This window comes from Jannaschia seohaensis (assembly GCF_900116765.1).
GTDB classification, from domain to species: domain Bacteria; phylum Pseudomonadota; class Alphaproteobacteria; order Rhodobacterales; family Rhodobacteraceae; genus Jannaschia; species Jannaschia seohaensis.
Genome location: NZ_UETC01000003.1, coordinates 1 through 56355, shown reverse-complemented (window position 1 = coordinate 56355; position 56355 = coordinate 1). Strand labels below are relative to the sequence as shown.

The 56355-nt window shown below is 64.9% G+C and carries 51 protein-coding genes and 6 pseudogenes (1 of these 57 only partly in view); 23 read left to right on the top strand and 34 right to left on the bottom strand.

The features are described from left to right. The 4 genes from DTQ71_RS23445 to DTQ71_RS08295 all read right to left on the bottom strand — a co-directional run. Positions 1-3354, bottom strand: the 5' portion of a protein-coding gene (locus DTQ71_RS23445) for an LEPR-XLL domain-containing protein (RefSeq protein ID WP_109563840.1). The gene continues 26973 nt to the left of window position 1, outside the view; the window shows 3354 of its 30327 coding nt (coding positions 1-3354); its start codon is at positions 3352-3354; its stop codon lies off the left edge, out of view. A gap of 310 nt (positions 3355-3664) precedes the next feature. After that, on the bottom strand, positions 3665-4606 hold the full coding sequence (locus DTQ71_RS08305) for a hypothetical protein (protein WP_109563839.1): 942 nt from the start codon (positions 4604-4606) through the stop codon (positions 3665-3667). Positions 4607-4675: 69 nt separating this feature from the next. Beyond that, a complete protein-coding gene (locus tag DTQ71_RS08300) occupies positions 4676-5248 on the bottom strand; it encodes a class I SAM-dependent methyltransferase (RefSeq protein WP_211317115.1) in 573 nt (190 codons plus the stop codon). A 183-nt stretch (positions 5249-5431) separates the two neighbouring features. Beyond that, complete coding sequence (locus DTQ71_RS08295; protein ID WP_109563838.1) at positions 5432-6358, bottom strand: LysR family transcriptional regulator; 927 nt, start codon at positions 6356-6358, stop codon at positions 5432-5434. A 109-nt stretch (positions 6359-6467) separates the two neighbouring features. Here DTQ71_RS08295 and DTQ71_RS08290 point away from each other — a divergent pair, with 109 nt between their 5' ends. Together DTQ71_RS08290 and DTQ71_RS08285 are read left to right on the top strand one after the other, a co-directional pair. Further along, entirely contained in the window at positions 6468-6911 is a 444-nt protein-coding gene (locus DTQ71_RS08290; RefSeq protein ID WP_109563837.1) for a cupin domain-containing protein, read from the top strand. Between the two features lie 4 nt (positions 6912-6915). Continuing rightward, the gene (locus tag DTQ71_RS08285) at positions 6916-7716 is read left to right on the top strand and encodes a glutathione S-transferase family protein (RefSeq protein WP_109563836.1); all 801 of its coding nucleotides are present in this window, start codon (positions 6916-6918) and stop codon (positions 7714-7716) included. Positions 7717-7941: 225 nt separating this feature from the next. Here DTQ71_RS08285 and DTQ71_RS08280 read toward each other — a convergent pair whose 3' ends face one another. Then, on the bottom strand, positions 7942-8808 hold the full coding sequence (locus DTQ71_RS08280) for a LysR substrate-binding domain-containing protein (protein WP_170125363.1): 867 nt from the start codon (positions 8806-8808) through the stop codon (positions 7942-7944). A gap of 324 nt (positions 8809-9132) precedes the next feature. On the opposite strand from DTQ71_RS08280, the gene DTQ71_RS08275 reads away from it, so the two are divergent. The 3 genes from DTQ71_RS08275 to DTQ71_RS08265 all read left to right on the top strand — a co-directional run bounded on the left by DTQ71_RS08275 (position 9133) and on the right by DTQ71_RS08265 (position 11471). Further along, positions 9133-9813, top strand: a complete 681-nt coding sequence (locus DTQ71_RS08275; RefSeq protein WP_109563834.1) for an FMN-dependent NADH-azoreductase — start codon at positions 9133-9135, stop codon at positions 9811-9813. Positions 9814-9899: 86 nt separating this feature from the next. Then, positions 9900-10346 carry a nucleoside deaminase gene (locus tag DTQ71_RS08270; protein WP_211317114.1) on the top strand — a complete coding sequence of 149 codons (447 nt, stop codon included), beginning with the start codon at positions 9900-9902 and terminating at the stop codon, positions 10344-10346. 633 nt (positions 10347-10979) lie between these two features. Then, entirely contained in the window at positions 10980-11471 is a 492-nt protein-coding gene (locus DTQ71_RS08265) for a hypothetical protein (protein ID WP_109563832.1), read from the top strand. Between the two features lie 423 nt (positions 11472-11894). Here the strand turns inward: DTQ71_RS08265 and DTQ71_RS08260 are convergent, their stop codons facing one another. The 6 genes and pseudogenes from DTQ71_RS08260 to DTQ71_RS08235 form a co-directional block, all read right to left on the bottom strand. Further along, a complete protein-coding gene (locus tag DTQ71_RS08260) occupies positions 11895-12473 on the bottom strand; it encodes an antibiotic biosynthesis monooxygenase family protein (RefSeq protein ID WP_170125361.1) in 579 nt (192 codons plus the stop codon). Positions 12474-13117: 644 nt separating this feature from the next. Further along, positions 13118-13699 carry a rhodanese-like domain-containing protein gene (locus DTQ71_RS08255; RefSeq protein ID WP_109563830.1) on the bottom strand — a complete coding sequence of 194 codons (582 nt, stop codon included), beginning with the start codon at positions 13697-13699 and terminating at the stop codon, positions 13118-13120. Between the two features lie 255 nt (positions 13700-13954). Further along, positions 13955-15748, bottom strand: a complete 1794-nt coding sequence (locus DTQ71_RS08250; RefSeq protein ID WP_170125360.1) for a bifunctional helix-turn-helix transcriptional regulator/alpha/beta hydrolase — start codon at positions 15746-15748, stop codon at positions 13955-13957. A gap of 433 nt (positions 15749-16181) precedes the next feature. After that, a pseudogene (locus tag DTQ71_RS24175) lies at positions 16182-16310 on the bottom strand (IS3 family transposase); the annotation flags it as partial. A 360-nt stretch (positions 16311-16670) separates the two neighbouring features. After that, positions 16671-17858 (bottom strand): MFS transporter, encoded by a 1188-nt coding sequence (locus tag DTQ71_RS08245; RefSeq protein ID WP_109563828.1) that lies wholly within the window; start codon positions 17856-17858, stop codon positions 16671-16673. Positions 17859-18207: 349 nt separating this feature from the next. After that, a pseudogene (locus DTQ71_RS08235) lies at positions 18208-18673 on the bottom strand (transposase); the annotation flags it as partial. A 377-nt stretch (positions 18674-19050) separates the two neighbouring features. Between DTQ71_RS08235 and DTQ71_RS08230 the strand changes: the two are divergent. The 4 genes from DTQ71_RS08230 (at position 19051) to DTQ71_RS08215 (ending at position 23780) form a co-directional block, all read left to right on the top strand. Next, on the top strand, positions 19051-20814 hold the full coding sequence (locus DTQ71_RS08230; RefSeq protein ID WP_109563826.1) for an Ldh family oxidoreductase: 1764 nt from the start codon (positions 19051-19053) through the stop codon (positions 20812-20814). Between the two features lie 26 nt (positions 20815-20840). Beyond that, positions 20841-21830 carry a sialic acid TRAP transporter substrate-binding protein SiaP gene (locus DTQ71_RS08225; protein WP_109563825.1) on the top strand — a complete coding sequence of 330 codons (990 nt, stop codon included), beginning with the start codon at positions 20841-20843 and terminating at the stop codon, positions 21828-21830. Between the two features lie 80 nt (positions 21831-21910). Next, the gene (locus DTQ71_RS08220) at positions 21911-22489 is read left to right on the top strand and encodes a TRAP transporter small permease (RefSeq protein WP_109563824.1); all 579 of its coding nucleotides are present in this window, start codon (positions 21911-21913) and stop codon (positions 22487-22489) included. A 10-nt stretch (positions 22490-22499) separates the two neighbouring features. Further along, the gene (locus DTQ71_RS08215; RefSeq protein ID WP_109563823.1) at positions 22500-23780 is read left to right on the top strand and encodes a TRAP transporter large permease; all 1281 of its coding nucleotides are present in this window, start codon (positions 22500-22502) and stop codon (positions 23778-23780) included. A 792-nt stretch (positions 23781-24572) separates the two neighbouring features. Here the strand turns inward: DTQ71_RS08215 and DTQ71_RS08210 are convergent. Further along, the gene (locus DTQ71_RS08210; RefSeq protein WP_170125359.1) at positions 24573-25271 is read right to left on the bottom strand and encodes a WbqC family protein; all 699 of its coding nucleotides are present in this window, start codon (positions 25269-25271) and stop codon (positions 24573-24575) included. Positions 25272-25420: 149 nt separating this feature from the next. Here DTQ71_RS08210 and DTQ71_RS08205 point away from each other — a divergent pair, with 149 nt between their 5' ends. Next, positions 25421-26101, top strand: a complete 681-nt coding sequence (locus DTQ71_RS08205; RefSeq protein ID WP_109563821.1) for a methyltransferase domain-containing protein — start codon at positions 25421-25423, stop codon at positions 26099-26101. A 3-nt stretch (positions 26102-26104) separates the two neighbouring features. Beyond that, positions 26105-27475 (top strand): glycosyltransferase family 61 protein, encoded by a 1371-nt coding sequence (locus DTQ71_RS08200; RefSeq protein ID WP_109563820.1) that lies wholly within the window; start codon positions 26105-26107, stop codon positions 27473-27475. Here DTQ71_RS08200 and DTQ71_RS08195 read toward each other — a convergent pair. Next, positions 27394-28362, bottom strand: coding sequence for a glycosyltransferase family 2 protein (locus tag DTQ71_RS08195; protein ID WP_170125358.1), 969 nt, complete (start codon positions 28360-28362; stop codon positions 27394-27396). The genes DTQ71_RS08200 and DTQ71_RS08195 overlap by 82 nt on opposite strands. Further along, positions 28359-29468: a DegT/DnrJ/EryC1/StrS family aminotransferase gene (locus tag DTQ71_RS08190; RefSeq protein WP_146204825.1), complete on the bottom strand. Its 1110-nt coding sequence runs from the start codon at positions 29466-29468 to the stop codon at positions 28359-28361. Before DTQ71_RS08190 ends, DTQ71_RS08195 begins: the two co-directional genes overlap by 4 nt. A 218-nt stretch (positions 29469-29686) precedes the next feature. On the opposite strand from DTQ71_RS08190, the pseudogene DTQ71_RS24170 reads away from it, so the two are divergent. Continuing rightward, positions 29687-29954 (top strand): annotated as a pseudogene (locus DTQ71_RS24170) (IS110 family transposase); the annotation flags it as partial. A 252-nt stretch (positions 29955-30206) separates the two neighbouring features. Next, positions 30207-32102, top strand: a complete 1896-nt coding sequence (locus DTQ71_RS08185) for a calcium-binding protein (RefSeq protein ID WP_109563817.1) — start codon at positions 30207-30209, stop codon at positions 32100-32102. A 325-nt stretch (positions 32103-32427) separates the two neighbouring features. Here the strand turns inward: DTQ71_RS08185 and DTQ71_RS08180 are convergent, their stop codons facing one another. The 11 genes and pseudogenes from DTQ71_RS08180 to DTQ71_RS08130 all read right to left on the bottom strand — a co-directional run bounded on the left by DTQ71_RS08180 (position 32428) and on the right by DTQ71_RS08130 (position 40817). Then, the gene (locus DTQ71_RS08180; RefSeq protein WP_245947347.1) at positions 32428-32712 is read right to left on the bottom strand and encodes a winged helix-turn-helix domain-containing protein; all 285 of its coding nucleotides are present in this window, start codon (positions 32710-32712) and stop codon (positions 32428-32430) included. A 212-nt stretch (positions 32713-32924) separates the two neighbouring features. After that, positions 32925-33164, bottom strand: a pseudogene (locus tag DTQ71_RS24165) (transposase); the annotation flags it as partial. 104 nt (positions 33165-33268) lie between these two features. Continuing rightward, on the bottom strand, positions 33269-34642 hold the full coding sequence (locus DTQ71_RS08170) for an amidohydrolase family protein (protein WP_109563814.1): 1374 nt from the start codon (positions 34640-34642) through the stop codon (positions 33269-33271). 3 nt (positions 34643-34645) lie between these two features. Further along, positions 34646-35926: a TRAP transporter large permease gene (locus DTQ71_RS08165; RefSeq protein ID WP_109563813.1), complete on the bottom strand. Its 1281-nt coding sequence runs from the start codon at positions 35924-35926 to the stop codon at positions 34646-34648. After that, positions 35923-36471: a TRAP transporter small permease gene (locus DTQ71_RS08160; RefSeq protein ID WP_211317113.1), complete on the bottom strand. Its 549-nt coding sequence runs from the start codon at positions 36469-36471 to the stop codon at positions 35923-35925. Before DTQ71_RS08160 ends, DTQ71_RS08165 begins: the two co-directional genes overlap by 4 nt. Continuing rightward, positions 36468-37457: a TRAP transporter substrate-binding protein gene (locus DTQ71_RS08155; protein ID WP_109563812.1), complete on the bottom strand. Its 990-nt coding sequence runs from the start codon at positions 37455-37457 to the stop codon at positions 36468-36470. The genes DTQ71_RS08160 and DTQ71_RS08155 overlap by 4 nt, the downstream gene beginning before the upstream one ends. A 189-nt stretch (positions 37458-37646) precedes the next feature. Beyond that, on the bottom strand, positions 37647-38399 hold the full coding sequence (locus DTQ71_RS08150; RefSeq protein WP_109563811.1) for an aspartate/glutamate racemase family protein: 753 nt from the start codon (positions 38397-38399) through the stop codon (positions 37647-37649). 241 nt (positions 38400-38640) lie between these two features. After that, entirely contained in the window at positions 38641-39306 is a 666-nt protein-coding gene (locus DTQ71_RS08145) for a GntR family transcriptional regulator (protein ID WP_109563810.1), read from the bottom strand. A 116-nt stretch (positions 39307-39422) separates the two neighbouring features. Beyond that, entirely contained in the window at positions 39423-39725 is a 303-nt protein-coding gene (locus tag DTQ71_RS23440; RefSeq protein ID WP_170125356.1) for an FCD domain-containing protein, read from the bottom strand. Continuing rightward, positions 39680-40102: a GntR family transcriptional regulator gene (locus DTQ71_RS08135; protein WP_170125355.1), complete on the bottom strand. Its 423-nt coding sequence runs from the start codon at positions 40100-40102 to the stop codon at positions 39680-39682. The genes DTQ71_RS23440 and DTQ71_RS08135 overlap by 46 nt, the downstream gene beginning before the upstream one ends. Before the next feature lie 4 nt (positions 40103-40106). Next, entirely contained in the window at positions 40107-40817 is a 711-nt protein-coding gene (locus DTQ71_RS08130; RefSeq protein ID WP_109563807.1) for a maleate cis-trans isomerase family protein, read from the bottom strand. Between the two features lie 268 nt (positions 40818-41085). Between DTQ71_RS08130 and DTQ71_RS08125 the strand changes: the two genes are divergently transcribed. The 4 genes from DTQ71_RS08125 to DTQ71_RS08110 all read left to right on the top strand — a co-directional run bounded on the left by DTQ71_RS08125 (position 41086) and on the right by DTQ71_RS08110 (position 42648). Further along, positions 41086-41565, top strand: coding sequence for a tripartite tricarboxylate transporter TctB family protein (locus DTQ71_RS08125; RefSeq protein ID WP_109563806.1), 480 nt, complete (start codon positions 41086-41088; stop codon positions 41563-41565). Continuing rightward, complete coding sequence (locus DTQ71_RS08120) at positions 41566-41904, top strand: tripartite tricarboxylate transporter permease (protein ID WP_109563805.1); 339 nt, start codon at positions 41566-41568, stop codon at positions 41902-41904. A gap of 27 nt (positions 41905-41931) precedes the next feature. Then, positions 41932-42126, top strand: a complete 195-nt coding sequence (locus DTQ71_RS08115; RefSeq protein WP_109563804.1) for a heavy-metal-associated domain-containing protein — start codon at positions 41932-41934, stop codon at positions 42124-42126. 66 nt (positions 42127-42192) lie between these two features. Continuing rightward, positions 42193-42648 (top strand): DUF411 domain-containing protein, encoded by a 456-nt coding sequence (locus DTQ71_RS08110; protein ID WP_109563803.1) that lies wholly within the window; start codon positions 42193-42195, stop codon positions 42646-42648. A 187-nt stretch (positions 42649-42835) separates the two neighbouring features. Here DTQ71_RS08110 and DTQ71_RS08105 read toward each other — a convergent pair. From DTQ71_RS08105 to DTQ71_RS08090, 4 genes and pseudogenes are all read right to left on the bottom strand, one after another. Beyond that, positions 42836-43033: pseudogene (locus DTQ71_RS08105) on the bottom strand (transposase); the annotation flags it as partial. 56 nt (positions 43034-43089) lie between these two features. Next, positions 43090-43614 carry a VPLPA-CTERM sorting domain-containing protein gene (locus DTQ71_RS08100; protein ID WP_245947344.1) on the bottom strand — a complete coding sequence of 175 codons (525 nt, stop codon included), beginning with the start codon at positions 43612-43614 and terminating at the stop codon, positions 43090-43092. A 29-nt stretch (positions 43615-43643) separates the two neighbouring features. Further along, on the bottom strand, positions 43644-46073 hold the full coding sequence (locus DTQ71_RS24585; RefSeq protein WP_109563801.1) for a S8 family serine peptidase: 2430 nt from the start codon (positions 46071-46073) through the stop codon (positions 43644-43646). Positions 46074-46351: 278 nt separating this feature from the next. After that, positions 46352-46543: pseudogene (locus DTQ71_RS08090) on the bottom strand (protein NO VEIN domain-containing protein); the annotation flags it as partial. A gap of 52 nt (positions 46544-46595) precedes the next feature. Between DTQ71_RS08090 and DTQ71_RS24840 the strand changes: the two are divergent. Then, positions 46596-46997, top strand: coding sequence for a transposase (locus DTQ71_RS24840; protein WP_407066398.1), 402 nt, complete (start codon positions 46596-46598; stop codon positions 46995-46997). A gap of 68 nt (positions 46998-47065) precedes the next feature. Here DTQ71_RS24840 and DTQ71_RS24150 read toward each other — a convergent pair whose 3' ends face one another. Both DTQ71_RS24150 and DTQ71_RS24145 read right to left on the bottom strand, forming a co-directional pair. Continuing rightward, positions 47066-47800, bottom strand: coding sequence for a hypothetical protein (locus tag DTQ71_RS24150; protein WP_245947342.1), 735 nt, complete (start codon positions 47798-47800; stop codon positions 47066-47068). A 48-nt stretch (positions 47801-47848) separates the two neighbouring features. Continuing rightward, positions 47849-48322 (bottom strand): Arm DNA-binding domain-containing protein, encoded by a 474-nt coding sequence (locus DTQ71_RS24145; protein WP_245947340.1) that lies wholly within the window; start codon positions 48320-48322, stop codon positions 47849-47851. Between the two features lie 683 nt (positions 48323-49005). On the opposite strand from DTQ71_RS24145, the gene DTQ71_RS08075 reads away from it, so the two are divergent. Together DTQ71_RS08075 and DTQ71_RS08070 are read left to right on the top strand one after the other, a co-directional pair. Next, entirely contained in the window at positions 49006-49575 is a 570-nt protein-coding gene (locus DTQ71_RS08075; RefSeq protein ID WP_109563799.1) for a DUF2087 domain-containing protein, read from the top strand. Then, positions 49568-49948, top strand: a complete 381-nt coding sequence (locus tag DTQ71_RS08070) for a GFA family protein (RefSeq protein WP_109563798.1) — start codon at positions 49568-49570, stop codon at positions 49946-49948. Before DTQ71_RS08075 ends, DTQ71_RS08070 begins: the two co-directional genes overlap by 8 nt. 89 nt (positions 49949-50037) lie before the next feature. Here the strand turns inward: DTQ71_RS08070 and DTQ71_RS08065 are convergent, their stop codons facing one another. Continuing rightward, positions 50038-50958: a LysR family transcriptional regulator gene (locus tag DTQ71_RS08065; RefSeq protein WP_109563797.1), complete on the bottom strand. Its 921-nt coding sequence runs from the start codon at positions 50956-50958 to the stop codon at positions 50038-50040. A gap of 158 nt (positions 50959-51116) precedes the next feature. On the opposite strand from DTQ71_RS08065, the gene DTQ71_RS08060 reads away from it, so the two are divergent. Then, a complete protein-coding gene (locus DTQ71_RS08060; protein ID WP_109563796.1) occupies positions 51117-51749 on the top strand; it encodes a LysE family translocator in 633 nt (210 codons plus the stop codon). 217 nt (positions 51750-51966) lie between these two features. Here DTQ71_RS08060 and DTQ71_RS08055 read toward each other — a convergent pair whose 3' ends face one another. Further along, on the bottom strand, positions 51967-52875 hold the full coding sequence (locus DTQ71_RS08055) for a PhzF family phenazine biosynthesis protein (RefSeq protein WP_245947391.1): 909 nt from the start codon (positions 52873-52875) through the stop codon (positions 51967-51969). Between the two features lie 89 nt (positions 52876-52964). Here DTQ71_RS08055 and DTQ71_RS08050 point away from each other — a divergent pair, with 89 nt between their 5' ends. Further along, entirely contained in the window at positions 52965-53900 is a 936-nt protein-coding gene (locus tag DTQ71_RS08050) for a LysR family transcriptional regulator (protein WP_109563794.1), read from the top strand. Positions 53901-53912: 12 nt separating this feature from the next. On the opposite strand, the gene DTQ71_RS08045 is transcribed toward DTQ71_RS08050, so the two are convergent. Next, positions 53913-54809, bottom strand: coding sequence for a LysR family transcriptional regulator (locus tag DTQ71_RS08045; RefSeq protein WP_109563793.1), 897 nt, complete (start codon positions 54807-54809; stop codon positions 53913-53915). A 108-nt stretch (positions 54810-54917) separates the two neighbouring features. Between DTQ71_RS08045 and DTQ71_RS08040 the strand changes: the two genes are divergently transcribed. Continuing rightward, positions 54918-56111 carry an NADH:flavin oxidoreductase/NADH oxidase family protein gene (locus tag DTQ71_RS08040; protein WP_109563792.1) on the top strand — a complete coding sequence of 398 codons (1194 nt, stop codon included), beginning with the start codon at positions 54918-54920 and terminating at the stop codon, positions 56109-56111. The last annotated feature ends 244 nt before the right edge of the window (positions 56112-56355 follow it).

Below are 56355 nucleotides of genomic sequence, written 5' to 3'. Positions count from 1 at the left end.
GGTCCAGACGATGTCGAAGCGCAGCGTCTGCGTCGCCTCGTCATAGACAGGCACAACCGTGTCGGCGACGCCGGTCAGGGCGCGCAGCAGCCCCCCCAGATCCTGCGCCGAGTCGAAGGCGGGCCCGGACTGATCGCCGGTGCCAGAAAGGCCGCGCAGTACGTCCTGCCGGAAAGCCCCGCCGAAATCGAACAGATCGCCCAGCGTCACCGCGGGCGGCGTCGCCGGAGTGAGCTGATGGGTCGTGCCCGCCCCGGACGTGGCGGCGCCAAGGGCGAGCGTCGTCGTCCCCGACAGCGCGTCGGCAAGGCTGGCGGCCAGCTTCACCCGCCGCTCGTCGACGACGACCACATAATAGAGACCGCCATTTTCCAGCCCGCCGACCAGGTCGCCGGTCGCGAGATAGTTCACCGCCTGGCCGGTCTTGAGCCCATGCAGCCCCAGCGTGATCGCGTCGTTATCGAGCCCATCCGCTTCCACGTCGGCCACCGGATCGAAGCGGGCCTGCTCGGCCTGTCCGGCGAGCGGCAGGTCGATTTCGAAATCCTCGGAGCGCGACAGCTCCGTCAGCACGTCGGCCAGTTCGCCGAGCATGCGCAGCACGTCTCCCGCCAGCACGCCCGTGAAGTCCACGAGCTGCTCCGAGCCGGTGCCGATCTGCGTCGTCCCGCCGAACACCTCGTCGGAGTCGGCGAGCTTGATGCGGAACGTGCTGTCGGACGCGGCGTCGCTCAGCCCGGCAATCCCGTCGTCGAACGTGAGCCGGAACGAGGTGCTGAAATCGTCTTCCGCCGTCACGGTCGGGTCGGCCACGGTATCGCTATCGGTCTCGTCGGGGACGAACACGCTCCCGTCCAGGGTCTCTGAGGCGCCGTCGCCGAAGCTGAGATCGGCCGAGACGTCGAGCAAAAATTGCGCCGGGTCGGTCGCGTCGACGGTCTCGATCTGCGCCCCGAGGAACCCCACGGTCAGGCCCATTCCGATGTCGCGCTCTTCGGCCTCGGCCTCGGCCAGCACGCGATCGAGCACCAGCGAGGCCTTGTTACCGTCGCGGTCGAGCGCGATCGAGAGGTCCACCTCGAGCCGCGAGGCCAGTGTGACGGTGTCGCCCGCCTCCTCCGCGTCGAAGGTCAGGCCGAGCGCCTCGCCCTCAGGGCCGAAATCGAGATCGAACGTGTTCGCGCGCGTGCCCTGGAGCGACAGGCCCAGCGAAAGCTGCGGCTTTCCGCCCGTGCCGTAGCTGCCGCTCTGTTCGAGGCCGATGGACACGGCCTCGAAGACGGCGAGGTTCAGCGCGCCTTCCGCCTGATCGGTGGCCCAGCTGGGCGCGCCCTCGGCGGCCTGCGGGTCGACCCCGCCGGTGAGGCCTTCGAGGATCTCCGACAGGCGCTTGAGGGTGATCTCGCTATCGGTGCCCATACGGTTGAGCACGACGACGCCCAGGTCGCGGAACGCATCGCCTATGCCGACGGCGCGGCCCAGCGTCACTTCGCCGCCGACGGGAATGCCGCTCTCCTGCTCGTCGGCGCTGCGATACTTGTCAGACAGGCCGGGCAGGACTTGGCCGAGTTCCTTGACCGGCTCGATCCGGTGGCCCAGATCCACAAGCGCCCCGAACAGCGCCTTCACCTCGTCGTCGGTCAGCGTGTTGACGATGCCGGCTTCCTGCGCGGTCTGGACGGTCTCGAACCCGCTGCGGGTAAAGGAAACCTCAAGGACGACAGTTCCCGCCGCGTCGTAGAAGGTCACCGTCTCGTCCCCGAGCTCGAGGTCGTAGATTCCTTGGGCATCGATGACGAGCGGGGGCGTACCGGCGCCCGCGGCCAGCGCTACCGCGTCAAGCGCTGCGGCGTCGAACGAGAGAGAGGACGTGCCCTGCACGATGCCGCTCGCGGTGAGCACCATCGGCTCGGCCGAGCCGTCACCGGTGACAGACAGCCCCTGTGTTCCGTCCGACGGCGCCGCGAGCGTGTAGTCCGCATCGCCCAGGGTCACGTCCCACGCGGTTCCGACGGTGCCGTCCGACGCACCCTGCAACGTGACCGTCCCGGTATAGCTGCCGGCGGAGAGATCGACGGAGATCGACTCGCCCGCGACGCCGGAGACCAAGGAAAGGTTGCCGCTCGGATCAGCCAGGGAGAGATCGGCAATGGCCGCACCAACAAGGTCGATCGTCCCGTCGTTCTGACCCGTCAGCGTCGCGCCGCCGTTGACCGGATCGGCCACCGGAGGAAGCGTCAGCGTCACGTCGCCCGTGGGGCCGGTCGTGACCGCGACGCTGTCGACACCGCTCTGAAGGACCACGAGGGACTCGGCCCCCGCGCCGAGTTCGAGCGTCGCCTCGGCCGCGGCGCCCGCCAGCCCCGCGAAGTCGAGCGCGTCCGTCGCCCCCTCAACCGTCAGCGAGTCCGTCCCGGCCCCGCCGAGTTGGATCAGCCCTCCGGTCAGGGAGAATGCGGTCGCGTAATCGAGCGTCAGCGCCGAGCCGGACGCGCCGGCGGAGACGACGAGCTGAGAGACGGTCGCCGCGTCCGCCGCGCCGAGCGTCAGCGCGCCGGCGGTGAAGGCCTCGAAGCCCGGATGCTTCTCAAGATTGGTGGTGGTCAGCGTGGCCGAGGGCGTGCCGTAGGTCAGGTCGTCGCCCGAGAGCGCGGCGCCGCCGGCCACGTCCATCCCCACCAGCAGCGCGTCCCCGGTATCGCCGGCATCCTCGCCGCCGCTGACCCCGCCGGTGAACTCGGCCGCCTCGGACTGCACCAGGAAGACATCGTCCCCGGCCCCGCCCTCGAGCGCCTCCACCCCCGAAAAGCTAATGCCGGGCCCGTCCGGCGTGCCCCCCTCGGCGATGACGTCGAGCGCGGAGGCACCGTTGACGGCCTTGCCCTCCCCCACGCCCGTCAGCACCCAGAGCATGTCCACATCCGGGCCGGCCAGCATGTCGGAGCCAACGCCGCCGTCGAAGGTCAATTCGAAATCGCCGGGAAGCGTGCCATCGATGATCAGCGTCTCGTCGCCGTCCGAGCCGTTCAGGGTGAGACTGCCGTCATTCGCCCAGGTCTCCACCGAGACCTCCCCGCCGACCGCCGTGGAGGTGAGGGTCAGGACTTCCGCCGGGTTGGAAGCGGTAGGATCGTAGGTCAGCACATGGGTGCCCGCGGCCAGCGTGAACGGATCCGCGGCCAGCAGGATTCGTGGCTCCATCATCTCGAGCGCATGGCGTGTCTTGGCGGGCGCCCGCGCCGGAGGGGCGGGCCGTGCGGACCAGGGATCGGCAAGCGCGAAAAGCGGGCCCTGCCCTGCCTGAGAGGTCTCGGCCGAACGAAGCGCAGGCTTGTTCTTGAAAAATGACTGCATTTTCTCTCCCCCGCGCCGCTTGGACACGCGCCGAAAGCGCACGCACCCCCCATCACCGCCGCAATGTGAGACGCTATCCGGGCGCTCGAAATCTGATCCCGGTAGCCGTCTTAAAAGGTGCCGCGATGGCCGACGAAATATTCCGTTATACCGCGAAGCGTCTCACAAACCCTGACGCAGCGGAACCCTGAAAATTTTCAATTTTGGGGACATTTCATTAACTTAGTCGTCGCGCCGCCGCCCACCATTGCGAATCTGTCCGCTATCGGCCCGCAGCGCGCGAGTCGTTTCCCTTTCGGAAACAACCGACTCAACCGGCGCGCGCGGCCCGCTCCGTCGCCACCGCCCCGGCACTCGTCCAGCTCGGTGGCGCCGTCTCGATCCGCTCCAGAACCATGTCCGAAAGTGAGGCGAGCAATACGTCATGCCACCGCGCGACGCCGGCCTCGCCCTCGTCCCGCAGCCTCTGCGCGCGGCCGGTATCGGGCAGGATGTCGGCATCGGCCTCCATCTCGGCGCGCAGGACCTCGGCGGCGCCGGGCGTGGCGAGATGGGCGAGCGCGGCACGGGCCGGCCCGCCATAGCCCAGCACAGTCATGGTGGCGACGGCCAACCCGTCCCGCTCCTCGCTCGACAGGCGGCGGCCGAGACGCGCGGCCATGCCCTCGGCCAGCCGGCAGAAGATCGTCAGCATGATGATCCCCGACGCCGCCTCGCGCGGGGTGACGCGGGCCATCACCGTCAGCGGAAACTCGATGCAGACCAGCCCGCCCTCGCCGAAGGGCGCGACCCGCCCGCAGCGCCCGGCGCTAAACCCCGGATCGAAGCGCAGCATCTGCGCCATCCCCTCGGAGACGGCGCGCAGCATCGCGTCGGCCGCGGCCTCGTAAGCCTCAGGCTCGACGCCGCCGGGGGCGGTGGCGGTAATCTCGACCTCGGCGCGCCGCCGTTCCGCCCCGCCGCGATTGTCGAGCACGAGCGCATGATCCCCCGGCACCGCCGCCGCGACCTCGAAGCGCACCGGGCCGGTCACCCGCGCGCTGTATAGCGCGGCGCCTGTCTCGGGCAGGGCCTGGAAGGCATCGGCATGCACGAGATGGATCGAGACGGGGCCGTCCGGGCGCACGGCCACGGAGAGCCCGGCCCCCTCGGGAACGGCCGACAGGATCGTGGCGGTCCACTCCCCTGCCCCAGCCTCGATGCGAAATCCTGCTGCGGGGTCCGCGTTCTGCGATGGGTCGGTATCGGTCATGGCCCGACCCTAGGGGCTTGGCGGGCCATTCGGCAACCGGCTTCAGACGCGGGCGGCGGCGCGCTGGTCTCAGCGATCCGCCTTGCGGAACACGCTATACTGAAAGCTCTGGCGATTGCCCTTCGGCGTGATGTGCATGTGGCGTTGCGCGTCCAGCGCCTCAAACCGGCCCGGCAGCAGCCTGTCGAGTTCCTCTGCCAGAGCCTCGGGCGCGTAGCGCATCACGGGCAGGCCCGAGCACGTCTCCGGCCCGTCATCCGCAAAGGTGGCGATGATCGCGATCCCGCCCGGTTTGAGCGCAGCAGACAGCGCGCGGGCGTAGCCGGCACGCTCCTCGGCCCCGGTCAGGAAGTGAAACACGGCACGGTCGTGCCAGACTGCATAGACCCGCTCGGGCTGCCATGTCGTGATGTTCGCCTCGATCCAGGCGATGGCGTCGCCCCGCGCGCCGAGGCGCCGCCTGCTGACCGCCAATGCGGCGCCCGACAGGTCCAGCACGGTCAGCGGGCCGAACCCCTCATCCAGCAACGCATCCACCAGGCGCGATGCGCCGGCGCCGATATCGATGAACGGCTCGCCCGGGTGCAGATGCGCATGAACGAGTTCGAGCGACAGCGCGGGCGTGGCCTCGAACCAGGTCAACGCCTCCTCTGACCGTGCGCCATAGACCTCGTCCCAGTGCTTCTGCCCGCCCGCTATTCGTCCGCCTCCTCCGACTCGGAGCGAGCCTAATTCATCGGATCGCCGGGCAACACCATCATCGCGGCACAAATCCACCGCCGCCGTATCAGCGACGGCGAGTCTCACGCTGCCTCGACTGCCCTGTCAAAGGTCCAATCGGCGCAAGAGGCCGAAAACCTGGTCCCGCATCCAGCGTGCAAGCGGCGCTTTGTCCGACCGCCTGTGCCAGGTGCCGATGATGAGCGGCGGGTCTATCGGCATGGGCGGCTCAAACACCTGGAGGCCGAAGGCGTCGGAGACGTCGGCTGCCAATTGCGCCGGCACGAGCGCGATGAGATCGCTTTCCCGCACCACACGGCACACGCCCGAGAACACAGGCACCGTCATCGCGACGCGCCGCTGCCGCCCCAACTCCGCCAGGGCGGCATCGCCCATTGCCGCGATGTTGCCCTCCGGTGAAAACAGGACGTGGTGCAGAGTGCAGAACACGTCGATGGGCATGACCTGGCCTGACTCGAGCCCCTCGACGCCCGGATTCCCACGGCGCGCGATGACATGAAAAGGCGAGCGGAAGAGCTCTTCTCGCCTGACCCAATCCGGTAGCGTGGTATCGGGGATCAGCGCGAGATCCGCATTGCGGCGTTCGAGGCTGGCCACATAGTCCTGAGGGACGAGATCGATGAGTTGCGCCCGAATACCTGGGGCCTTCTGGAGCAGCAGCTCCCCGAGGCGCGGCATCAGCATCTCGGCGAAGAAATCGCTGGCCGCGATGCGGAACGTGCCCTCGGCGGTTTTCGGGTCGAACCGCGCCACCGGTGAGAGCATCGCTTCGATCCGTTCGAGCTCCTGCCTGACGGGATCGCGCAGCCCGGCGGCGTAATCGGTCGCGACCAGCCTGTTGCCCTGCCGCACGAAGAGCGGGTCGCCCAGGGCATGGCGCAGGCGCGACAGACTGCCGGATACGGCGGATTGCGACAGGCCCAGTCGCGCGGCGGCCTTCACGGTCGAGCCCTCGCGAAAGATCGCGTCCAGCACACGCAGCAAGTTCAGGTCGAAGGTCGCGAAATTCACCAGGGCGATAGCCTGTATCGGGGAATGCGGTTTGTTCGATACCGTGGCCCCGACCTATGCTCCCGTCAACGAACGCGCGTTCGTTCGTGTCCCCGAACGGAGTGGAAAGATGAAGGACCTGACCGCCGATCCCGACGCCATCGAGTGGCTCGGCGTCCGCTACAAGACCATCCTGTCGCCGGAACAGACTGGCGGCGCCATGTCCATCGTGGACAGCCTCTCGCCCGTGGGCAGCGGCCCGCCGCGGCACGTCCACGAGGCCGAGGACGAGACCTTCGTGATGATCACCGGCAGCTGCAAGGTCTGGATCGAGGGCGACGCGCGTCTCGTCGGCCCGGGCGAGAGCGTGTTCATCCCGCGCGGCAAGAGCCACACCTTCAAGGTGGTCGGTGACGCGCCGTCCCGGCATCTCGTGATCCTGACGCCGGGCGGCTTCGAGGGGTTCTTCGCCGATATGGCCTCGGGCCAGTTCAGTATTCCGGAGGACATGCCCGCGATCGAGGAGTCCGCCCGGCGCCACAACCTCCGCTTTACCGGTCCGCCCCTGGAGTGAGCCAATGACAGCGCGCCATATCGTCTATCACATCCCGGTCTGCCCGTTTTCCCAGCGGCTGGAAATCCTGCTGGAGCAGCGCGGCCGGCGCGACGCGGTCGAGTTCCGGGTGGTCGATATCACGAAGCCCCGCGACCCGGAGCTTCTGGCCAAGACGCGAGGGACCACCGCGCTCCCGGTTCTCGAATTGCCGGACGGCAGGATCCTCAAGGAAAGCCTCGTCATCCTGCGCTATCTCGACGAGGCGATCGACGGCCCGCCCCTGCGCAGGAGCGACCCGGCAGAACACGCGATCGAGTCGATGCTCGTCGCGCGAGAGGGGCCATTCACGATGGCGGGGTATCTCTTCGTCATGAACCAGGAGCGGGACCGCCGCGACGCCCATGCCGACAAGCTGCTGTCCCTCTATCGTGACATCGACGCCTTCCTGCTCGAACACGCGCCGGAGGGGCCCTTTCTCTTCGACCGGTTCGGACTGGCCGAGGCGGTCTTCACGCCGATGTTCAAGCGCTTCTGGTTTCTCGACTACTACGAGGATTTCCAGCTGCCGGACACGTCCGAGTATCGCCGCGTGCGCGCCTGGCGGGAGGCGTGCATGTCCCACCCGGCGACTGAGCAAGTAAGCCGGGAAGAGATCGTCAAGCTCTACTACGACTATGCTCTCGGCGCCGGGAACGGGGCGCTGGTCGACGGCCGTTCCGTTTCGAGCTTCGCGTTCACACCGCGCTGGCAAGACCGCCCATGGCCACCGCGCAACAAGTATGACGGGACGGCCACCGACAAGGCGCTCGGCCTCGTGGCCTGACAGTGCGGGCAGGTGCGGCGCGTCGATGGCCGAGACGCGGCCGGTTCGGGCAACAGGACGCGGCATGGCTGGGAGCCGGCTGGCGCTCCTCGCTGCGGAACATCTCATCGGCAGGGTTTCAAATTGGGCGCCCCGCCTGCGGACGCCGGAGTAGGTCGCACCTCAACCGCAGCTGGCGGCGCCGCTGGTGCGGCATGAAACTCCGCTGGAGCGCCCCGGCGCGGATCAAGCCCGATCGAACGCCGCCTCGAGCCAGCGAATGAACCGCGCGATCTTTCGCACCCGAACCCGCTCCGGCAGACACAGCACGCTGTAGGAGAGCCCCGGCACCTGAATATCCGGCCGGAAGGGTATCAGCAGCCCGCGCGCCGCCAGATCCCCCGCAAGGACGTTGCTGATAAGCGCCAGCCCCTGCCCCGCGATCGCGCATTGGGCGACGTGATGCTCCTGCTCGAAATGCCGCAGCTTAGGCCTGCCCTCGGAGGAAGCGGCCGCAACCCAGGCTTCGGGGGTCATCGACGGCAGGCCCGGCTGTTCCCACTCGGTGCTCAGGATCGTCGCGCCATCGAGACGCCCGCCAAGCGCGGCCACGACATGCGGCGCACCATAGAGGCCGATCCGCTCCTGCGGGAGCGCGCGCGCCAGCAACGGCCCCTCCTCAACTCCGTAGCGGATCGCCAGATCGACCCGCCGGTCCCGAGCAAGATCGACGGGCACCGTCCCGGTTTCGAGCCTGAGGCGGATCTCGGGATGCGCCGCCTGGAACGCCTCCAATCGCGGCACCAGCCAGAGGGCCGCGAAGGCCGGGGTGGTCGTCACCGTCAGGTCATGCTCGGTGGCATGAACTTCGCTCAGCGCGTCGGTGATTTCGGTGAAGGCGGAGGCCAGCCGCTCGGACAGCCGCCGCCCCGTCTCGGTCAGATGCACCGCGCGGGTCTCGCGTACGAAGAGCTGTGTGTCGAGCGTCTGTTCGAGCCCGCGGATGTGGTGCGACACGGCGGTCGGCGACACCGAAAGCTCTTCTGCGGCGTCCTTGAAGCTCCCGAGGCGGGCGGCGGCTTCGAAGGCGCGAAGCGAAATGAGGGAGGGCATGGCGCGGAGCATGCCCTCTTATACATGAGTCTGGCTTCATCATCAAAGATACCATCGAGCGGGCGTCATTCAAATTCTCGCGCCTGGACCTCAGGGGGAGTTCGCGCGAACGAGAGGCATAAATCGCCTGCTTCGGGTCGTCAGCCGCGATGGGATCCTTGCCAGGAAGAAACTCCGAGGGCAGCCATCCGCTCGGAAATAGACCAGTTGAATGAGCGGATCTCATCCACCGGCAGAAATGCTGTCTTTGTCGGCGAAGGCCGATGCATGGGAAAAATGGCCCATGAGACCCGGTGACACCCCCTCAGGACCAGGAGACTTCCCATGCCCACTATTCTGCATATCGATGCGAGCGCTCGCCCCGGCCGCTCCGACGAAACCCGCTTCGGCTCCCACAGCAGGCGTCTGAGCGCGAAGTTCGTCGAAGCGTGGCGCGCCCGCCGCCCGCACGACACGATCCTCTACCGCGACGTCGGACAAACCCCTCCGGCCCCGGTGACCGGGCAGTGGATTCACGCCGCCTTCACCCCGGCCGATCAGCGCGAGCCCTGGATGCGCGAGGCGCTGGCGGAAAGCGATACGCTCGTCGATGAATTGCTGGCGGCCGACGTGATCGTGGTGGGGGTGCCGATGTACAATTTCGGCGTGCCCGCCCAGTTCAAGGCCTATATCGACAACATCGTCCGCGTGGGCAGAACCTTCGGCTTCGACCGCAACCGCGATGGCGAGCCCTATTGGCCGATGGTGCCCGCAGGCAAGCAACTGGTCGTTCTCTCCTCGCGTGGCGATTTCGGCTACGACCCCGGTGAACGGCTCGAAAAGAGCAACCATGTCGAGCCCGGTGTGCGGACGCCTTTCGCCTATATCGGCATCACCCAGACGCATTCGCTCGCCGTGGAGTATGACGAGTTCGCCGACGAACGCCTGCAGGCCTCGCTCGCCCAGGCGGAACAGTCGATCGACGCGCTGGTCGCGCGTCTCACGGCCAAACGGCTGGCCGCCTGAAACATGGGCCGGCGCAAGCCGGCCCCACTCAGTTGGGAAAGAACATGATGCCCCCCTCCCAAGCTTTGCCCGGCCTGGACGCCCTGTTGGAGCGTGCGCTCGAAATGGCGACCGAACGCGCAATCGCGGGCGCCGCGCCCTTCGCCGCGCTCGTCGTCGATGCGGACGGATCCGTTATCGGAGAAGGCGTGAACCGCGTCGTCGCTCGGAGCGATCCAACGGCCCATGCGGAGATCGAAGCGCTTCGCGACGCGGCAGCCAAACTCGGACGGACCAGCCTTCATGGCCATGCCGTGATCGCATCAGGCGAGCCGTGCGCCATGTGCGCCATGGCGCTTCGCACGGCAGGCGTGAATGCCGTCTATTTCGCGATGAGCCGGGATCAAGCGGCCACGGCCGGATACGACTATCGATCCAGCTACGAGGTTCTCGACGAAGCCGCACTGGGGCGAGATATGCCATCTCACCATCGTCCGGCACCTGGAACCGAGGCCAAGCTGGCGCGATGGTCGGAGACGCCCGCGACGTTCTAGAGCCGTGGGACGGGATTGCCCGGCGTCGAAAGGCGCAATGGCGATGTGGGTCGATCAGAAAGCAAGCGTTCTGAATCGGCCCCGCCCCGCGTCGATTATCGAAGTCGGTCAGCTGGCTCATATCTCGTGAAAGGGCGTCAGTTTGGCCGTTTGCCCTGCCAGGATCTGGTCGCGCAAAGTGTTCAGTTGGGGCCGGTCTCAGACAGTCGCGATCTTGTCCCAAACCGCGCGAAAGAAGAGCGCGCAGGTCAGTTTTGTGAAATCATGCGCCCGCTCCGAGGGGGCCTGCGCCCTGCGCCACCGATCTCGCAGCGCCATGACTGCCTCGTCGTTCGACAGGCGGCCGACTGTCCTTCGGCATCCTCAACCGTTTCACCGCCCTCGGCATCCAAATCACGCAGCCCGTCGACCAATATCAAACGGGGAAAGCCCCCGGCCTTGAGGCGCTTCGTGCAACAGCGCCGAAGGGAGGAACCAGTAGAGACAGTTCATTCCGGCGCGGCGTCGATCTGATGCTGCGGACGCTGCCTGTCATGCTGTTTCGCATGTCGATCTACTTCGGCGCGGCACTCGCCCATAGCGTCGTCAGCGGTAGGGGCGCAGGGATTGGCTGGGGGATCTGCGTGCTGGGGAATGAAGGTTTCCGCGCCTCGACCGCCGTCTTCGGCGGCCGCCCTCACGGGCATCGGCGTGGTCGCGCTCGTGATGTACTGGCTCAGAGAGTACATCCTCCACATCGTCCAGGCCGGCCAAATCGCGATCATGGTGGATCTGATCGACACTCGTCCGCTCCCCAAAGGCAGAAGCCAGCCTAGCAACGCCCGGGCGATGGTGCGCGCCCGCTTGGTCGAGACCGGCGCGCAGTTCGCGGCCGATCAGATCGTGAAAGGCGTGTTGCGCGCGATAACCGGACTGATCCTGGCTGTGTTCACGCTGCTGCCGTTCCGCGGGATGCGGCAGTTGCTGACGATCCTGCGCGCATTCCTGAACCTCGCCGTGGGCGTCATCGGCGAGGTGATGCTTGCGCATGCCATGCGAACTCGCGCCGCCGACACAAGGAGTTCGGCCCGCGACGCTGCCCCGCGCTCCCGCCTCGGTGTTCCTGCCGCATGCGCCGACTTGTGAGCCCCCACGCAAGCACGCGGTCACGCTGGTCGACCTAGAGGAACCGTCGCTGCGCCATTACCGCAGTGGGGTCACCGTAGAGACGCGCGAGATCCAGCCCCAGGCGGCCGACGGGCCAGTGCCCTTGTCGCTCGTTTCGGTCGAACGGGACAATCTGGACCCCGCGCTTCGGGCGCCACTGGCCAAGAGCTTGGGGCCCGATCGCGTCGCGCCGCCCGATGCCTTCGGCACAGGGCCGGACGTCGGGTGGCGCAGCGTGATGTGACCCGTTCAGGGGGATGGTCTCCGCCCTCGTTGCGATGCGCCGGCGCGTGCTTGCCCCGTCTGGGACGGCCCGGTGCGCCCCGGTCCCGAGCGCAGCGGCCGATCAGCGGCTCCGGGTGGGGAGTGGCCGCCGAGCGCAAGTGCGCAATTCGGGGCGCGTCATGGAGCCCTTGGCTGAGGCGCATCCGCTCGATCGAACTGGCCATAGTCGCGACGAATGGCGTAGGCCGCGATCTCGTCGATGCCGTCTGGGCATGGCCCCGCGTCGCATGCGCGCTGGAGATCCTCGACAGCCCCGAAGGTCGCCAGCGAGACGTACTGCCCTTCGCGGTTGAAGCTCGCGAATGCTGAGAACCCCGCTGTCTGGACCGGCCGTGACCCATGGAGCGCCAGCACGAAGGACGTGGCGGATGTTGCCGGAACCGGGCGGGCGTCCATCTGTGCCCCTCCGTGCAAGACCCGTTCTCCGACACGGATGCGATAGTCCCTGAAATGCACCTTGTTGCCAGCCTCCTGGGACCTGCGGTGCTCGGTGTTCTCGCGCCACGCGACGATTGCCTCCTCGCTTTCCCACAGCTGATGCGACAGGATCGTATCGGGGTCGTCGAGCGCCTTATAGCGGTCGAGGAACACGAGCCCCTCGTGCCGGGCGAGCACCGGTCGCAGGCGCGCCACGTGCTCGAAGTAATGGTCGAGATGCCCGGGTTTCGGCTGCATCTCGAAGAAGAGCGCGTGCATGATCGTCCCCCCCCCCTTGGCCGCGGCGCCGCATGTCGGTGCAGGCGCCGCCGGCACATCTCCGCGTGGCGTGTCTGTCATGACCACGGCCCGTTGGGCAATCCGGCTCCGGGCTCGGCTTCTTCGGCAGCTGCCGAGGTTCGGTCGGCGACGGATCGGCGCAAGGGAACGTAGCTGGGCGGCGTGCCCTTGCCCTGCGGCTACCGCGTCGAGATGAAGCGCCGGACGCCCCGACATTCGACGCATACTCAACGCCGGCCCGAAGAGCGAACGAAGCGGACCTGCCGGCCTGTTGGCAGTTCAACCGGCGAGTGCGTCGATTCTTTCAAGGGAGGCCAAGGCGTCGTGCCAATCCGCGCGACTGGAAAAGCAGATTTGCGCATCGGGTCGCATGCGGGTTCGAAATTGGCGACCGGCCGGATCGGTCTCTACGGGCAGATCCAAGGTCGACTTGGGCTTCGAAGGGACGCTCCGGTCAGATTTGAGCAGCGGTCGGTCCGGAATGGCGGACGACCGCTGCCGTTGGCCAGGATCTCAGATGTCGACCTTATCGGCGATGCTCAGCGTGCCGTCGGGTTCGACCCCAGGATAATCTACCGGACCGTCCACCTTGGCGTGACCGAAGGGGGACCAGCCGGAGGGCGTCATCGGTCGTCCGGGTAGGCCTGCCAGTCCTCAATCGCGTATCCCCATTTCAATCCCGCATTCCGCCAGCCGTTCACGACACGCTGCCCGGCCGAAGGCCCATCCGACGCGCGGTCGCCTTCGAAACCGTCGATCATGGAGTAGGCCCGTGTGAAGCCCATCTGCGCAAGGAGATCCGCGGCCCGCGCGCTTCGCGATCCGGACCGACACATGATGATGATGGGCTGATCGGGGCGGATCCCCTGAGTCTCCGCCCACTCGCGGACAGCGACAGGGAAATCGGGGTTTATCTCCATCGCATAGGTCCGCCGCTCGGGGTCGTACTCGGGCATCATCGGCATCTGCATGTAGGGGATATGGACGCTGACCCGGTGCGGCATACCGACGAAGGCCACCTCGGCCCGCGAACGCACGTCGAGCAGGATGACGTCGGGATCTTCCAGGAGCGTCGCGGCCTCGGCGGCCGTGACATAGAGGCCCGACATGGTCCGTTTCGCATCGGGCAGCGTCTGAGCATCGGAGGCAAGCGTGGAAAACGCGATGCACAGGGCCGTGCATATCGTGACAGATATCGGGGTCATCGTAAGGTCCTCTCCACATAATCCGCCGAACACCGTGCCGACGGCAGAAGCATCGATCCCGCGCGGTCCGCTGCCGCCCTAGCCTGGGAGCATCACGCCTTGCAGAAGCAGCGTGGAGCGCAGATGCCGCGCGAAGCAGCGCCTTGCTTCGTAGGTGTTCGCGTCCATGACCTGCCCTCCGAGTGACGTCCGGAGCAGCGACCGTTCGTCACTCAGGTTCCGCCGCGTGCGGCGATCTGTCATGTCCCATATGGGCTATACGGCTGGCGGCACCGGTCGACCGGCGCCCTGGGCCCGGTGCAGCAGCTCGGCAACCGCGCCGATCACCGGGCCGGGCCTGTCGAAGAGCAGGAGCTGCCCGGCCCCCTCGACCCCGCGCAGTTCGACCGAGGGGAACCGCGCGGCGAACCGCGCGACGTCGTCGAGGGGATATTGCGGGTCGGCGTGGCCGTGGACATGGATTATGGGTATGCCCCTGTCACTGATGGCCGTCGCGTAGTGCGACCAGTCGCGCACGACGTGGAGCGTGTCAGTATAGCAGCCCAGATAGCCCTGCCCCGTAGCGAAATGAACACTTCGCGTCATCAGGTCGACCAGGTCGGGGCGGGTCGCGACGGCATGGTCGCAGGTGCCTTCTTCGTAAAGCGTGGCAAGGAACGGGATCTCGCCCGACGCGCGGATCTGCGCGATGCCCGATTTCATCAGCGGCGGCAGATAGGCCGGCACGAAGCGCATCAAAAAGGCGATCAGGCGCTGGGTCGGCGGCATGGTCACGAATTGCCGCGCCTTCAGCACCGGCAGGACGGAGGCGGCATGAACCAGCCCCGAAATCCGCTCGGGGGCGGCAGCCGCTAAGGCATAGCCATAGGGCGAGCCGGCGATGTTGGTCAGGCAGACCGTCCTGTCCACGCCATAGGCGTCGAGCAGGAACAGCAGGTCCGCGACGAGGCGGTCCGGCTCATCCTCGGGTCTGCCGGGCGACGGGTCGGACATGCCGAAATTCGGACGCGCGGGCGCGATCAGCCGCAGGTGATTTCTCTCCAGGGGCTCGATGGCGGAGGGTGGCAGTTCACTTCCAAAGAGCATGCCGTGGAGGAACAAGACCGGTCTTCCGTCGACCGGACCTTGCAGGCGCACCTCCATGGCGCGGCCGTCGGGCAGTGTCAGGATGTCGAGATCGGCAAGTGCCGTCTGCCCCGGCGCGGTCAGAATGGGAGCCCCGGCGACCGTTTCGGCTATCAGGGCCAGAAGCCTGTTGAGGTTGGCGATGCCGCCGGTGTCGGTTTTGGCAAGGATCGACTTGATCTGATTGCGAACGGTGCCTTCGGATCGGTCCAGCCCGGCCGCGATCGACTTGGCGGTCTCGCCTGCGGCGAGCATCCGCGCGACACGCAGTTCGGCGGGCGTGAGGGAGAAAGACGCCCGGAGAACCGCCTCCAGCGCAGGCGACCAGTCGACGGCCAGTGTTTCGAGGCAGAGGAAGACCTCGCCATCGGTGTCGCATCGCTGTGTCCTGACGCAGAGATGAAACGCCTCGCCGCGCAGGATACGGGGCGCGAGGTGGCGCCCATGCATGACATGCCCGGCAATCGCGTCGCGCAAGTGGCGGGAATCCTCGGCATGCAAGCGCGTCGCGAGGTCTTCCAAGGCATGCGGACCGCTCTCGAAAGTCTCTTGCGCCGTCGCACTGAGGCTGGCGATATGCCCTGCCCGGTCGACCAGAACGGCCAGGCCCGACCGGCGGGCGACATGCTCTCGCAGGCTACCAGGGGGGATGCGGTGTGGCGCATCGGTCAGCTTGTCGTTGAGGTTGGCGAGATGCATTGCGAGACCGCGATCGGCCTCGAAAGCCTCGATATCGACCTCGGCCAGATCTCGGATCCGCCATTCCCTGACTGCCGTCTGTTCGAGATACGCGCTCAACGCCGCCACGAAGCGGCTATAGGCGCTCGGGTCCGCCGCAGCCTCGTAGATCGCAGCGATGAGCAGGTCGCGGTCCGTATGTTCCGTGTCGTCAGCATCCCCCAGAGGACCAGGCGCCGCCCTCACGGATTTATCACGCTCGATGCCTCCCATATGCAATCGTTAAAGCATCGACCGACAAAGCCAAATAATTTCCTTACCCGAATGGCCATGCAGTCTTGAGACGTCCCGACGTCACGGCGCAGGGTTGCGTTGAGCCTGCGCCGGCCATGTCTTGGGTCGCAGTTCGGCGAGGCAGCGCTCCTTGACCTCGGCGGAACGGAGGTCGCCGACTACGCGCGGAAGCGGCGGTTGTTGCGTCAGTCGACCCGTCCGAGCTTGGCGGCCCCGGCGCCCTGGTGACTGTGCGATGCCACCCGATGACGGCTACGGGGAAGCCGTGCGGTCTGACCCGCTCCGTTCCAGCCAGTCGTCGTCCATCGTCCCCGCTTGCCCCAGACAACCGAGCCGCCCAGGTCGCCGATCCGTTCGCGCCCCCGGTGATCACGTTGCCATCCGGCCCGAGCGCCCGCTTCCGACCACCGCGCTTGCGCAGGGTCCGCCGCTCCTCGCGGTAGATACGGTAGAGATTCTTCCGGTTCATTCCCCAACCCTCCCGCCTGAGCGGGATGCGAGGGGGCCGGTATCCGATAGCCGCAGATCCAGGCGGCATCCACCGAGCCATCGAGTAGGGCCTCGGTTATCTCCCGATACGTCCTTCGCTGGGTGAGATCGACCGGTTCGCCCAACGCTTCGCAGAACGCGGAGCTCAGGCGCTCGATGACAACGGCGTCATTGTTCCCAAAGACCGGGGTCCGTCCGAGGCGGAGCCTTTCTGCGGCCCGCACGCGGCCGAGCAATCCGACTTCCACGCATATTGCTTCCGGCGAAGGACCGCCTCCTGTCCATGAAAAATCGCCTATCCGCCAGCATGTGAGAGACCGGAGCCGATATCGGGTAATCCAGCAATCCCAAGGCCGGGACGGCCCTATGTGCAGGTCCTGCGCCCTTAGGCGCGAATGCTGCGCCACAGGAGAGCCAGAAATCCGGCATTCGCCAGCGCCAGCGCCGCGAGGATCCAGAGCGTGGCCTCCGGCCCCCTACCGGCTATGACCCACGCCCCAAGGACCGGAGCAGCGGCCTGCGCGATGAGTGACGGCCGTGCGAGGCTTCCCATGAGAGCGGGATAACGGTCCGGGCCGAAGACGGCCAGCGGCAGAGCGCCCCGCGCGATCGAGAACAGGCCGTTGCCACCCCCGTAAAGCACCAGTGCCACTCCAGCGACGCCAAAGTCAGCCGCAAGGAGCAGAATTCCGGCCGCGATGGCGAAGGTCGAGATGGCCATTGTCCAGATCGGGTGATGCCGCCCACGACCCGCCATCTCCAGCACGCGCGCCCCGACCTGAGCGGGGCCGATGAGCGCGCCCAGAGCGACCGCGGCGGAGAGGGTCAGACCTTGCGCCTGAAGGACGGTGAAAAGCCATGTGGAGACGTTGACGACAATGAGCCCGTTGAGCACGAGCATCGCCGCCATCAGCCTGAACACGACCGCCTCCCGCCCCTTGAGCCGCGGTGCGTCCGGCCTGTCGGAGCACGGATCTTCGACACGACCGGGCGGGGCTGGGATGGCCCATAGAACCAGCGGCAGGGTCCCGACCAGGTGGATGACGGCATAGGCCACGGCCACAGCTCTCCAGCCCCATGCATCCAGTATCAGCGTGGAAAGCGGCCAGCAGACCGTGCTCGCGAAGCCCCCCCAGAGCGTGAGCGCAGTGATCGCGCTGCGCGCGTCCCGGCCGTAAAGGCGCCCCAGCGAGGCGAAGGCCGGATCGTAGAGGCCAGCCGCCATTCCGAGGCCGAGCAACAGCCACCCTGTCCAGAACATCCATAGATGCGCCGCGCCGGCAATCACCAGCAGGCCGGTCGCGATCAGCGCGCAGCCAGCGGCGAGAACCGGCCGCCCGCCATGACGCGCGATAGCCCGTCCGACGATCGGAGAGACCAGGCCGGCGACCAGCAATCCCGCCGACAACGCCCCCGTGATGGCGCCGAGGCTCCACCCCATATCCGTCGCGATGGGCGCGGCCAGGACCGCCATGAGGTAATAGGTGCTGCCCCAGGTGAAGATCATCACCACGCCGAGAGCGGAAATGACCGGCCACCGTCGCGCCCGCGCGGCCACCGCCGCGTCGGTCATGGCGTCACGACATCGGCCAGAACTGGACTAGGCGCCCCGACGCGAAAGCTCCCGTCAGCGAAAGGGCCAGATCGGAAGCGAAGACGGGCCAGGGCCCAGACCGCCATCGCGGCAGGGATCGAGGCAAGCATCAGGCTTTCGATCAGAAAGACGCGCGTCAGCACCGCCGCAAGGAAGAGCGCGGTTGTCGTCGTCTCGCGCGTATAAGTCGCACGCCGTTCCCGCTCCGACCGGTGGCGGGAGAGGACGGGCCTCTGCTTCCTCACCCGGGCTTTGCCGTACCCTCCAGTGCCGACGCCATCACGCAACGGCTCCGACAAGGGGCTCTTTTGTTCCAATCGGCTGATCTTCAGCCTTTCCCTTTCGCCAGACAGACTCGCCCCGAACCGTCCGTGACGGGTATGCCCAGCGCAGTGTAGCCGTTCGAGACGGCGATGCGGAGATGGAACTCGGCAAGCCTGGCGATCGAAATCAGGTGCCATGAGCCGCTGGCCCAACAGTGTTACGCAAGGCATCTTCGTCTCGACGCGGCTTCGGCGGTGGTCTCCACTCCATCGCCGTCACAGAGCCGGGTCAAGGCATTTCGAGACCCGCAGCGCCTCGTTTCATGCACCCGCGCCGGCGATGGCCGCATGGCATTTGCGCGTATCATAGGCCCCGTTGGCGGTGATGCTCCCGATCTCCTCATCCGCCCGCATCTGGCTGAGCGGGTCGGGCAGCGCTGGCGCATCGCCGATGTGGCTGTCCGCGATCTCGACGGCACGAACCTCCGGCGCTTCTGCGTTTCCGCCGAGATGGATCCCGGGCCGGACCCGGCATCTGGGGTCACGCGCATACACCATCGTCAACGCGCCCTGAAAAATCGACACCGCGGCGAAATGGGTCAGAGCAAAAGAACCTTCCGGGCAACGAGAATCCGGCGGCGGGTCCGGGACGCCCGTCCGCCGGTCACACGGGGTCAGGCATGCAGGGGCGCCGGCGCCATACCGGCCCGCCGGACGCTGGTGCCCCCAACTGGCGACGCGGCGTCTCGAACCGGAAAAGGCCATCAGGCATCTGATTTTCATCATATTTTTTACAGGTCAAACCCGCCCGCCGCGCGCGAGTCCAGGTTTTTGAAACGAAGAAAAACAGAACGCTTGCGTCTGATGATACATTATATACCATCCGGCCTCGGGAAGGGGGCGACAGTTTGGAAATATCGGCGAATCCGCAACCGATCGAACGGCTGAAACTGTCGGAACAGGCCCGCGAAGCGATCCGCAGCCGGATCATCTCGGGCGAGTTCCCGATGGGCGAAAAGCTCACCGAGTCCGGGCTTGTCCGGCTTCTGGGCGTCAGCAAGAGCCCGATCCGTGAGGCCCTCCTCCAGCTTGAGCGCGAGGGCCTGATCGTCTTGTCCGCCAACAGGACAACGCGGGTGTTCTCGATGGGAGCTTCGGAAATCGCCGAGCTTGGAGAGCTGCGCCTGATCCTCGAAAGCGAGGCGATGCGCCTTGCATGCAGCCGCAACCCCGGCCCGCTGGCCAGGGACTTGAGCGACATCGTCGGCCGGATGGAGCAGGCCCTGGCCCTGGACGACAGTGATACCTACAAGCTGTTGGACCACGATTTTCACAGGGCGATCTTCGAGCACTGCGGCAACAGCTATGTCGAAGCGAACTTCCGGATGCTGTCCTTCCGGGTTCAAGCCCTGCGCAACCGGCTGTCCCTGGACCCCAAGCTGAACGCGCGATCGCTGCAGGAACACCGGCGCATCTGCGACATGGTGCTGTCCGGTGAGTTCGACCGCGCGCTGGCACTGCTGAAGAACCATATTTCCGAGACCACCACCAACTACCTGAACCGGGTTGCAGATTCGGATCACGGCGAGGCCAGCGCGTTGCCGACGGTGCGCATCGCGCTGGCCGAGATGGAGAGGTTCTCGCGGGCGGCCCTCGCCGCAGTCGGGGCAGATACGGCCACCGTCGACGCCGTGACCAGGGCGCTGATGCATGCCTCCACGCTGGGGGTCGATACGCACGGATTCCGTCTGTTGCCGCACTACTTGCGGGCCCTGGCCGGGGGACGGATCAACCGGCGTCCCAGCCCGCGTGTCGCCGGAGGAACGGGCGCCGCCTGCGTCCTCGACGCCGACAATGCGCATGGCGCCCTGGCGACGTATCAGGCGGTCGAGATCGCGATCGACAAGGCGAGGGAGTTCGGCATCGGAGCCGTCGCCATCCGGGGCTCGTCGCATTTCGGAGCCGCCGGAGCCTATGCGACGGAAATCGCCAGGCAGGGCCTGATGGGGCTCACCTTCTGCAACTCCGACGCTTTTGTGCGCCTGCACGGCGGAGCAGAGAGATTCCACGGCACCAACCCGATCGCCGCCGCCGCCCCGGCCGAGGACGGCCCGCCCTGGCTGCTGGACATGGCGACCAGCTCCATACCCTACAACCGGGTCCTGCTGAGCCAGAGCATCGGCATCCCGCTGCCCGAAAACGTCGCCTCGGATACGCACGGGATGAACGTGACCGATCCCGCGGCGGCCGAGATGCTGGCCCCCCTCGGCGGGGCGCTGTTCGGATATAAGGGCGCCGGTCTGGCCGGGTTGTCAGAGGTGCTATCTTCGGCGTTTTCGGACGCGCCGCTCAGCGCCGAGCTCCCGCCGATGGTGTCGGACGACATGTCGACCCCACGGGGGCTGGGCGCCTTTGTCCTGGTCCTGGATCCGGCCGCCTTTTCCGGCGCGGCCGCCTTTCGAGCCGTGATGACCCGTTATCTCAAGGCGATCCGCCAGTCGGCCGTCGCCGCCGATCAGCAGGTCATGGCCCCCGGCGACCGGGAGTGGAAAGAGGCCGAGTCGCGGCGCGTGATCGGTCTCAAACTGGACGAAACGACGCTGGTGTCGCTTGGTGAATTCGCCAGGAGGAACAGCATCGAGGCCCTGCAGGTTCTGTCTGCGGACGGCTGAAACTCATCAAAAGGGAGGAAAAACCAATGACGTCTACCTTTAAGCAAACGACCATACTGGCGGCGGCGGGGGCGATTGCGCTTGCGTCCACCGCAACGGCTCAAGAGGCCGACCGCGTGCTGAAGTTCGCGCATGTCTACGAGACGAGCGAGCCCTATCACACCTGCGCCGTCGCGGCGAATGACGCCCTGATGGAGGCGACCGGAAACCGCTACGGCATCGAGGTCTTCCCGGCATCGTCGCTGGGCAAGGAGGTCGACATCAACGAAGGCCTGGGCCTTGGCACCGTCGACATCATCTATACGGGTCAGCTGTTCGCGGGCCGGGCCTACGGGCCGATCGCCATCGGCGGCGCCCCCTACATGTTCCGCGATTACGCGCATTGGGACGCGTTCCGGAACTCCGATCTCTTTGGCGAGCTGTCGCAAGGCTATACCGACGCCACCGGCAACCACATCGTGGCGATGACCTACTACGGTAACCGCCATGTCACCTCGAACAAGCCGATCACGGCGCCGGGGGACATGGAAGGTCTGAAAATCCGCGTTCCGAACGCGCCGCTCTACATGATGTTCCCCATGGCCGTCGATGCGAACCCCACGCCGATCGCCTTCGCCGAGGTCTACCTTGCGCTGCAGCAGGGCACCGTGGATGCGCAGGAAAACCCGCTGCCGACGATCCAGGCCAAGAAGTTCTACGAGGTCCAGACCAACATCAATCTGACGGGTCACATCACGGACGCCCTGCTGACCATCGTCGGCGGACCGACCTGGGGCAGCATGGACGCGGCGGACCAGGAAACGCTGTCCGGCATCCTGCAGGACACGGCGGTCTGTGCGACGGACGCGATCCGCGAGTCCGAGAACGCGCTGGCGCAGTGGTTCCGTGACGAGGGCGTGCAGGTGAACGAGATCGACCGCGGCCCGTTCATCGAAGCCGTCAAGGTCATGCATAACGGTGACATGGCGACCTGGGACCAGGAGACCTACGATCGGCTGCAGGCCATCGGCCAGTAAGCCAACGAAAACCGGACCGGCAGGCGCCGACGCGCCTGCCGGTTTCTTCCGCCCCCAGAACCGTTGACAAGGGCCATGGCATGACAGACGGACCGGAAGAGCGGGTCTCCGCTCCCACCGAAGCTCCTGAAATTCACTTCGATGAGCAAGAGATCGACCTGTCGGACCTGAAATGGGACGATGTGCCGGTCTTTGTGATCTTCTGGATCCTGGCCTTCGTCGTCTTCCTTCAGTTCTTTACCCGCTACGTTCTGAACGACTCCCTTGGCTGGACAGAGGAAATTGCCCGGTTCCTGCTGATTGCCGTGACTTTCACGGGCGCGATCATGGCCGTCCGCAAGGAGTCCCACATCGCGGTGGAGTTTCTCTACCGCTGGATACCCCGCACCGGGCGCCGCATCGCGCAGGCAGGCATCGATGCCGTCACCATCGCCTTTTTCGGATTTCTCACCGTCCTGACGATCCGCCTTGCCGGCCGCACGCAACAGATGATGGTCTCGATCGATGTGCCCAAATCCTACGTCTACTGGTTCGTCGCCCTTTGTTTTGGGGGCATGACCGTCTACGCCTTGGTTAACGCATGGCGCCACCTGCGTACCGGAACCTCCAAGCTGATTGATCCGCAACTCCACGCCCAGGGCGTGCCACGCACGGACTAGGAGACCCAAGTTGGAAATCGCCCTTCTCTTCGTGGCCCTGTTCGGGCTCATCCTTTTCGGTGTGCCGATCGCCATTGCGCTGGCCGGATCTTCGGCACTCTACGTGCTCGTCAGCGGCTCGGTGCCGTCGATGATCGTCGCGCACCGCATGATCAACGGCGTCGACAGCTTTCCGCTGCTGGCCGTGCCCTTCTTCATCCTAGCAGGCAACCTGATGAACACTGCCGGGATCACCGAGCGGATCTTCAATTTCGCCCTGTCCATCGTGGGCTGGATGCGCGGCGGGCTTGGCCATGTGAATGTCGGCGCCTCAGTCATCTTCGCCGGCATGTCCGGCGCGGCGGTCGCCGATGCCGGCGGTCTCGGCGCCATTGAGATCAAGGCCATGAAGGATGCGAAATACGATCCCGAATTCGCTGTCGGCATCACCGCCGCGTCCTCGACCATTGGGCCGATCATCCCGCCATCGCTGCCCATGGTGATCTACGGCGTCGTGGCCAGCGCGTCGATCGGCCAGCTTTTCGCCGCCGGCTTCATCCCCGGGCTGGTGATGGCGCTCGCGCTCATGGCCATGGTGGCGATTATGGCGCGCCGTAGGGGGTACCCGCGCGACCAGGCGTTCCAGTTTTCGGTGCTCTACAAGACCTTCGGCCGGGCCTTCCTGTCGCTGATGACGCCGGTGATCATCGTCGGTGGCATCCTGAGCGGCGCCTTCACCCCGACCGAGGCTGCCGTGGCCGCCTGCGCATGGGCCATTTTCCTGGGGCTTGTCATCTATCGGACGCTCAACTGGCGCCGTTTCCTGAGGGTCAGCTATGACACTATCGAAACGACGGCCGTTGTCCTGCTGGTCGTGGGAGCGGCTTCCATCTTCGCCTGGATCCTCACCTCGAACCGGGTCCCGGAAATCGTGGCAGGGCTTCTTCTGTCGGCATCAGAGCGGCCTTGGGTCATCCTGCTGCTGATCAACATCATCCTGCTCGTGGTCGGCTGTTTCATGGAGACCGTGGCTGCGATCACGATCATGGTGCCCGTCCTGTTGCCGGTCGCCACCGCCATCGGCGTCGATCCGGTCCATTTCGGCGTGATCATGGTGCTGAACCTGATGCTCGGTTTGCTTACGCCGCCCGTGGGCATGGTGCTCTATGTGCTCGCGCGAATAGCCAAGATACCGTTCGAGCGGGCCGTCGTGGGCACCGCGCCCTTCCTGGTGCCGCTGGTTCTGGTGCTGCTCCTGATCACCTACGTGCCGGCCATCACGCTTTGGCTGCCGACGATGATCTACCGGTAACCCCTCCGGCCGTCCGCGGCCCCAAAGCATCGCGCTCTTCGCCAGGCAGGACTCACCGTCCTGCCTGCGCTGCATTTGGCGACCAGGCAGGTCTAACCGAAACCGGCCATCGCCGCCCGCCGGGGGGGGGACGCGCATCGAGGCAGTCCGGCGGATCGCTGAATCGCTGAATCGCTTGATGCATGTCGAAGTTCTGTCAGAGGACTTCGGCTTGCGGCCGACCACAACGCCGACGAAGCCTTCGGGACTGACCAAGCGCGGCTACGTCAAGGAGCTAAAGACAACGCCCGAGATCATCCGCCTTGCGGTGATTGCACTCCGTCCGGTTCCCTCCATCGCTCCGGAATGTGGAGGATTTGCTACGCGAACGCAGGGGCGCAGTCGCACCCATGCGACACGGCCTTCGATCTGATTGGGCAACCGGAGGCACCGAGAGATCAGATCCTTGTCCTCTGCACTCTTCGAGCTTGCACGCCAATCCGTGACAGATGGAATGTGAAATGGCCGATCGGCGCACGCCGCATCTCCAGATCGTCGAACTCACCAGATGTGACGGGTCTCCATTGGTGGCCGTTCGATCGACATGCACGCACCTGACCCCGCTTCACAGCTTCGTGCCTCAACATTACCGTGATCCCAGTCCCCTCCTACAGCATCGCCAACTCCTCGGCCCCGTCGACGTTAGAAGCGCCCGTCATCGAGCCGGACCCGAGTGATGAGGTTGCGCGCCGCCCGCCACTCCCCGACCGCTGCAAAGTGAGGCGGGAGACCGATGCCGGAGCAGCCCTCGCGTTAGCCGGGAAGCAGTGAGTAACGCGGCAGCATGTCACGGATGCGGTCGCGGGGGACGTGCATCAAGATGTCGATGATGCTCAGGTTTGGCACAAACGGCGCGCTGGTCTGATCGTAGATCAGGTCGGGATCGGTCTCGATGTAGGAAAGAGTCAGCCTCGCCTCGCGGAACGCCTGCCCCTGATAGAGCCCGATCCGGCGCGCGCCGATCGGGTTGATATAGTGTGTCGCCGCTTCGCGTTGGCAGATCCGCAGGACCCGATCCTGCCCTGACACGTCCTGCCCATAGGCCCGCTCCGAGGCCAAAACGACAGGGGTCGCGATGCCAATCTTGGCGGCCACGGCGCACAGGGATCGCCTGTTGAACTCGGAAATCCCCTCCACCGGTTCTTGGAAGAGCGGCTCAAGCATCGCCGCCGTCTCGGCAAAGCATGGCGCATTCCGGTAAGAGGCGCAGATGCGCCGGAACGCCTTGTTACGCGCCGCCGCCCCGTCGAACAGACGTTTGTCCATGATGTGATCACGATGATCTCCGGACACCAGCGGGAGGGTCAGCCAGACCGGGGAGCCATCGCGCAGGATGCGGTTGCGGTTGACCCAGCCTTGTTTGATGTATTGCACATCGTCATGCAGCACCATCAAATCGACCGCCGCCAAAAGCTGGAAATACCCGATATAGGGAAAGAAATAAGGCTGCATAATTGCAAGCGTTCGAGACATGACTTGCCATCGGTCAGCAACGGGCCAACCCGAGACATAGATCGTCCAAGAGCGGGATGCCACCACCTCAGGCGCAGACAGGGCAGATGCCTTGACGGGGCTGACGGCACTTTTTAACGCTTGAAGCCATGCGAAAAGACGTTGAACTGGTAACCCAGATATATCTGCCGCCTGGGTCTGCCCCGGAGGACGATCTGACAAGTCTCGGCTGGCCCGCCAAGCCTGCCGATCTGGCGGCCCGGTATCAGGCTCTGCTCTCCAACGTCGATTTCGATGCCTATTCCAGCACCCGGCCCCTCAGGCTGCTGGACGTCGGGTGCGGCCTTGGCCTGTTGCTCGATTATCTGGAGGCCAACGCGCTGCTGGATCGTGTGGCCTATACCGGTGTCGACCTCAATGACCGTGTGCTGGCGGAGGTGCGCAGACGGTGGCCCGACCACCGCTTCGACCGGCGCGATGTACGCGAGCAACCGTACGATCCGGGCGCCTTCGATATGGCTATCCTGTGCGGCATCTTCACCTCCCGCTTCGAATGCAGCTACGAAATGCTCCGCGACCTGGCGCAGACCACGCTCATGGCGGTGTGGCCGTCGGTCACGGGCGGGCTGGCATTCAATTCGATCTCCAAACATGTAGATTGGGAACGCGACGACCTGTTTCACTGGCCGCTGGACGAGATCATGGCGTTCTGCAAACGCGATCTAAGCCGGCATGTGAGCTTCAAGCTGGACTATGGTCTTTGGGAGGTCTCGACACTTGTCCGCAAGGCGCCCGCTGCCCAAACCGACATCGTCCCGTCGCGATGGTGAGCCGTGGCCCGGCTTGACCTGGACGAGATGCTGGCAAGCCGTCCGGCGCCCCTAGAAAATGGATCCCCCACCGGCGCGGCCTATTTCGACTACAGGATCGGGCAGCCGAACCTGTTCCTGATGATGAATTTTAAACAGCTCTTGGTCGAGCGCCATGGGATCGCGAAAGGCGTTGATTTCTATCGTCAGACCATAACCCGGCAGCGGGACGCCACCCTGGAAAAGCGGCTGTTCGAGAGTCACCACGCCTATTGCGCTCGGCACGCGGTCGAGCTGCACGAGATCATTCGCGCGGGCGAGGCTTTCGTGATCGACCCGCCCCGCGTGATCGGTCAGGGCAACCACCGGCCCCTGCGCAACCAGACACGCGCCTTCTATGTCAGCGCCTTGCGGGATGCGACAGTGCGCGGCCGCTCGGCCGTGACAGAGGTGGCCGATTACGCGCTTGCGGACTTCCAGGGGGACGAACTGGCGCGGATCGACGACGATGTCGAATTCGACTCGGGGGTGTTTCACCGCGATGGCGACACGGTCTGGACCCTAGCGGATGCGCAACCGCCGCTGGAACTGGACGCCGCGTTCTCGCTCCTTGGGGCGCGGACGGATTTCTTTGGCGACTGGTTCAGCGATTACATCGCCCGCTACGTCGCGGCGACGATGACTGGCCATGTCCCCGATGTGCCCGTGCTGATCGACGCGCATATGCCGCCCACCCATCGCCAGGCACTGGAGATGAACCTGATGGGACGGGCGGATCTCATCGAGGTTCCGTCCTTTCAGGCCGTCCGGGTCAAGCGGCTCTGGCAAGCGCCGAGTCTCTCCTATATTCCCTTCCATCAGCGGCTGAACGAGAAATTTCGTTGGGATTACATGGTCTTCTCGCCCGCGCATCGCCTGCCTCTGCTCGCGGAACTGCAGAGGCGTGCCAACCGCACGCTCTCAGCCAACCGGGGACCGGCCCGCGTCTTTCTGGCGCGCAAATCCTTTCGGCATCGCAAGATGGTCAACTACCGCGAGATTGAACGGATCGCCGAAGCCTATGGGTTTGAGCGCGTCTATACGGAAGACCTGGATTTCCCCGATCAAGTCAAACTGCTGCGCGATGCGCGCTATGTTCTGGGCCCCGAAGGCTCGTCCTTTTTCCTGGGGTGTTTTCTACAACCGGGTGCGCGGGTCTGCATCCTCAACCATCAGCAGACCGAAGGGCTGACGCTCCACAAGTGGCCCGCCCCCCTGGAGATCGACTTGACCGTCTTGACCGGGCCCCAAGCAGGCCCTTTGCGCGGACGGACTCAGGATATGGACTTCTGGATCGATCCGGAGACCCTGACCTCGTTTCTGGAGGACTGGTCGTCCAAGCCGGACAGGATCTGACCGGCGGATTGGATCACGCCCTCCCAGCGCAGATCGTCGATCTCTTCTGATCTCAGCATGTTCTTCCGGAACTCGGCGTCGAAATCGTGCAACGTCGCCCAGCGGCGCCAATGCCAAGCGACGTTGTGCTTTTTCCAGGACTCGTCCGGATCGGAAAAGTCGATCCCTTCGCGCTCATAGATCTGACGTAGATTCTGAAGCTTACGCTCAAAGCGCGACAGAGTGGACAGCCCGACATGCGCGATGATCAGGTCCGACGGCTTGGCGCGGCGCAGATCCGGGTGGTCGCTGATGGCGGCGTGCTGGCCCGCGGTGACTCCCTCGATCCGGTTGATCCGAGCCAGGATCTTGGGTCCGACCTGTCCGCGGATCCACGGAATGTTCTCATCCGCTTGCAGCGCCAATTGCATCTTCGCGACCCGGTCGGCGAACAGCAAGATGCGATCGAAGGAATCGGGCCGCATCTCACCTGGGACGCAGGGACCATGGGGCCCCAGAACCACATTGTAACGGTTCACCGTGAGCACGTCGGCGGTTGTCTGCGCGATACAGTCCTTAATGTTCCCTGTCGCAGGAAGCCAGAATTCATCGGCATCGAGAAACATGACCCAATCCGCCGGGGCCTTTTCGTACATCCGCTTGGCCTGGGCGAACCAACCATCGGGTTCATTGATACGCGATCCGATCGCCTCGTCCGGAAGGGTCAGAACTTCGAAATTCCGTGACCGGTAGGCGTCCAAGATCTCGCCGGTGCCATCCGTGGACGAGATATCGCAGGCAATGATGTGATCGACCCCGATCGCCCGCAGATGAAGGATCGCGGCTTCGATCAGCCCAACCTCGTCCTTGACGCCAAGAAACGCGGCTATCCGGGGAGCGTTATTCATTTGCATTGCACCACCCGATCTATGGTCCTGATAACGCGTTCGACGTCTTCGGGCGCCAGGTCGACTGCGAAGGGCAGCCCCAGAAGGCGCGGCGCCAGATCGTCGGTGACTGGCAGAGGTTCCGCGGTGCAGTCCCGGAAATGCTGCTGATGATGCAGCCCCCGCCCCCACCACAGGCGCGATTCAATCCGCTCGCGTCTCAGCGCGGCGACGATCTCTTGCGCCTGATCCTCGCTTTGCGCGCGAAAGAGCGCATAAGGATTGGCGTGCTCTCGGCCCACATAGATCCTGTCGGACAGGCCCGCGATTTCAGCACTGGCCTCGTAGTATCCAGCCACCTGCAGGAACCCCAGACGCTTGTCCGGCCAGCCATCCAGTTCGGCCAATCCCAGGGCGCAGTGATATTCGCTGAGTTTGCCATTGAGGCCCGGGCCAAGCGCCTCCCGTGCGTCGTTGAACCCGAAATTGAGCGCCGCCACGGCACGTTTCACAACCGCCGGATCGTCGCAGAACATGAGCCCGCCCTCGGCCGTGCTGAAAGTCTTGGTGGCATGAAGGCTCACGGCGATGGGCAAGTCGCCATGATCGGCCGCGGCCTCGCCTAGCACATCGAAACTGGCCGCCGCGTCGATAATCAACGGAATGCCAGTGGTGCGGGTAAAATCCTGCCAGGCCTCAAAGAGCGGCGGGCGCCCGAAAGGAGCAACGGTGATCACCGCGCCCACGCGCTCCAGATCGCCAAGCGCCATCACTCGTTCGTGGTCGAGCGCCCATGTCTCGGCGTCGATATCCGCAAGGAAGGGCGTGTAGCCACACAGCTCGGCCGCCGCCGCCGTTGCCGCAAACGTGAAGGCCGGGCAGACACAGACGGGTTTTTCCGCCCTCGCCGGGCCCGCCGCCGCCAGGAGCAGCGCATAGAGCGCCGACGTGCCGGAGTTCGCAAGCGCGAGCTGATCTCCGCGACGCCCGAAATGCGTCGCCAGCCGCTGTTGAAGAAGGTCGTTCAAGGGTCCGTAATTACTGTAGAATCGGGCGGAATCGATGTGCTTGTGATACGGTAGCAGGCGTTCTGCCGCAGGAAGCAAGGGGCGATTAACCAATAGCATCCAAATCGCCGATCCATCCGCACCATAATCCAATAAAACCCTTCCACAACAGCACCTTAACTGGTGAGTCAAAAGGTTAACGTAATCATCAATAACTTGATGGCTCAAATCGTCAACGAATTTTTGATGACGGCACCAACGGCTTTCATCGTGTGACCGCCACCGAGGGCATCTGTTGTGCCCAAATGGGTTAGCGACGATCCAGGAGGCAGGTAGTCATGCCGGAGATTGCCACGCTCGGGCTCGATCCGGCAAAGACTGTCTTCCGGCTGCACATGGCAGCCGCGTCCGGGCCGGCGGCGTCGGAAGCTGCAGCGCGGACAGGTGCTGGCGGGACTGTCGCGCTGTGCGATGACATTGGAGGTGTGCAGCGGGGCGCACTGCCGGGGCCGAGAGATCGACAAGCTGGGCCACGAGGTCCGGCTCGTCCCGCCTGCCTATGTGAAGCGCTTTATGCGACGACAAAGGCACGGGGCGGCGGACGCGGGAGGCACGCCTCGCGAGCCTGCCGCGTTGCCCCCTGCCCTCACAAACTGCTGCCTTGGAACTCGGGCCCGGACAGGCTCACGTCTCATTGGGCGACAGGGACACTGCCGGCCTCGGCCGAGAAGGCCGTTTCAGGCAGGGAGCACTCGATGACAGGTTCCATCGCCGGCCACTCGACTTGATCAGCGTCAATGGGTCTACGAACGGCCGCCTTACCCTCAAGGACCTGTAAGGCAGGAAGAAAGTCGCGCCATGTTGACGGAGCATCTGGTCACAAACCCCGAAGTCCTTGTGAACAGCGACGTGGTCGGGCGGCAGGAGCAGCCTGCGCTGTCGAGCCTCTCGGGAGGCGGGCTTGTCACCGTGTGGGTGACGCTGGAAGGGGATAACGGCGTCTACGGTCAGCTCTTTGACGAGGAGGGAAACCGGGCGGGCGCGGTATTCCAGGTCAACACGTCTGAGACCTGGGGCTATGGAGAGCCGAAGGTCGCGCCGCTTCCAGGGGGCGGCTTCGTCACGATTTGGGACGAAGGAGAGATCCTGGCGCAGCTGTTCGACGACACCGGAGCGAAAATCGGCGGCGAGATCATGGTCAGCGCGGGAGAGGGCGGGCATCCCGGCCGACCTGAGATCGCCGCTCTGGAAGGCGGAGACTTCGCGGTGACGTGGAGCTGGGACGGCGGTGCGGATGCGGACCAGTCCGGTATCTACCTGCTACGGTTTTCAGGGACCGGGCAACCTCAAGGCGACATGATCCTGGTGAACACGACCACGGTCGGGTCCCAGGGGAGGCCTGACATCACGGGTCTTGTCGGCGGCGCGTCCGTGGTGAGTTGGACATCTTACGACGACAGCACCGGCTACGACATCTACTCGCAGCGCTTCGACGAAACGGGCGCGGCGATCGGCCCCGAGTTCCGCATGAACACCACCGTTTCGGGCTGGCAAGAGGCGTCCGCACTCGCAGGACTGTCCGGCGGCGGCTTCGTTGCGGTGTGGCATTCCTCGGTGGGAGACGGCGACGCCACGGGGATTTTCGGCCAGCGTTACGCCGCCGATGGAACGGCCCTCGGGACCGAGTTCCAGGTCAACACGTTCACCGAAGGGCGGCAGAGCAACGCAAAGGTCACGGGCACTGCGGATGGCGGCTACGTCGTCGCCTGGGATTCCTTTGAACAGGACGGGGACGGCTTTGGCGTCTATGGCCAGAGGTTCGACGCGTCCGGGGTCCGGATCGGAACTGAACTGCGCCTCAACGACCAGACCGCGTCCTGGCAAATTCTCGGGGAGATCGAAACGCTTCAGGATGGCAGCATCGCCGCGATCTGGAGCTCCTCCGAGCAGGATGGGGATGCCAACGGCGTCGTGAGCCGGCGGTATGGGCCGGAGCTGTGGGGCACCCAAGGAGCGGATACTCTGATCGATCCCGGAAACTCGGCCTTTATCGATGGGCGCGGGGGCGATGATGAGCTGGTGGGGGGATCCGGCGACAACATTATCATCGGAAGTGACGGCAACGACAGGCTGGACGGCGGGCCCGGCGCTGACTCGCTCAATGGCGGGCGCGGGGCCGACCGGATGATCGGTGGCGGCGGGAACGACAGCTACGTCGTCGACGACCGCGACGACCGGATCGAGGAGATAGCCGGTGGCGGGGAAGACAGCGTCCTGACATCCAGCAACTTCAACTTGGGCGATGCCGAGATCGAGGAGGTCATATTCGCCGGCACTTCCAGACAGCAGGTCATGGGCAATGGGGTCGCTACAAGCTTCGTCGGAAACGACCGGGTCAACATCCTGGCCGGAGGAGGCGGCAGGGACACGCTGGAGGGCGGCGGCGGCGTCGACTATTTCGCTTTCCAGTTGGAGGACGCGCCCGGAACGGCGCGTATCGTGGATTTCCAGGATGGCGACCTGCTGGCGCTCGACGACCGCCTCTTCGACTTGGGCGATGGCCTGGTCGATCCGCGCAACGTCACGCAGCGACAGATCGATGCCGCGCTCAAAAACGGCTTTGCCTGGTACGACCGCGCCAGCGGTGAGTTGACGATCGATACCGACGGGCGAGGTGGACCCGATGACCCAGACGTGATCGCGATCGTGGAGACGACACCGCAGCTGGGCCCCGACAACATCATTCTGTTCTGACGCGGCATGTCCAACATATCTCAACGCGGAGCGGGAGAAATCGAGAGTGGCCTGCCCCACTGAGTGATCCGGTTCGCGTGTTCGTGCATGACGGGCCACTGATGCGGGAGCCAGACCCGACGGACCGGCAACACGCCGGTCGGGGTGCTGGTCCGCGCCTTCTGCTGGGAGCGCGTCGAGCCGCCTCAGAGACGCCCGACGGATCAGATCGGGGTTATCGAGCATTGTCTCACATGAGGAAAACGCGTGCCGTGCATTCCGGGACGCTTGCCTCGCTGCATGCTTTGGCGGCAGCGCCCCGTAGCCGTTGCGGCCATGGCAGCGGCTAGGTCATGCGGTAGCCCACGTTTCGCGGGATCACGATGCGCTCGCCCTCGGTTTTGAGCTTGCGGTGCAAGCCGCCGACATAGACGTCGACCACATTTGTCAGCCGATCGGCGTTCAGTCGCCAGACCGCGTTGAGGATGCGTTCGTGCGACAAGACCCGCCCCTGATTGGTCAGAAGCAGCGGCAAAACATCGTGATCCTGCTTGGACAACTCGATCTCGATGCCATCCAAACAGACCCGAAGGGACGCGCTGTCAAAGACCTGCGCACCGCTCTCGATCACACTGCCGCTGGCCTCCGCGATACAGACCGTCAGGCGACAGCGCCCGAGGTGAAAGAACTGCGGTCGGAATCGGCAGCCTCGAAAGAGGTCCTAGCCGGACTGACCCCGGAGAACCGTCTGCTCAAGAAAGCATGTTCGGGGCTGGGATCGACGCGCTGGTGGACCGCTCACCACGCCCGAGATCAGTATGGAACCGCGTTCCGGATAGCGTCGAGCGACCAGCCCAAACCGATAATTCGCAGCAAGCTCTCGACGAGGCCGGTCGTCTGCCTGAGCGCCATGCCCCACGGAACCTTACTCGTCAGGCCGGTGTGGGTGGTGGTATCGCTGTAGCTCTAGTGTCGGTCACGCCTGCCTGTCGGCGGGGCATCGCAGCTCATCTCGGGATCGAACCGGATCGTCCGTGTCCCATGGCGCTTGGTGGCTTCGTTATAGGCCTGCCAGCGCCTGATCTGCTACGCGGAGCGTGCGGGTCCGCTCTTGCCGACCAGCCACCCCGCTGCGCCATCCACCACTTCGCAACCCGTCCCGTCGCCGCGCAACCGAGGCATTGGCGCTACTGATGTGCCTCGGCCTCGGCATTTGCGCGCGCCCAGAGCGCGCGCGCCGCAGCTTCGGCGGCATCGATCACGGCCATGCGGTCGACCCGCACCGGCTCACCGCTTCTGACGACGACCTCCCCCTCAACGATCACCGTCTCCACATCGCGCCCCTGCCCGGTATGGACAAGCGTTCCGAGCACATTCGTCAGGGGGCGAAGATGTGGGCGGCGAAAGTCGAAAAGAACGAGATCGGCGCGCTTGCCCTCCTCGATTGATCCAATTTCGGAGTCGAGCCCCAGAGCGCGCGCACCTCCAATCGTGGCCGCTTCGAAGACGGTCGCAGGCTGCCACGCCTCCGTGATGCGTCCCTCCTGCAGCCGGCCTGTGGCCAATGCCCAGCGCATGAGTTCGACCATGTCGGCATGCATGTTATCGGTGGACAGCGCCAGATTCATGCCCGCCCGGCGCAGCGCATGGGTCGGCGCGGTGCTGCCATGCGTTTGGTTGCCCTTGGCGATATGGGCAATGTGCGCTCCGGCCCCTCCGAGCCGTGCGATGTCGCTCTCGCTCAGGTGGATGCAATGCGCTCCGATCAGACGATCGTCGAGCAGGCCGACCGAGTCGAGCAACTCGGGCGGGCTCATCCCGTCGCGCTCGCGGATGAAGTCCACCTCGACGCGGCTCTGCGCGACGTGGGTGTTGATCCGCAGCCCTTTCGCGTCGCGCAACTCTCGCACCTGGCGGAGCAGGTCCGGGGTGCAGGTGTCAGGCGCGTGTGGCGCCAGCACGACGCCCGTCCTCAGGTCGGCGGGGTCGTGGAACCGGTCGATCAGATCGGCGGCGAGGCCGAGCGTCCATTCGCCGATCTTCGTGTCGTAGGTCCACTCGCCCAGATGAACGCGCGAGAAGTCGACATCGTGGATGCGCCCGCATCCCCAGGCGCGAAGCCCCGTCTCGGCCATCGCGGCCAGCGCGATCTCCTGATGGGTAAAGCTGTCATTGATGAGGGTCGAGCCGAAGCAGAGAGCCTCCAGCCCGCCGAGTTGCGCCAGCGCATAGGCCTCATCGGGCCTGACGTCGTGGCCGTGAGGCACGCCCATCGTGTAGGCCGGCGCGAAGCCCATGTCCTCGGCGACGCCCCGCACCATGCTGAGGATCGCATGGGTGTGCACGTTGACAAAGCCGGGGGTCACGACACGGCCTTCGCCGGGCACGACCTGGGTTCGGGCATCGACATGCTCTGGGGCGCTTTCCCGGATGGCCTGGACTCGCCCGCCCGACACCTCGATCCAGGCCTTCTCGATATAGGGGCGCGCCGGATCGGAAGTGAGGGCCGTCGCTCCGGCGACGAGGAGATCGGGGATGGGGGGCAAGGTCGTTGTTGGCATGTCTCAGAACCCGAACATGGAAGGCAGCCAGAGCACGAGCTGGGGAAAGGCAACGCAGAGGCCGAGAACGGCAAATTGAAGCGCCACGAAGGGCAGGACTTCCATCGTGAGCCGGCTCATCGGCACCCTCGTGATGCCGCTCATCACGAATAGCAGCACGCCCACCGGCGGGGTCATCATGCCGACCACGAGGTTGTACATGAAGAGGAAGCCAAAGAAGAGCGGGTCGATCCCATAGCTCAGCGCCATCGGCGCGAACAGCGGCACCAGCATGATGTAGGCCGCGTTGGATTCGATGAGCATGCCGACGACCAGAAGCATCGCCATGACGAGCGCAATGAAAACGACCGGATCGGACGTGAGGCTCTCGATGAAGCTCGACAGGCGGATCGGCACGAGGTCGAGCGTGAAGACGAAGGTCATCACCGAGGCGAAGGCGATCAGCGCGCCCACCATCGCGGCCATCAGCGCGGCGCGGAACAGACAGCCGGGCAGGTCCGCGATCTTGAGCTTCCTTGTAACGAAGAGACCCACGGCCAGCGCGTAGACCACCGCGATGGCCGCGCCCTCGGTCGCGGTGAAAACACCGCCCACGATGCCGCCGACCACCACCACGGGCATCATCAGGATCAGGCTGGCGCGCCGCGTTTCCACCAGTGCGTTGCGCCAAGAGAACGGCGTGCCCGAGAGCGGGTAGCCGCGGCGCCGCGCGATGATCGTCGCAAGAGCCATGAAGCCCAGCGTCAGGAGGATGCCGGGAACGATCCCGGCCATGAACATCCCGCCGACCGAGACGGACGAGCCCGCCATCAGGGCATAGACGATCATGGCGTTCGAGGGCGGGATGACCGGGCCGAGATTTGCGGCCGAAGCGATGACGGCGCTGGAATACCCGTCCGGGTAGGACTTGCGCAGCGCGGGCACGAGCGTGGAGCCAAGCGCGCTCGCCGAGGCCACCGCGGCGCCGCTGACCGAGGCGAAGACGGTGCCGGCGAGGATCGTGACATGCGCCACGCCGCCATGCACCCGCCCGACGAGCGAGTTCGCAAAGCCGATCAGCCGATCGACGATGCCGGCCTTCACCATCAGTTCGCCGGCCAGCATGAAGAGCGGGATCGCCATCAGCGGAAAGGAATTGACGGCGAACATCATGCGCTGCGGCAAGACGACGAGGTCGAAACCGTTGAGGTAGAGCGCCACGACGGCACCGAGGCCAATGGCGAAAGCCAGCGGCGCGCCGATCAGGGCGAGTGCGGTGAAGACGGAGATGGCGACGGCGCTCATGCCCTGCCCTCCTTCCAGGCGTCCTCGCCCCAGACATGAGGCCCGCCCACCGCGAAGAGGGACAGGTGTAGCGCGGCATGCCCGGCACAGATGCACACCGGCACGTAGTAGAGCGCGGCGGTAACGGAAAGCGTGGGCATGAGCTCGCCCCACTTGTCGGCGGCTGCCCCGAGCGCGGTAAAGAAGACAGCGAGCATTAGCACGAGGCCCGCGATGGCGGAGACGCGGTTGAGCGCGTCCTGTATCCGGATGTGAAGCATCCGCGCAAAGACGTCGATCCCGACATGGACCCCCCGCCGCACGCCGTGGGGAATGGCCAGAAAGATCGACCAGACGAAGAATAGCCGCGACAGCTCGTCGGCGGCGTCGATGGAGGAACTCATCACGTAGCGCATGAACACCTGTGCCGAGACCAGAAGCGCCATGCCGGCCATCGACAGGACGATGATCCAGCGCGACAGGCCGTCGACAAAGTCGACGACCCGGCGGAAATGGGCGATCGGGCCGGACGGAGCCGGCCCGGAAGGGGTTGCGTCGTCGCTCACCCTGCCACCTCTGAGAGCACGAGGTCGATCACGGCGGGGTCGACACGCTCCTTGAGCTGCTCGGCGATACCCATCGTCGCCTCGCGCAGGCGGGCGCGCTCGGCGTCGGGGAGCGGATCATACTGCATGCCTTCCGCGATCAGCTTCTCGCGAAATTCCAGATCCAGCTTCGCGGCCTCGGCGCGCTGCCACTCGACGGCCGTGCGCATGGCGGTCCGGACGGCTTCCTGGTGCTCGGGGCTCAATGCGTCGAACGCATCGGCATTGGCGACCACGTTGATGAAGTCGAAGAAGTGGCCGCTGTCGGAGAGATAGTCCTGCACCTCGAAGAAGCGGCGTGTGTAGATGATGTTGTAGGGGTTCTCCTGCCCGTCGAGCACGCCCTGCTGAAGCGCCGAGTAAAGCTCGGAGATGTCGAGCGGCTGCGGGTTCGCACCGATGGCGCGGAAGGTATCGAGATGCACTTCGTTGGGCTGGAGACGGATATCGAGGCCCGCGAAGTCCTCAAGGCTCGTGATCGGCCGGGCGCTGTTCGTCACGTGACGGAAGCCCAGTTCCATGTAGCCGAGGTTGACGAAGCCCTCTTCGAGCAGCGCCGCGTCCATTACATCGCCGACCTCACCGTCCATGACGGAAAAGGCCTTCTCGCGGCTGTCGAACAGGAAGGGCAGGCTGACAGCCTCAAGCTCGGGCACCGAGCGGGTGAAGTAGGCGATCGAGGTGAACACGGCGAAGATCGCGCCGGAGCGCACCTGGTCGACGTTCTCGGACGCGCCGCCGAGCTGCATGGCGGGGAAGTTCTGCACGGTGATCTCACCGCTCGTGAGGCTTTCGACCTCTTCCTTGAAGATCTCCATGGCGCCGGTCGCGGTGTGCTCCTCGGGGAAGTTCCCCGCGATGCGCAGCACGGTCTGCGCCGAGGCAGCGCTGACGGTGAACGTGAGTCCGAGCGTGAGCCCGAGGACGGAGGCAAGCGTCTGTTTCATGTATCTGGTCCTTTCCCTGTGGAGATGTGCGGCTTCGTGTCTTGGCCGGGCGGCGCCGCGCCGCTCCGGCGCCGTCAGGAGGACGGCGCGAGAGGAGGCGCGCCGCCGGATACGGTCTGCGTCACATGACGGTCTCCGGACGCTCGAAGCCCGGACCGGTGCGGCGACCTGCGAAGATGGCGCCACGAGTCATCCCGCCGTCTCCCGTGCGAAGCTGCGGGACAAAGCGGGGGCGAGCCCTTTAGACGCCTTGGCGATCGGCTTGGAATGCCGCCGGGCGAAGGCTGCGGGGCGCGTCAGGGTCAGAAGCGCGACGGCCTGCGCCGCCGCGGCCGATACCGGGTCAACGACGACGCCTGCCACGTCTTCCTCGATTTCGTGGGCGAGCCCCGCAAGGGGCGCGCCGCCGAGGATGACCACATCGGCGCCGTCCTCCTGGACCGCCGCGTTGCAAAGCTCGATCAGATCCGCGCGCAGGGTTTCCCGCACCGCACCCACGTCAGCGCTATGCGCGGCGGGCGTGCGCACCCCGGTGAACCGGGAGGTCAGCCCGGCATCGCGCACGGAATCGACGTACCAGCGCTGCATCACGGGCGAGAACGTCACGATGGAAAAGCGCTCGCCCAACATCGCCGCGGTCAGCAACGAGGCCTCGGCCATGCCCACGACCGGGAAGTCGAAGAGCTCGCGCGCGCCGGCCAGACCTGGGTCGCCGAACGCGGCCAGGATCGCGGCATCCGCGGTCTCGGCATGGGCGGCAATCATCTCATAGGCGACGGCTCCGCCGACCTGCGCCTCGGCGCGCGACGCGATGTAGGGAAACCCGCGCTCGGCCGTCAGCGGCACGAGGTCCATGCCTTCGGGCAGGACCGCCCGCGCGATGCCCGCCATTCGGTCGGTCATCGCCTTGGTCATGTTCGGGTTCACCAGAAGTATGCGCATCGCTCTCACAATCGGTCACAAGATCAAGGGGCACGCCCCCGGTCCCGCCCACCACCTTAGGCGCGCCGATGGCCACCACAACAGAATGGCATGCCATTTTTCAAAATGGAATGCCATTTTGACACGATGCCCGGTTTGCAGGCTTCCGGGATGGCCCGTTGCGCAATTCAGGTGCGATCTGTTGGCGCGCCGAGAGCCTTGGTCGGACGACTCACGCCGGGATCGGCCCGACGCGGCCGGGTCAGTCCCCGGCGTGGCGCAGGACGTCGGCGACGGTTTCGCCAGTGTGACGCAGATGCTCGCGCCAGATCGCTCCGGCGGCAGCAGCGTCGCGCGCGCGGAACGCCGCCATGACCGCCTCGTGCTCGTTCACAGCCTGAAGCCAGCGATCCGCGTCGACAATCGCCATGAAGCGCCCGCGCCGGGCACGAACCATCACCCGGCGATGGCTCTCGGCGAGGATCAGGTTGCCCGCTTCCTCCACGATGGTGTCGTGGATCTCGGTGTTCGTGTCGAAATAGGCCGAGGTATCGCGTGCCTCGTATTCCTTGAGCATCCGCACATGCAAATCCTCGAGTCGCCGCAGCGTCCGGGCCGTGAGGCGCTCGGCCAGCCGTTCCGCGGCGAGCCCCTCGATAACCGCGATGAGGTCGAACAGGTCTTCGGCCTCCTTCTCGGTGTAGCGTGTCACCTGTGCGCCACGGTGCATCGAGATCTCAATCAGCCCGTCGGCGCGCAACAGCTTGAGCGCCTCGCGGACCGGGGTGCGCGAGACGTTCAGGTCCGCTGAAATCCGGCGCTCGACGATCCGCGCCCCGGGCGGCAGATCCCCCTTTACGATCATGTCGCGAAGCCGCTCGGCCACCCATTCGGCGGAAGCCTGTGCGCGGCTGCTCGCTTCGGACATGGTGAACGGCTCCCTACCCTTGCGCCTTCTCCTATCGCGCGTCCCGGTCGGGTGCGCAATCGCCCGGCCCAGGACGTGGGGCAAGGAACGGCGGGACCAACGGCCTCGGGAACGCGCTAAAGGTCAATCTTGGCGATTATCGCGGCGGCGGTCGCCTCGTTATGTGCCACAAGCCGGTCGGCGAGGTCGAGCCGGCCGCGCACAGCCAGCGCCGCACTGATCCCCTCGTGTTCAGCGAGCGAAGCCCGGACCCATGCGGGATCGTTGTTGACGCGGTGGCGGGCGCGCAGAATGTTCTGCTGCAAGCGCTCGTAAACCTTCAGCAGCTCGGCATTACCGGCAAGCCGCGCGCGTTCGAGCTGAAACGCCTCGTTCAGTTCGGTGTAGATCTGCGTGGCCTCCGCCACCTCGGCCGCCACGAGGCGCTCGTGGAGGCGCTGCAGATCCTCGATATCGGCATCGGAGAGGCGCGCACGGCCGATTGCAGGCCGATGAAGTGCTCGATGGCGCCCTTCGCCTCGAAGAGGTCGCGCAGCCGCGCCGGGTCGAGCGGCGCAACCGTCGCCCCACGATTGGGCTGGAGCCCCTCGGCCGAAAGCGCCTTGAGCGCCTCGCGCATGGGCGTGCGCGACACGTCGAACCGGGCGCAGAGCTCGGCCTCGGCAAGGCGGGCGCCAGCCGCGAGCGAGCCACGCAGGATCAGGTCGCGGATGCTGTCGCGGAGGTAGTCATGCAACCCGCCGCCACGGTCGGGCCGTGCGCCCGCCTCCGCCGTCGCGGGTTCGCGTTGCGTCACGGCCTCAGCCAGCGCCGGCGGCGAAGAGCCTGCCGAAGCGCGCCAGCGGCGCGGTATCGAGGCCGAGCTTTCGAAGCGCGGTCCACAGGGTGACGGCGATGGAATCGATCACGGGCACATTGTACTCGTCCTCGACGGCCCGCGCGACCAGCGGCCCCCGCATGTTGGTGCAAACCACGGCGACGGCCTCAGCCCCTTCCGAGGCGACCTCCCGGCACATCTCGCGCACCGTCGCCGCGCCGATGGTGGCGAAGGCGTAATTGTCGGACAGATCGGACCGGCGAGCCGCGACGACCTTGACGCCGATCCGCGCGTAGTTCGCCGCGATCGCCTGCTCGACGTCTTCAGTATAGGGCGTGACGAGGCCGAGACGGCGCACACCGAACAGCGCCAGCGCCTCGTTCAGCCCCACGATGGCCGAGGTCGCCGGACAGCCCGTCCGCTCCTCGATCATGGCGCAGAGCCGGTCGTCGATGTCGAACCCGCGCCAGCTCGCCGCAGTCCCGTTCCAGGCGATCAGCGAGGGGCGCGCGTCGGCCAGCAGGTCGGCCGCGCCGAGGATCGCGTCGTCGGCGAACTGCTGGTCGGAGTCGCCGTCGAGCGCGATCCGCGTGACGCGGAATCGCCCGAAGTGGACGCTGACCTTGTCGGAGATGGGGGCGACGAGGGCGTTCGTCGCCGGCTCCAGTACAGTGTTCGACGACGGCGTAAGCATGCCGATTCGAATTGGGGGCACGTCGCTCTCGGGGCGTTCTGTCTGGGGCACGGTGTACTTCTCGCTGACTGCGCGCCTGCGTCATGGCGCATATATTGCACACACATTTGGCCATCCTGACGGCAAGAGAGTGCCGTGGATCGTGAAGGCGGAAACGCTCACCAGACCCAAAATTCCCGCACGTACCTGATATTATGATTATATTTTTGAACTATATTTGCGCCTTGTTCAATGCAGTCTGCTGCCAGCTTGCATTATTGCATGCAATATGGAGAGCAGGGTGTCATACCGCCCATCCCCTCGCAACGCCGACACGATCACGGGAGCGCTAACGCTCGCCCTAGGGCTTACAGCGCTGATGCTGGCGCCCGGGGAAGTGCAGAGCGACGGCTTCCGGCAGTTCGGCAACGTGCGTTCGCCGGCTTTCTTTCCGATCCTCGCCGGCGGCGCGACGGCGGCGATCTCGCTCATCCTGCTCGTGCGGGGTGCGCTGCAAGCGGCGCCCCCGATATCCGTGGAACGTCCTGGACGGGTTCTGACGGTGACCGCGGCCCTCACGGGCGCGACGGCGATGATCTTCTGGGTGGGCTACATCGCGGCCGCGGCGGCGCTGATTGCCGCCCTTTCGCTCACGTTCGGGAACCGCAGACCGGTTGTGGTCGCGCGGCTCGCGCTGGCCGCACCGGTGGCGATTTACCTGCTATTCAACGGCGTGCTCGACGTGCTGCTTCCCGCGGGACCGTTCTGAATGCTGGCTGACCTCGCCATGGGCTTCCAGATGATCCTCGACCCGGTCGTGGTCGGGGTCGCGCTGCTGGGCCTTCTTGCCGGCATCTTCGTCGGTGCGCTGCCTGGGCTCACGGCAACGATGGCGGTCGCGGTGCTCGCCCCCTTCACATTCGTCATGGACACGCTGATCGGGCTCCCATTTCTGCTCGGCGCCTACAAGGGCGTCATCTATGCCGGCTCGATCCCTGCGATCCTGATCAACACGCCGGGCACGGCGGCGGCCGCAGCGACGGCGGCCGACGGCAACGCCATGGCGAGGTCCGGCCGGGCGCGCGAGGCACTGGAGATCAGCCTCTAAGACTCGACACGCCAAGGAGAACTCAAAATGAAGTTTCACGTCCCGGACATAAGCTGCGGCCACTGTACAGCTGCCATCGACAAGGCCCTCAAATCGATCGATCCGGATGCCAAGGTCGATACCGACCTGACGCCGAAGACCGTCACGATCCTGTCCGCTGTGGATGCCGCTGCGCGACAGATCGCCCTGAAAGAAGCCGGCTACCCCGCTACTCCGGCTTGACGAACCAATGTGAAATCTCGAGCAGTCGACGGCCGAAACCGAACAGGATTGGAACTGGAAATACGAATGAACAGACGAGAATTCATTGTTGCAGGCGTCGCCGCCGCCGGGCTGGCCGGGAGGACCCAAGCTCAGACCCAGTCACCGCGCATCGAGGTCTACAAATCACCGACCTGCGGATTCTGCTCGGCATGGGTCGAGCACATGGAGCGCGCGGGTTTCCTCGTGGACGCGCGCGATATCGACCAGGACGCCCTTTATGCACTCAAGGCACGGTCCGGGATCACGCCCGAACTGGCCTCTTGCCACACCGCAATCGTCGACGGTTACGTCGTTGAGGGCCACGTGCCCGCCGCAGATGTCGTGCGTCTGCTCGCTGAACGACCGGAAGCCATCGGCCTGTCGGTTCCTGGCATGCCGATCGGCTCACCCGGCATGGAGATGGGCAATCAGCGCGACACCTTCGATACCCTGCTGGTGAGGGGTGACGGGTCAACCGAGGTTTTCGAGCGGCACGCCTAAAAGGTTTGCTATCGCTCTTCACATCGCCGCGCTGGGTGACCAGCAGCAAGGCTTACAGTTGCGCCCCCACCGCGGATGCTGATCGCCCACGACGAACGGATGCGCATGACGGCGCTTGCCCTTCAGATGGGGTGGTCGAGCGGCAGCTTTGCGTGGCTATGCGGGAGGATCGCCGGATCCTCCTTCGGCCATACTCTTTCCGCCACCGATAGTACGTGAACTGCGTGACGCCGATCGACCGTACCGCCTCGGCCACCGACTGGCCTTGCGACACCATCACATCGGCCTGCCGCAGCTTCCCGACGATCTCTTCAGGCTTGTACTTCTTCTGGGGGCATTTCTCTGCCCTCCATCTGACTCGAAAGCCTACTTCAGGGAGAACCACTTTTCAGGGGGGCAGGCCAAGACGAGGCGCGTGCCAGCCGCGTATCGCGGGGCCGGTTAACTGGGCCGGCGGCGCAGCGCGGCAAGCGCGCCCGCACCCGCCAGAAGCAGTAGGACCGAAGCCGGCAGAGGGATCGCTGCGATGCTGAAGGTCCCGGAGGCAAAGCCGATTCCTTCATCGGCGTCGAACACGAACGTGCCAGCCCCCCCGGCATTGAGGCCGAAGGAGACCGTAAGGTTGGTCAGCCCGTCCACATCGCCGAAGCTGAACGTCCCGTTCAGGCCCGGAGCGGTCGTCGTGTCGAAGGAGATCGTCACCGGGTCCGTCGGGATCGTGATCGAGAGGCCGCTGCCAATGGTCAGCGCCGCCGACGTGACGAGGCAGGCATCGGGGCAGAGCGGGTCCGTCTCGTCGAAGGACAGGGTTCCACCGAAGAGGTCGCCTGTCGTGAGCGTCCCTGAATAGCCCGTGGGCGCGGTGAAAGCCGTCACGGCCCCAGTAAAGTCCACAACGGACGCGGCGGCGGCCGAAGGCAAGAGCGAGACCGCCAGCACCGCGGCGCCTGCTATCCTGGACATCATGTCAAAGCCTCTCATTGTCGCGCCACTCATCATACCAAACCCAGACCGAAAATCGATGCTCCGGTTTCGTCGACGAAATCGGTCGCGACCAGGGATACGCCAGCCACCTGTGCCACCACGTCGCCATCCAGCCGGATATTCGTGCCGCCGAGGATCGCATCATAGGTCGCCGCGCCCAGGGCGAGGAACTCCGTGGTCAGCACGATCAGATCCACGCCCTGCTCGAAATCTGCGATCCTGTCGCGGCCGATGGCGGAACTGATCACGAAGCTGTCGGCATCCGCGCCGCCGAACATCGTGTCGGAGCCGGCATCGCCTTCCAGCCAGTCCGCGCCGCGGCCGCCGACCAAAAGGTCGTTGCCGGCACCCCCGAAGAGGACATCGTCGCTCGCCTTACCTTGCAGGCGGTCGTCGTCGTCGCCGCCGAAGAGGCGATCGATGCCCGCGGCACCGACCAGCACGTCGTTGCCGGACTGACCGAGAAGGATGTTCACGTCGTCCGCCGTGCCCGTCGCTTCCAGCCGATTGCGCCCCGTATCGCCTTCCACGACGTTCGCGAGCAGGCGCAGCGCCCCATCCGGGTTGACGAAGCCGTGGCCCGTCGCCTCGTCGACGAGGGCCAGTTTCCCATCGTCGGCGGCGATGAAGGGGTTGTCCATGCCGAAAGCGGAAGCACGCAGCGCGTCATAGACCTCCTGCGGCGTGGCATTGGGCACGGCCTCCAGCAAGAGCGCCCCGACCGCGGCGACATGGGGCGCGGCGGCGGAGGTGCCGAAGAAGTTGGGGAAACCATTCGGCTCAACGTCGCTGCCGAAGAAGGTCGTGTCGGTGCCGTCCGGCCCGACGATATCGACGCGTTGGCGGGTCTGCTCGTTCGCCGCGAGCGGCGTCCCGTCGATGTCGCGCAGGATCGGCTCCCCCCCGGCGGAGGAGAAGCCGTTCAGCACCGCCTCGGTGAGGGTGTTGTTGAAATTCGGCGTGTTGAAATACGCCGACGCGCCGACGCCGAGCCCCCCCTCGGCCCCGGAATGGCCGTAGCTGGCGCCGGTTCCGTTCGGCGCTTCGAAGAAGTTCGGATTGGAGATGTCGATGGTGGATCCGAAGTCGCGGATGAAGAAGCGCTCCGTATCCGGGCTGCTGTCGGAATACTTGAAAATGGCCAGACCGAAAACGGCATCCAAGCCGGTCGTGTTCGTGAATTGCACGAACTCGAAAGGCGACGAGGTGTTGACGGCATTGCTGCCACCCACGACGGCTAGGCTGGAATTGAGAACGAAGATGTCGAGATCGGTCTCCGTGACAGGGGCGCCGACATCAGCATTCGTGAAGGCGTCCGCCCACTGCAGAAAGATCCGCAGCGTTCCCCCATTGGGTAGAAAGAACTGTCGAATTTGATCCGTGGAAGTTGGATCGGGGTTAAAGTCGTGAACGCTTTCGTAAAGATCGCCGTTGAACAGGGCGTTGAAAGGATCTGGGTTGAAGTCTTGCGCGAAAGCCTGGACGGCGCCGTTGCCGGCCGAGGAGTAATACTGGCGGCCCGCGGCGAAGGCGTTGTCCACCGCCTGAGAGATGATGCCGTCGAGATAGACAGGATCGATCGCGTAGAACACGTCGTCGACGATGATGTCAGCCCCATCGGCCACGAGCGCGTCGATGCCGCCGGCGAAGGTGGCTTCGCCACCGAAGGCCGTGTGGTAGGAGAACGTGACCCCCGGCGCGACATCGTAGATCAACTGCGCCATGGCGCGGCCTTCGTCCGATCCGAAGGGGAAATCCTGAAGGATGGTAACACCAGCCGGCAGGTCGCCGGTGGCGATGTCATCGGCATAGGTGGTCAGCGGCGGATTGGCGGTGTTGTCGCGGGCGGTGTCGAAGGAATCCGAAAGGACCCCGATCTTCACGCCCGAGCCATCGACGCGATATTTGGCGTTGAAGTCGTCCGTTCCCATCGACTCGGCGCCCTGGGACAGGACGGCGCCGGCATTGGTCATCGAGAGGTTGGGCGTGGCGTCGCGCAGGCCGGGCACCGTCAGAAGCTTCGGCAGGTCCTCGATGGCGACAAGCACATCAACCGCGTTGTTGACACTGCCCGTCTCCGCGATGCCGAGATCCGACAGCGCCTTTCGCATCGCCTGCATCTGACCGCGCTCGCCGATCAGGCTGACGCTCACCATTCCGGTATCGGCAGGATCGTATGTGGCACTGCTCTCGCCCGACCAGAGCGGCAGGAGTTTTTGGCCGATAGGCAGGAGCTTCTTGCCGACCTCGCCATCGACGAGTTTGCCGATCAGGGAGCGGCTGAGTTCGAACCCGCCCGCCTCTGCGACGGCTTCCGCGAAACCGCGATACGCGGCCTTCTCGGCGCGGCTCAGGTCTTGCAGCCTGATCTCTCGACTCGCGAGGACGCTACTGTTTTCGCCAGGCGCGACAAGGTCCGCGCTCGGATCAACTTCAGACATCGCACCCTCCAAACCAGAAACGAGCCGTGACAGCAGTTAACGAAGTTTGCCAACCTTGCGTAAGGCATAATGTGAAATTGATTGAAAATGATGCGCGATTTCTGGTGCTGGCAGACTAATTCGAACCAGTCTCCGTTTGGACAGCGATACTGCCCCTTATGCCGCGCAGAGACCACGCCACTCGGCAAGGGCGACTGCCCGCCGTGACCCTGTTGAAACTGACCGATCTCGCGGCCCTGCCATGGCGCGAACAGCCGGAACGGGTGTTCGACTGACCCTCAGTGAAAGCTCGCCTGAAACGTGGTCGCGGTCAGTGAAACGTGGGCATGGAGCGGTGGGTGCAGTTCGAACGCCTTCGGCTCTCGGGAGAAATTCCACAGGCGGAACAGACGCCATTCCGACCGTCGCTCCTCGGCCACGGCCAACTCGTTGCGGCTGATGTAGAAGGGCGTGCGCACCCAGACCTTCGTGGCCGGTCTGACCGCCGCCGCGATCATCGCGCCCTGGCCGATCGAAGGCGCGATGAACGGCGCGCTCTTCACCGACTGGGTCGAGACGCAACTCGCCCCCGTCCTCGCGCCAGGCACGGTCGTGATCCTCGACAAACCCTCCACCCACAAGGTCGCCCCCGCTGCCGAAGCCCTGCGCCGCGCCGGATGCTGGTTCCTCTTCCTGCCTGCCTACTCCCCCGACCGTTCGGGCGCTTTCGCGGCCCCACTGGGGCCACGGTCGCCCTCACCCTATCGAGATGGCCTTCGCCAAGCTCAAAGCTCATCTCCGGCGGATCGATGCCAGGACGATCGACGACGCCTCGGATACCATCGGCACGATCTGCCGCACCTTCACCCCAAACGAATGCCGCAACTACCTCCGACACGCAGGCTATGCTCCAGAATTATGATCCGACGCTTTAGACGCGAATGATTTCGGTGTGTTGAGCAGCGAGCGGGGCCGAGTGTCGGGTGCCCGAAAGGTCCATTTTTCGCGACCTTTCAGCAGGGCTTCGATAATCTAAATCTTTGGATCGGGCGCCCCGTCGAAAATCCGAGGTTATCTCTTGTACCGAGCAGAGAGCCAATCGGCTCCTCCGGCGCAAGGTCCTCGTCCGTCAACTGGTCGATAGCCCATTTCGCTGCGTTCCGAAATTGAGCCTTGATCCCGAGAACCTTGAAGAGGTCCTCGACGGCGCGGCCGCAATCGGTCGACGGATGATTGCTCTCGCTCGATGTGCCCAGCGTAGGGCGCTCTCCGGTATGCCGCGCGATCAGCTTCGCAAGGCGCAAGGCGATTGCTCGGGCATAGTGGTTCGGAGCTGGTGCCTTTGGCTCCAGAAGGTCGCCTCCTGACTTGCAAGCTCTTGCTTTCGCTCGACTAGAGCCAGGCACGTGATACAGTGCAAGCACGAGCGTGAAAGTGAATCCGACGGCCTTGGCGTTCTGCAACACCAAATCGACTGGTGTGTCTGGCCGTCTGGTCAGTCCGCCCTGGTTCTCGCTAGCGTCGATGAAATCACTGAGGCGTTCCGATACGCCTCTTTGATCGCTTCCCTCTCTGAACTGCCCGGCGAGTATTTCGAACAACGCGCGCCCATGCTCCGCGGCGGCCTCGACGGCGACTTTCTCGGCGAGAAACTCCGCCTTCGTGTCGTGCTGATTAGGCTTGCTGACGTCGAGACGATGCGCTGTCGCGCCGAGCAGACCCCTCCTGGCAGGCGGTACATCGAGCACGGTGCCGATCCTTTGTGCCACACGCCGCGCTGTCTCGGTCTTGTCGGTCTAGATCGGCGAAAGGACAGCTAGAACCTCCGGTTGACCGATGGCGTCGACGGGCAACCGCCCGATTTTCGGAAAGGCATACTCGGCCAGCGTGTTGATCCATTGTTGTCCATGCTTGGGGTTCTTCCAGGTCGGAAGGCGCTCGACATACACCTGCCTGGCGATCTCCTCGAAGCTTGGGATGTCCTTTGCGCCGTGATGCTTCGGATGCAGCCCGGATCGCGCAAGCCGCCGATACTCAAGCGCGCGCGCCCGTGCCTCGTTGATCATCACCAGATCCGCGCCGCCGAGCCCGAAATCGGTCCTGAGCGGCTTGCCCGCGCGGTTCTTCTGTCCCTTGATCGTCGCCCGCACGACCCAGCGCCGCGCCCCGGACGGATCGACCACAAGATACAGCCCGTTCCCGTCGGAATGCCGCCCCGGCCCGAGCGAACGCACCAGCGCCTTCGTCAGCTTCCCAGAGATGTGCGCCATCAGTATACCTCGTTTCATACCACGCAAGAGGCATGATCGAAGGCAATCGAAGAAAACTCATCCGCAAGGACAAGCAGGCCCAGCGCCCTATTTTCAAAGGAAAAGCGCCATCGAGCGCGACCGCGGATAGCACCGTTCTGAGGTAAAATGGCGGAGGGAACGCGACTGGGATCGAACGTTCTCTCGCACCTACGTCATTGTTTTATTTCGCAGGTTCGAGGGTGTGAGCGTCCATTCGGTTCAGTCGCGACTATCAACGAAACAGGGATTAACTTCGCCTGCAGCAACCACTTCCGAAACAGCGCGGAGCCGTCCGCTGCAGCGCCATGCACCTGGAATAGGTTCTGTGCGAGATTGACGTCGATGATGGTGACCTCCCCCGCTCATGCCCTGTCCCACAGATTGTGCTTTGATACCGGAAGCTTGGCACGTTGCCATGCCATCAGGGGAGAGCGGCATCCGCCCCATCTCTACCTCGAGTGGCCAGGATGCATGAATTTTGAGACTTGGAAGATACGAACGGACTCGCTACGGTTCGCTCGGGTTGGCAGACACCCAGGCGTCGCTGCTCTTTCGGGAGAGCTAAATCTGCCATGACTCTTCAAAGACACCGCAACCACCGATGCGCCGTGTCGTTAAGCCAGCGGCCGACGACCAAGTAAGGCGCACACAGTGGGTGCATCATGGCCAAACCCCCAATACCGCTGTCAGCGGACGACCTTACCGTATTTTCCCGCTCCTTGTCGCGACAACTTGGCGATACAAGCCCATCGCACCTGAAGTTGATGAATATGCTGGCTCGCGCTGCCGGCTTTCAAAACCTCCAACACATGCGATCGGCTCATGCTGCAACCCGACGGTTGGAGCGCGGTAAGACAGAGCATGCCGTTGATGCCCGTGCAGTCGAGCGCTGCCTACATCAGTTCGACGCCGTTGGCCGCCTCCGCCGATGGCCGTCGAAACGCTCGGTGCAGACGCTTGCGCTCTGGAGCCTCTGGGCCAGACTCCCAGCCGGGCGAAACATGACAGAACGCGAGATCAGCGACCGGCTGTGCGCTGAACACCTGTTCGGCGATCCTGCAACATTGCGGCGGACGATGATCTCCTGCGGGCTTCTGACGCGCCGCCCGGATGGCACCGACTATCGACGCATCGAAAAGGAGCCGCCCGCAGAGGCGAAGGTGCTGATCCGGGCGCTTACGCACCGTGTGCGCGCACGCCTCTCTCGCGCGAGGGAAACGTCCCATGCATAAAGGCTCTTGTCTATGTGGCGCCGTCCGGATCACGGTATCCGGAAACTTGCCAAAGCCCAACGCGTGTCATTGCAGGGCCTGCCGCAAGCAAACCGGACACTACGGCGCATCTGTGGATGTTCCGAGGTCATCCCTCAGCGTAGAAAACGAGGACATGGTGCGTTGGTATCAATCCTCAGACAAAGTGCGACGTGGCTTCTGCTGTGCCTGCGGGTCGACCCTGTTCTGGGATCCGGTGCACCATGATTGGACGGCTATCGCCATGGGTGCATTCGATGGGTCCACGGGCACGTCCCTCTCGATGCACATCTTCGTTTCGGAAAAGGGCGACTACTACGAAATTGCCGATGGCCTCCCGCAAAACAGCCGATAGGGAATCTGCGTGCGCCGGGCGCCTTGCGTCCGGCGCTCAGGTCATCTCCTATGCCGGCAGACCGAGGGTACGGCCCTGGGTGCCGGTCGTCATGCAAAGCTGCTTTTCGCGCGGGAGGTCCTCGGAATTGCGTAGCCGTGAGTTGGCCGGAGACGTCCATTCCGGTGCTCGTTGAAGAGCCCGACGAGCCAGTCATGCGCCGTTCTGACGGCAGACGTCTCGCCGGTCTCGGCGTTTCGCAAAACCCAGATCTCCCGTTCCAGGACCGAACCACCAGCTTGCCTGAGTCCCGGGACAATTTCGCCAAGAAGAACCGGAAGAACCGCACGCGCCGCGCCCGCCGCCACGGCCAGAGCCATCGACATCGGATCGTTGGACCGCATCACCGGTTCTGCACCAGCCAGTGCGTTTTCGACGAAGTCCGCTTCCGGCACGTGGGAAAAACGCTTCGGATAGGCGGCCCAGCCCGAAGGCGGAGGCGCGTCGGCCGGTTCGAACACGGCATAGTCCGCTGTCCCCACTCTGCGGACCAGAAGTGTGTCTGGCACATCTCTCGGTGGGCCAAGGCGAACGGCAATGTCGGCCTCCCACTTGTCGAGGCGCACATTGGCGGGCTCGGTTTCGATTTCGACCGAGATCCCGGGCGCCTGCCGATGAAGTGCAGCCACTCCCGGTGCGAGAACAAAGCGCGCAAGGGTTGGGGGCGCACTGATCCGGACGAGCCCGTCCGGTGCGTCGCGGAGTTTCCGCGCAGACATCCTGAATGCGCGCTCCGCGTCTTCCATCTCCTGCGCGTGGCTCAGCAGGCGTTGCCCTTCTTCGGTAAGCCCCAATGCACCGTGCCCTCTCTGGAACAGCGACAGGCGGACCGCCTGCTCAAGTGCCTTGGTGCGGCGACTGACCGTTGTCGGGTCTACGGCGAGTTCCCTTGCCAACGCGGTCAGCGAGCCCGCCCGGCTCGCAGCCAGAAGAAGCCGGATGTCATCCCAGGAAAGTCGTTCCAAAGTCATTCCTGCATAAATCCAGATATTCTCTGAGAATTACAGCATTTTCGCAGCTCAACTGCATTCGTATCAGTGTTCCCAAGCCAATCGCCGGGACCTGTGAGCTGCGAAGACGGTTGTTCCGCGGCTGCAAACCCAGGACTCGAAACGGCGGGAGAGTACAAATGGTCGAGAATCCCAACTTGTTCGCCGCACTTGTAACCTTCGCTGTGATCGCCTCGGTCACCCCGGGGCCAAACAATTTCATGGTCATGGCCTCCAGCGCCGCGTTCGGCTGGCGCCGGACCGTTCCGCATGTGGCCGGGATTGCCGGAGGTTTTGCCATCATGATCGGTTCCGTCGTGCTTGGCCTTGGCGCCGTGCTCGACGCCTATCCGCACGTTGTGACCGCCGTGCGGATCGCAGGTGCCGGATGGCTCTTCTGGCTGGCCTGGCAAATGGGCCGCTCTGCCTTTGGCCCCACTGCGGACGCCGAAGCCGACCCAAGGGACCAGAAAGCATCGAGGCCACTGAACATATTCGAGGCTGCACTGTTCCAATGGGTCAATCCCAAGGCTTGGACGATGGCGCTAGGGGCGAGTGCGGCCTATTCCGGCGTCGCTTCCGAGCCAGTGATGCGCGCCGCGGTGATGGCGATGACCTTCCTCGTGGTCGCCCCGTTTTGCCTGAGCCTCTGGGCTCTGGCCGGGCGCGGGTTGAGCGCATTGATCACGCAGGGCGCGTCGGCGCGCTGGATGTCGTTGCTCATGGCCGCGCTTGTGGCATTCAGCGCGGCCTCTGTCCTGATCGGACCCTGACAGCGCCGCATACACGGACGTCGAACACCGGCATCCTTCCCGTGCGTTGATCGAAGATCAAATCCCGAGGCCGCCCGGATTGGACGCCCGCAATCCGCCTCTCGCCCGCGCGAAGCCGCTGACGTTCCGGGCATCGGTCCTGGACAACCGGAAGTCTGAACCGCAAGGCCGAATGCCGCGCGTGCTGAATATGCGCCCGGCATTCGGCTGACCGGTCCTAGTCGAGTTCTATCATCATTTCGTGCATGGACCTGCCATATCCGCCGGCGATTAGGCCCTTGATCTTGCCGTCTGCATCGAGGTCGAGATCCACCTTGATCCGGCTTGGCGAGGGCGGGGTCATGAAATACCCCTGCGCAATCTCGAAATGCGATGCCTTAGAGCCGAGGACATCATGCAGGTAGCAAGCGAGCGGACCCGCAGCCATGCCGGTGGCCGCCTCTTCAGGGATGGCATAGCGGGGCGCGAACATGCGGGTCGTGGCGTCAAAATCCGCGTCCTCGCCTTCCAGCGCAAAGACGTAATAGCCGATCAGGTCCAGCTTTTCGCTGATCTCCTCGATCGCGGACTGATCGGGGACGATGGCCGCGAGCGTGGCGGCATCCCGCACGGGAACCACGATGAAGCTGTTGCCGGTGTTCACCAACTGCATGTCCGCGCCATGGATCAGGTCGTCGTCGGTCAGGCCCAGCGACGCCAGGACGTCTGCGCGCCCGACCCCCGCGTCGTTCCAGTCCCCAGGTGAGGCATAACTGGGAGAGAGTTGCTCCATGAATGACTGGTTGTCGCGAATGATGATCTTGCGCGGGCCATCGACCGTCATTTTCGATGTCTCCCCCTCGGAGACACGTCCCAGCTGGGCCAGATAGGAAAAGGCTGCGATTGTCGCGTGGCCGCAATGGGCGATCCGGCGGTTCGGCGTGAAGAAATCGAGGCGAAACCCTGCCTCGTCGGATGCCGATACGAAGGCGGTTTCCGAAACACCGACCTTACGCGCGATCTGCAGCATCTGTGCCTCGTCGAGGCCATCCGCGTCGAGGACGACGCCTGCCGGGTTTCCGCCCATACCATCGTTGACGAACCCGTTGACGATCTGCGCGGTGATGGTTCCGATCTTTCTTGTCATGTCCATCCTGATGCTCCTTTTGAGTGGATCGGATGTTGAACTACTCTGAAATTGCGGAGTATTGACTCATATGCTCATGACCAAAATTCATGAATGACGCTGCGCCGGATATCCTGCGCAAACTCGCCAGCGCTGCGCCGCTGCTCGCCGCGATCAGCAGGACCGGCAGCTTTACCGCGGCCGGCATGGAGCTTGGGCTGAAGCAATCCGCTGTCAGCCACAAGATCCGGGCACTCGAGGCGGATCTGGGCTATGCGCTTTTTTCCCGGACGACCCGACAGGTCGAGCCGACGGGCCAGGGCCGCCTGCTCTGTCAGGCCGCACAGGCCTCTGTCGAAACGCTTACAGCGGCGCTGGAACGGATTGCTCAGCTCGACAGCACGAGCGACACGGTGCTCAGCCTGCCGTCCTCGCTCGCGTTGAAATGGCTTGTGCCAGCCATGTCCCGAGCCTTTGAAAGAGGGCTGCGCATCTCGCTGGAGATCGAGGACGAGCTCACGCAGCTGCAAGCCGAGGGCAGCGCACGCATGGCGATCCGCTTTGGCCCCGGCCCCTATCCTGGCCTGCACGCGCAACTCCTGTCGAAATGCGCCGTGATGCCGGTATCAGGGCCTGCCGTTCCGTCGCTAGAGCACGCGCGACGCGGCAGGCCTGCGATCCTTTTGCGCGACGCGCGGGCCGAGCAGGACGGGACCAGCCTGTCCTGGGAAGACTATCTTGACCAAACCGGAATGGGAGACATAGCGACAGAGACCGGCGCGACCTTTCGCCGAACCGATGTCGTCCTGCAGGCTGCAATCGGTGCGGCAGGCCATGCGCTCGGACGCAGCTTGCTGGTCGAACAGGATATTGCTGACGGTCTCCTTGCGTTGCGTGGCCCCGAAATTCCGTTGAAATCCCGCTACTGGATCGTCGCAAGGCCGGATTACGCACAAACGAAGGCTTTCAAGCGTGTCGCCGACTGGCTGATCTCAGAGGCCAGGCGCAGTCAGGACCTTATGAAAGCCGTTGCCGGTCGACGCTGAGGGCGTGCGTCCTCAGCCAGGCGCAGGGCGCAAATGCGCGACAAGATGATCGACGAGCGCGCGCAGGCGACGCGTGACAACCGACGTTTCCGGCCGCAGGATCAGGATAGCTCCGTCGGCTGCGGGATCGTGATGAGCCTGTAGAAGCGGCACCAGATGTCCGGCGGCGATGCTTTTACCAGCCATGAATTCGGGCAGACAGGCCAGGCCCAGCCCCGCGCAGCACGCATCGTGAAGCGCATCGAGCGAGTTGCAGACAAGGCCCGGCCCCAGTCGGAGGCCCTTATGCGCGCTGACCTCAAGCCCCCACGCGATCGGCATCTTTTCGGTCGGCAGCCGCAAACAACGGTGTGACCCGAGATCGCCTGGCGTCCGGGGTGTGCCATGCGCGGCGATATAGTCCGGAGCGGCACAAATACTGCGCCGGTAAGGGCCGAGCCGTCGTCCGATCAACCCGGAATCCGCGACAATCCCGGTCCTTACTGCGAGATCGACGCCTTCGGCGACAAGGTCGATTTTCCTGTCGGTCAGCGACAGCTCGATCTCGACCTGCGGGTGCCTGTGCATGAACTCGGTCACCGCCGGGACAACAAATCGCTGACCGTAGGCGATGGGTGAGGTCAGGCGCACCGTGCCCCGCAATTGGCCGGTGCCCGCGGTGATGTCCTCTTCCAACGCCTCGAGCCGCGACAGGATCTCGCGCGCGTCTTCCGCATAGCGTCGGCCCGCATCCGTGAGCGCCATGCGCCGGGTCGATCTGGTCAAGAGGTCCACGCCCAGCCGTTCTTCCAACAGCCGGATCCGCTTTCCGACGGCCGACGGGGTCTGCCCGATCGCGCGCGCCGCTGCCGAGAAGCTACCGTGATCCACCACCGCCAGAAAAAGGGCGGTCTCATTCAGTCGATCCATTTGATCCTTTTAGGATTAAGTGATGGTCCAATAGGTGACTTTATCGACCTATCTACTCCCATTTATGACACAGTGACCCGAAAACGTTAAGAGAAGGTCTGACTTGCCATGACCGCCCTGCCCAATCTGTTTGCTCCGCTCACATTGCCGAACGGCCTGCGCCTGAAGAACAGGATCGTGAAGTCTGCCATGTCCGACATGCTGGGCGACGGCCGAGGGAACCCCACACCGGATCAGGCACGGCTCTATGAACGCTGGGCCGAAGGCGGCGTCGCGGCGTCGATCATCGGCGAGGTCCAGGGCGATCCGCGGTTTCCGGAAGCGGCCGGCAATCTCGTGCTGGACGCCGCGTCCGACAAAACGGCGTTCAGAACCCTTGCGCGACGCGGCAGCGCGAACGGTGCCAGCCTTTGGGTTCAGCTTGGCCATGCCGGCGCGCTCACCCCGCGCGACATCGGAAAACCGGTTGGTCCAAGCGCGATCGATCTGCCGGAATTGCAGGCGCGCGCCCTGACCACTCAGGAAATCCGCGCACTGCCCGGCCAATTCGCGGTCACTGCACGGCGCGCCGAGGCATTGGGCTTTGGCGGTGTGCAGATCCATGCGGCGCACGGCTTCCTGCTCAGTCAGTTTCTCTCGCCACTTTTCAACCGCAGAGGCGACCGCTACGGCGGCAGCCTCGAAAATCGTATGCGCCTCTTGATCGAGGTGACGGCCGCAGTGCGCTCTGCGGTGTCACCGGATTTCGTCGTGGCACTGAAGCTAAATTCCAGCGATGGTCTGCAGGGCGGTTTCGAGGAACATGAAGCTTTGCGCGTGATCGCGGCGCTGGATCGAAGCGGGCTCGACCTGATCGACATAAGTGGCGGCACCTATTTTCCAGGCGCGCCTGCCAGCTCGGATCGCGTGGCGTCAGGCCCCTACTTCGTGGATTTCGCCAAGAGGGTGCGCCGTGTCACCACTCTTCCGCTGATGGCCACAGGTGGGTTCAAGACCCACGCCGAAGCGGAGTCCGCCATCGTGACCGGGGCCGTGGACGCGGTTGGGATTGCCCGAGCGCTTGTACTGGACCCGTCCCTCGCAAAGGCATGGGCGCAAGGCGATCCCGGCCCCCAATTCCCCAGATTTCAAAGCACGAAGCCGGGCGGCTTGACGGCATGGTACACGATGGCGATCCGCGCTGTGAGCGAGGAGCGCGCTCCACCTTCGCTTGACATTGAAGTGGCGCTTGGGGAGCTATCAGCCATCTCTGACGCCCAGAACCGGGCCTGGCGAGCCCGCTTTGGCATCGACGCCGCTTGAAGTGGCCTCGCGGTTCCGGCCACCGCCCTTCGCAAACAGCCATGCTACCGCCATGGAATCCCGCGCATCTCGAGCGGTGGAAAGCAGGTTGAGCGCAGCACAGACATCGTCGGGCCTTTCCTGCGCGCGAACGGTCATCCGACCGCCCATTCTGAACCGCCCCGGGTTTGCCGGAGGCTCCAACTCTTGAGTAGGATGGAGCATCATGAGCAAGACCTCGAACAAGTTCTCCCCTGAAGTCCGC

Bases quoted from the DNA above. Each gene is read 5' to 3' on its own strand.
- DTQ71_RS08305 (WP_109563839.1), bottom strand. From the start codon at position 4,606: ATGACCGATACCGACCCATCGCAGAACGCGGACCCCGCAGCAGGATTT.
- DTQ71_RS08290 (WP_109563837.1), top strand. From the start codon at position 6,468: ATGAAGGACCTGACCGCCGATCCCGACGCCATCGAGTGGCTCGGCGTC.
- DTQ71_RS08285 (WP_109563836.1), top strand. From the start codon at position 6,916: ATGACAGCGCGCCATATCGTCTATCACATCCCGGTCTGCCCGTTTTCC.
- DTQ71_RS08280 (WP_170125363.1), bottom strand. From the start codon at position 8,808: ATGCCCTCCCTCATTTCGCTTCGCGCCTTCGAAGCCGCCGCCCGCCTC.
- DTQ71_RS08275 (WP_109563834.1), top strand. From the start codon at position 9,133: ATGCCCACTATTCTGCATATCGATGCGAGCGCTCGCCCCGGCCGCTCC.
- DTQ71_RS08265 (WP_109563832.1), top strand. From the start codon at position 10,980: ATGAAGGTTTCCGCGCCTCGACCGCCGTCTTCGGCGGCCGCCCTCACG.
- DTQ71_RS08260 (WP_170125361.1), bottom strand. From the start codon at position 12,473: ATGCACGCGCTCTTCTTCGAGATGCAGCCGAAACCCGGGCATCTCGAC.
- DTQ71_RS08255 (WP_109563830.1), bottom strand. From the start codon at position 13,699: ATGACCCCGATATCTGTCACGATATGCACGGCCCTGTGCATCGCGTTT.
- DTQ71_RS08245 (WP_109563828.1), bottom strand. From the start codon at position 17,858: ATGACCGACGCGGCGGTGGCCGCGCGGGCGCGACGGTGGCCGGTCATT.
- DTQ71_RS08225 (WP_109563825.1), top strand. From the start codon at position 20,841: ATGACGTCTACCTTTAAGCAAACGACCATACTGGCGGCGGCGGGGGCG.
- DTQ71_RS08220 (WP_109563824.1), top strand. From the start codon at position 21,911: ATGACAGACGGACCGGAAGAGCGGGTCTCCGCTCCCACCGAAGCTCCT.
- DTQ71_RS08210 (WP_170125359.1), bottom strand. From the start codon at position 25,271: ATGCAGCCTTATTTCTTTCCCTATATCGGGTATTTCCAGCTTTTGGCG.
- DTQ71_RS08205 (WP_109563821.1), top strand. From the start codon at position 25,421: ATGCGAAAAGACGTTGAACTGGTAACCCAGATATATCTGCCGCCTGGG.
- DTQ71_RS08195 (WP_170125358.1), bottom strand. From the start codon at position 28,362: ATGAATAACGCTCCCCGGATAGCCGCGTTTCTTGGCGTCAAGGACGAG.
- DTQ71_RS08190 (WP_146204825.1), bottom strand. From the start codon at position 29,468: ATGCTATTGGTTAATCGCCCCTTGCTTCCTGCGGCAGAACGCCTGCTA.
- DTQ71_RS08185 (WP_109563817.1), top strand. From the start codon at position 30,207: ATGTTGACGGAGCATCTGGTCACAAACCCCGAAGTCCTTGTGAACAGC.
- DTQ71_RS08170 (WP_109563814.1), bottom strand. From the start codon at position 34,642: ATGCCAACAACGACCTTGCCCCCCATCCCCGATCTCCTCGTCGCCGGA.
- DTQ71_RS08165 (WP_109563813.1), bottom strand. From the start codon at position 35,926: ATGAGCGCCGTCGCCATCTCCGTCTTCACCGCACTCGCCCTGATCGGC.
- DTQ71_RS08155 (WP_109563812.1), bottom strand. From the start codon at position 37,457: ATGAAACAGACGCTTGCCTCCGTCCTCGGGCTCACGCTCGGACTCACG.
- DTQ71_RS08150 (WP_109563811.1), bottom strand. From the start codon at position 38,399: ATGCGCATACTTCTGGTGAACCCGAACATGACCAAGGCGATGACCGAC.
- DTQ71_RS08145 (WP_109563810.1), bottom strand. From the start codon at position 39,306: ATGTCCGAAGCGAGCAGCCGCGCACAGGCTTCCGCCGAATGGGTGGCC.
- DTQ71_RS08130 (WP_109563807.1), bottom strand. From the start codon at position 40,817: ATGCTTACGCCGTCGTCGAACACTGTACTGGAGCCGGCGACGAACGCC.
- DTQ71_RS08125 (WP_109563806.1), top strand. From the start codon at position 41,086: ATGGAGAGCAGGGTGTCATACCGCCCATCCCCTCGCAACGCCGACACG.
- DTQ71_RS08120 (WP_109563805.1), top strand. From the start codon at position 41,566: ATGCTGGCTGACCTCGCCATGGGCTTCCAGATGATCCTCGACCCGGTC.
- DTQ71_RS08115 (WP_109563804.1), top strand. From the start codon at position 41,932: ATGAAGTTTCACGTCCCGGACATAAGCTGCGGCCACTGTACAGCTGCC.
- DTQ71_RS08110 (WP_109563803.1), top strand. From the start codon at position 42,193: ATGAACAGACGAGAATTCATTGTTGCAGGCGTCGCCGCCGCCGGGCTG.
- DTQ71_RS08100 (WP_245947344.1), bottom strand. From the start codon at position 43,614: ATGATGTCCAGGATAGCAGGCGCCGCGGTGCTGGCGGTCTCGCTCTTG.
- DTQ71_RS24585 (WP_109563801.1), bottom strand. From the start codon at position 46,073: ATGTCTGAAGTTGATCCGAGCGCGGACCTTGTCGCGCCTGGCGAAAAC.
- DTQ71_RS24840 (WP_407066398.1), top strand. From the start codon at position 46,596: ATGAACGGCGCGCTCTTCACCGACTGGGTCGAGACGCAACTCGCCCCC.
- DTQ71_RS24145 (WP_245947340.1), bottom strand. From the start codon at position 48,322: ATGGCGCACATCTCTGGGAAGCTGACGAAGGCGCTGGTGCGTTCGCTC.
- DTQ71_RS08075 (WP_109563799.1), top strand. From the start codon at position 49,006: ATGGCCAAACCCCCAATACCGCTGTCAGCGGACGACCTTACCGTATTT.
- DTQ71_RS08070 (WP_109563798.1), top strand. From the start codon at position 49,568: ATGCATAAAGGCTCTTGTCTATGTGGCGCCGTCCGGATCACGGTATCC.
- DTQ71_RS08065 (WP_109563797.1), bottom strand. From the start codon at position 50,958: ATGACTTTGGAACGACTTTCCTGGGATGACATCCGGCTTCTTCTGGCT.
- DTQ71_RS08060 (WP_109563796.1), top strand. From the start codon at position 51,117: ATGGTCGAGAATCCCAACTTGTTCGCCGCACTTGTAACCTTCGCTGTG.
- DTQ71_RS08055 (WP_245947391.1), bottom strand. From the start codon at position 52,875: ATGACAAGAAAGATCGGAACCATCACCGCGCAGATCGTCAACGGGTTC.
- DTQ71_RS08050 (WP_109563794.1), top strand. From the start codon at position 52,965: ATGAATGACGCTGCGCCGGATATCCTGCGCAAACTCGCCAGCGCTGCG.
- DTQ71_RS08045 (WP_109563793.1), bottom strand. From the start codon at position 54,809: ATGGATCGACTGAATGAGACCGCCCTTTTTCTGGCGGTGGTGGATCAC.
- DTQ71_RS08040 (WP_109563792.1), top strand. From the start codon at position 54,918: ATGACCGCCCTGCCCAATCTGTTTGCTCCGCTCACATTGCCGAACGGC.